Origin of the sequence: Ascidiimonas aurantiaca (assembly GCF_037646345.1) — a bacterium.
Lineage (GTDB): Bacteria > Bacteroidota > Bacteroidia > Flavobacteriales > Flavobacteriaceae > Ascidiimonas > Ascidiimonas aurantiaca.
In genome coordinates this window covers 1-57,671 of record NZ_JBBEWR010000008.1, presented here as the reverse complement: position 1 = coordinate 57,671, position 57,671 = coordinate 1, and the positions used below count along the sequence as shown (strand labels likewise).

The following is a 57,671-nucleotide window of genomic DNA, read 5'->3' as shown; positions in this document are numbered from 1 at the left end:
TACATGCTCACGGCTTACCAGGTGATCGAAATACGATACTATTTTTAATTTCTCTACAAAGGTATTTATTACTTTTACAGGTGACGAGGAGCCTAACGATAACCGGAAGTTATGGGCCGCAAGTTCCTCAATTAAATCTAAAACATAAGGCATGGGCGTAACATCTGCCGAAGGAAGTGCTTCATACAATAGTTTTTTATGAAAAGAAATATACCAGTCAGGGGACTTATCCAAATCAAAATCGTCTATAAGCTTAGACCACAATTGCAGGTCTCCCATTCCTACTAAAGTAGTATAATAGGGCTTGTCGATACGGATGCCTATGCGGTCACAAACCGATTGTAGCACACTTTGATGAAACGGCTCACTGTCAACCAAAACACCATCCATGTCAAAAATGAGGTGATACTGCATAAAAACTAAGTTTTTCCAAAGATAATCATCAAAAACCGTATCAAATAATGTTAACTTGCAATTCCTTTTAAACCCCTGAAAATGAAAATCTTTGAAACTCCCAGATTATTGGTCAGGGTATTGACCCGGAAGGACGAGCCTTTTTTTCATGAGATGGAAAGTAACCCGGAAGTCATGAAATACACGGGGTCTGAACCAAAAGATCGTGATACCAACCGAAAAGAACTCGAAGATCTGATTAGCCGGTATTCTGAGGCTGCGAATAACTTTTATGTATGGGCCATCACAATGCAAAAAGATACATTTGTAGGCACGGTAGCCTTTATAAAAAACACGCATGGCGAATGGGAAATAGGATACCGTTTATTGGAATCTCACTGGGGAAAAGGATATGGTACTGAAATTACTAAAGGATTGCTTGACTTTGTTTTTGATAACAATAAGGCAGAAGAGGTAGTAGCTTATGTAAATAAAGAAAATAAAGCTTCCTCCAAGATTCTCATGAAGTTTATGACACTCAAATCTGAGTTTTGGAACCCCCATGAAAATTGCTATGATCAAAAATTCGTTTTGACCCGCAAAAAATGGGAGCAATTCTGCACTAAAAATTATTCTACCGGTTCTCCGTAAAGGTCAAAATCAGAAGCAGATGTAATCTTGACACTGGTAAAATCTCCTACCTTTACATAGTGTTTAGCGGCATCAATAAGCACTTCATTATCTACATCGGGTGAATCAAATTCAGTACGGCCAACAAAATATCCTCCTTCTTTACGATCTATGATACAGGTAAATGTATGCCCTATTTTTTGCTGATTAAGCTCCCAGGAGATCTGAGACTGGATATCCATGATCTCTGCGGCTCTCTGCTGCTTAATATCCTCGGGCACATCGTCTTCTAAGTTAAAAGCATGCGTGTTCTCTTCATGACTGTAGGTAAAACATCCCAGACGCTCAAACTTCATTTCTTGCACCCAGCTTTTTAAGGTTTGGAAATCTTCTTCTGTTTCTCCGGGGTAACCCACAATAAGAGTTGTACGAATAGCCATATCAGGAACGGCCTTCCTGAATTCTCTGAGCAGTTTAGTTGTTTTTTCTTTAGTGGTCCCTCTGCGCATGGATTTTAATACAGGGTCTGCGATATGTTGTAATGGGATATCTATATAATTACAAACCTTAGGCTCTTCTTTTATTACTTCGAGTACATCCATAGGAAATCCTGTCGGAAAGGCATAATGCAAACGTATCCATTCAATGCCTTCTACTTTAACCAGTTCTTTTAAAAGTGCCGCCAGGTTTCTTTTTTTATAGAGATCCAGGCCGTAATATGTAAGGTCCTGGGCTATCAAAATTAGTTCTTTAACCCCTTTTGCCGCCAGTTTCTCTGCTTCTACTACCAGCTCTTCTACAGGCTTACTGCGATGCTTCCCTCTCATTAGCGGGATTGCACAAAATGAACAGGGGCGGTCACACCCTTCAGATATTTTTAGATACGCATAATTCTTCGGGGTTGTTGTAAGGCGCTCTCCTATAAGTTCATGTTTGTAGTCAGCTCCCAGTGTTTTTAATAGAACAGGCAGGTCTGTTGTACCAAAATACTGATCTACATCTGGTATTTCTTTTTGAAGATCGGGCTTATATCGCTCACTGAGGCATCCGGTAACAAACACCTTATCTACTTCTCCCTTCTCTTTTTTGTCAACATATTCTAATATAGTATTTATACTCTCTTCTTTTGCATTGGCAATAAAGCCACAGGTGTTGATCACTACAATATTGCCTTCCTTTTCATGTACAACTTCCTTTCCACTGGCGCGTAATTGCCCCATCAATACCTCTGAATCATATACGTTTTTTGAGCAACCCAGTGTTACTACATTTATGGTATTTTTCTTAAGTGATTTGGTTCTCATATACCTGTTACTGTTTGAGCGCGTAAAAATACAACCTAAAAAGAGAACGCTAAAGGTTTTACAGGGGTTTTATACATTGTACTTTCTGTATTCACGATCTCAAAGCCTTCCTTTCAAAATATTAGAAGTTTTCGTATAAGTATGAAATGAGTCGGGACTCGTATATACGAAGAAGCACAATTATTAATATCCCCGCGATGGCGTAGGGCCAGTTATATTTTTTTTTGATCATGAAAAATGCCGCCAGACCTCCTGTAACCGCTAATAGCAATATTACAACTATATTGGGTAGAAACCACATTCCGGAAAAAACACCATAAACTTTTACGCCTATGTAAAAAAGACAATAATAAAAGATGATCTTGGTAATGATCACCAAGTTTCGGTATGACATACGATTTGTAAATTTTAGTTATATGATGGAGGTATTTTTCGTGCCCTGGTACTTTTTTCAAAAGCAAACCCTATGCTGAGAAGGGAATTTTCTGAAAAAGGTTTACCTATAAAGGTAAGGTTAGCGGGTTCACCACTGCTTTTATATCCCATAGGCACTGTAAGGCATGGGTACTGAGCTACTGCTGCAAAAGATGCATGGTAGTTGTTAATGGATAAAACCGCATCCAAATGATGCGCGTTCATCATTGTGTCAAAGAAATGCCTGCCATTTTTCATTAACCTTTCTTTAATGATTTCCAGTTGCTCCAGAGTTGTACTATCCATCGTAATACGGTCAAAAACCCCCTGCCCATAAGGCATTCGTAATACACTATCTTTTAGGTTAAACGAAACCAACTCGTCAACTGAATTGTATTTTGAAGAGGTTTTGGCGTGTGCAGCCATATAAGCCGGCAGGTCGTGTTTCATGTCTATATTCAACAAGGTAAGAAATCCGTCCAGATCTACTTCTTCCGGTTCAAATTCGATAACTTCTGCTCCTTTTGCTTTTATTTTCTCTATGGCGCTCAGGTATAATGTATCTTTTAACAAAGGGGTAAGTACCCCAAAACGTTTTCCTTCTAAAGAAGCATTTGCAAAACCTTCGGTATATTGCATATCATTTGCTACTGAGGCTGGATCAGAAGGATCTTTACCTGTCATGGCCTGTAACAGAATAGCATTATCTATTACACTTTTAGTCATGGGGCCCGGAGTATCTAATGTTCCTGATATGGGTACAATACCTGTTCTGCTCAGTAAGCCGATAGTAGGTTTTAAACCCACCACAGAGTTTTGACTGGAAGGAGATAGTATAGAGCCTGAAGTTTCAGTACCAATGGCAGCTACGGCATAATTGGCTGCTACCGCTACTCCACTTCCTGAACTCGAACCCCCGGTTTCAAATTGTTTACGCCCATACGGGTTTAAGGTTTGCCCTCCCATAGCGCTATACCCCAGTGGACAACCATTACAAAAATAATATGCCCATTCACTCAGGTTGAGTTTACCTAATATAATAGCTCCCTCTTCTTTGAGACGGGCTGTTATAAACGCATCTTCTGCATAGTTATCTTTAAGGGCATACGCTCCTGCAGTGGTGGCCATTCCTGAAGTGCCAATATTATCTTTTAACAAAATAGGGATGCCATACAGTGAATATTTCACATCTTCGGCTTTTTGACGTTCATAGCTCCTTGCCTGCTTAAGCACGTCGGGGTTTATGGAAATAAGTGCATTTAACGACTTTTCATTATCACTTTCAAACTTGCGAATACGGTATAGATAAAAAAGCGTAAGCTCTTCATAGGAAAACACGCCTTCACTAACTGATTGTTGGATGGAAGGGATGTTTTGTTCCAAAATATATGGTTTTAACTCTTCGTATCGGGTCTCAAAACCAGAGAGTTCTTTTTCGAAAGGCTGCCAAAGTTCATTCTTATCAAGTACTTTAGAGTTAAGTAATTTGAAACGCATTCGCGCTAATTCATGTTCCTTTTGTTCTGTTAGTTCAGTAGTTTCATCATAAGGTTGCCATACTACTTTTTCAATGACCGCAGAAGGCTCTTTTTTACAGGCAAGAGTTAAACAGATCAGGGAGAGGAGGATGATTCTTTTCATAAATTTTATATATAATTATAACGGTTTTAAACCTAGTATTTCTTCTATAAAAATACAAGTTTCTTTTTGTACAGATTTCAGGTCTTTGGAAACTACATGACTGGCAAGTACATGATTCCCTGCTTCGGGAAATGCTTTTTTTCTCTTTAAATGTGACGGTGTGCCCAGTTGTGAATACATTTCAAGCATGGCCGGAACAGAAACCACCTGGTCATGGGTTGCCTCATCTTTATAAAAATACCCCATAAAAACGGGTCTGGTTACGCTTTGAAAGGTGTCATGGGTCATGGTCTTTTGTGTTAATACCTGCAAATGAGTAAGCGCTTCGAGTCTGTATTTGGTGGTCCAGTATTTTCTTTTTAATTCGTTGGCCTCATAGGTATGATAGCGGCTACCCGTTACCCATCTGGCTAGTTGAAGCCCCCATGGGCGGGATAACCATTTTGCATTGGGGTCATACACTTTTATGTTAGGGGAATAGAGTAGCAACCCGGCTACATCCGGGTCATCACCTGCAAGATACAGTGCCATAGAAGCTCCCGTGGAAGTGGCCAGTACTATAACCTTATTCCCCAGCTTTTTTGCCACTGCCAGGGCTTCTTTAACAGAGTTCATATATTCAGAAGCTGTTAAATACAACATGTTTTCAGTTTCTTCGATACCATGCCCTGCAAGACGCGGGAGGTATAGGTTGCAACCGTAACGACGGGCTATAGATTCATGAACGGGCGCTCCTTCTTCACTACTGGCAGACCAACCGTGCAGATAAATAATAGCATAAGGTGTTTTTGCTTTGCTACTGTCTTTCCACACAATTCGGGAAGCATTTCCCGGTTTAAGGTTGCTTATCCCGGCCTCTCGCTTTAAGATCTTGTTTTCAAGTAAGGAAAGGTCACTTTCTACTTCTGGTAGAATACGTTCCATAACAGGGCTTTCAACCTGAGGTCCCAAGATATACACTCCCATTACCAGCACTGCAAAAATGACAGAAATAAAAACAACCTTCTTTAAAAGTTTCATTTTAAAACGTTTTCTTCACAATTGTATTTGTTTTTCATTTTTAACTGGTATCATACTCCCAAAAAAATTCACAAACCCGGTACCTGATATTTTGATCATGAATGACATACGAAAAGTGGTTTCCTGTGCATACAGAAAACAAATTATTCAGCTTTTTCTTAAAGATATATAATCCTAAAGAAAAAACCTCAAAAAAGTGATTTTTGAGGTTTTTTACAAGTATTTTAACAGACTGCTTATTTGAAGAAAGAATCTACAAATTCATATTTATTGAAAACCTGAAGGTCGTCAATACCTTCACCCACGCCTATATATTTTACGGGAATATTGAACTGGTCTGAAATTCCGATGACCACCCCTCCTTTTGCTGTACCATCCAGTTTAGTAACAGCCAGTGAAGTGACCTCGGTAGCTTTGGTAAACTGTTTGGCCTGCTCAAAAGCATTTTGCCCGGTAGAACCATCCAGCACCAGAAGTACATCATGAGGGGCATCGGGCACTACTTTCTGCATTACTCTTTTCACCTTAGAAAGTTCATTCATCAGATTTACCTTGTTATGTAATCTCCCAGCCGTATCGATCAATACCACATCAGCATTCTGAGCATTTGCCGAAGTAAGGGTATCAAAAGCTACTGAGGCCGGGTCACTTCCCATTTGTTGCTTTACAATAGGTACTTGTACGCGATCTGCCCAAATTTGTAACTGGTCTATTGCTGCAGCACGAAACGTATCGGCTGCTCCCAATATTACATTTTTCCCCTGCTTTTTAAACTGATGTGCCAACTTGCCAATTGTGGTGGTTTTACCAACGCCATTTACCCCTACCACCATAATTACATACGGTTTTTTATTTTCAGGTATGGCGAAATCAGTTTCTTCACCTGTGTGGGTCTCAGACAACAACCCTGCAATTTCTTCTCTTAAAATAGAGTTCAACTCGTCTGTGCCGAGGTACTTATCCCGGGATACTCTTTCTTCAATACGCTCAATGATCTTAAGAGTGGTATTCACTCCTACATCACTGCTTACCAATATCTCCTCGAGGTTATCGAGTACCTCATCGTCCACCTTCGATTTTCCTGCTACTGCTTTACCTAACTTAGAAAAAAAACTGGACTTTGATTTTTCAAGACCTTTATCAAGTGTTTCCTTTTTTTGGGAGGAAAATATTTTTTTGAACAAACTCATTATAAAATTACTTTAGGGCCATACAGCAGCCACTTTTCTTAATATCTTTCAAAGATAAAAAACAAAAGCTACTTTCCGTGGGAAAGTAGCTTTTTGAATATATTCGTTAGTAAGCTCTTATTTCTTGCTAAACCAATCATTTACCGCGTCAGGAGACATGACGGATTCTACAAAAGTATATGCTCCGGTCTTGGGAGACTTAACCATTTTAATGGCTTTTGTCAATCTCTTTGAAGAGGATTGCAGCGTTGCTACGGTTTTCTTTGCCATGACTCAATATTATTTAATTTCCTTATGAACAGTCATTTTTTTCAAAATAGGATTGAATTTTTTGATCTCAAGCCTATCGGGTGTATTTTTTTTATTTTTGGTAGTGATGTAACGTGACGTCCCAGGCATACCCGAATCTTTGTGTTCCGTACACTCCAAAATTACCTGTATTCTATTCCCTTTTTTTGCCATTTTGCCTAAATTTTCGGATTACCGGATATTATTTAATGTAACCTTTTTCCTTAGCCTCTTTGAGTACAGCAGCTATTCCTTTCTTGTTTATAGTTTTTATTGCCGAAGTGGAAACTTTTAAAGTTACCCAACGATCTTCTTCCGGAATATAAAAACGCTTTTTGGTGAGATTTGCATGGAATTTTCTCTTGGTCTTATTCATAGCATGAGAAACGTTATTTCCCACCATTGCCTTCTTTCCGGTAAGCTCACAAACTCTAGACATTGCTTTTGATTTTTTTGTTATTTCAAAACAGGGTGCAAATTAACGAAATTTTTACCTGACTGACAAAAAAGAATTCTCAATTTTTTAAAATTTCTTTTTGTAGTAATTCCAAAGATTTATGCACTGCTTTACGTATTACTTTTTCGCGGTGATTTCCCAGCTTGGTTTTTACTGAAAACACGCCACTGGGGCCGGCTATGGCTATATAAACCGTGCCAACCTCTGCATCTGAATCTCCTTTGGAAGGGCCTGCATTTCCGGTAGTGGCTATTGCATAATCAGAATTCAAGAGTTTCTGCACCCCCAGGGCCATAGCTTCTGCCACTTCGGCACTCACTACCGAAAATGAATCAATAAGTGATTTGGGAACTCCCAATATTTCTGTTTTTACACGTGTAGCATAACATACAACACTCCCTACAAAATATGCTGAAGATCCGGGAATGGAAGTTATGGCTTCTGCTATACTCCCTCCGGTACAGCTCTCGGCGGTAGAAAGTGTAAGGTCTTTTTTAGCAAGAAGCTTTCCCACGATCTCTTCTAAAACCCCTTCTTCTTCAAAGCCATATATGATGTCGCCAATTAATGGATATAGAGCCCTTACCTGCTGGTTTACAGCACTTTCCAGTGCTTTTAGATCCAAGCCTTTTGCGGTAAGCCGTAAACGCACTTTTCCCAGGTTAGGAAGATAGGCCAGCTTAATAAACGGCGGGAGCTCTTCTGCCCATTGCTCAATTTTTTGAGCAATGGCACTTTCTCCAAGTCCGTAGGTTAATATGGTTTTATGATAAATAAATGGTGTACGGAATTTTTTATGCAAACGGGGAATTACTTCATGCTCCATAAGTGCTTTCATTTCATAAGGCACTCCTGGCAATGAAACAAAAACGGTATTTCCGCTTTCTATCCACATACCGGGGGCGGTACCAAAACGGTTTTTTAGAACTACTGCCCTGGAAGGAACCAGCGCCTGATCCCGGTTTTGATCTGTAATAGGTGTATTTACATATTTCTCAAAGAGGTATTCAATATGCTTTAACACTTCTTCATTACGCACCAGTTTATCGTTAAAATACTCGCATATGGCCGTTTTGGTGACATCATCTTTAGTAGGCCCCAGTCCGCCTGTAATCACAACGATATCAACTCTATATTCGGCATCTTCAAGTGCCTGAATAATATGTGACCTGTCATCCTGAACTGAGGTTATTTGATATATGGAAATCCCGGCTTTGTTAAAGAGGTTTGCAATAAAGGCAGAATTTGTGTCCACTATCTGCCCAATGAGAATTTCATCGCCAACAGTAATGATCTCAGCAAACATAATCTTAAAGCCCGAAGTTATCTTTTAACTGCACTATAGCCTTGTTTATGGATTCTTCTACGGAGGGGAAAAGCTCATTTATAACTTTCATATCTTTTCCGTTTTTGCCCTCTGTTTCAATTTGCAGGACTTTAATACGTACTTCTTCCATACCCATAAGATCCACATTAGGTTTAATTTTATGAGCATGTTGGTAAATGTCACTAAAAGTTTCAGCCTGAACAGCATTTTTAAGACTTGCCAGATCCTGCGGTGTTTCTTCCAGAAACACACTTATTACGGATAGTATGAAATCTTCATCTCCTCCGGAAAGCTCGGTTAGTTTATCTAAGTTATAAAGCATTGTTATTTTGTATATAGGGCAAAAAGTTTATGATCTTCTAAAAAGCCTTCAAGGTAATCATTAACAACGACTTTACCAACACCAGCAGGTGTTCCGGTAAATATGACATCGCCTGTTTTTAATGTGAAATACTGTGAGATATATGAGATAAGCTCATCTATTTTCCACAACATAAATTGTGTGTTTCCATTCTGGACCAACTGCCCGTTTTTTTTAAGGCTAAAGCTTATATTATTCAAATCTGTGAATTGTTGTTTTGGCAACCATTGGCCAATAACCGCAGAACCGTCAAATGCTTTTGATTTCTCCCAGGGCAATCCTTTTTCTTTTAACTTACTCTGCAGATCTCTGGCAGTAAAATCTATCCCCAAACCAATTTCATTATAATAGGTTCCTGCAAATTTAGTTTCTATGTGTTTTCCGGGTCTTGTAATTTTTACCAGTACTTCCACTTCATAATGAACATCGCTTGAAAAGTCTGGAATATAAAAATCCTGATCATTTTGTAATACAGATGTATCCGGTTTTAAAAAAAGTACAGGATCACTTGGTTTTTCATTAGCAAGTTCTTTTATATGATCTGTATAATTACGGCCTACACAAATAATTTTCATGAAAGTTATCTTAAAATACCTGGAATATATCAGGAAAGTTTATTATTGAGTTTTCTAAGTTTTATCCCGGTCAGTACTTTTTTGGTGTACAAAGGAAAATCAGCATTTATTAGCCAGCCAAAGTATCCGGGTTCTTCATCCAGCACTTTCTCTACTTTTTTCCCTTTATGTTTTCCAAAGGAAAAAACCTCACTGCCTTCTTTGTCATATACAATAAATCCTGCAAAATCTGCAGCATTTTTGCGGTTTGTAAAATCGGAAAGGAATTTTATATCATTTTCCAACTCATTATACCTTTCCAGTTGCGCTTTAAGTACTTCATAGGTTGCCATCGTATCGGCTTCTGCACTATGGGCATCTTTCAGGTCTTTTTGGCAATAAAACTGGTAAGCTGCACCAAGTGTTCTTTTTTCCATTTTATGAAAAATGGTTTGAACATCTACCGATACCCGATTTTTCATATCAAAATCAATATCAGCTCTCAGCATTTCTTCAGCCAAAAGCGGGATATCAAAACGATCTGAATTATATCCTGCAAGGTCACTGTCTTTGATCATGTTATACACCTGTCTCGACAAATCTTTAAAGGTGGGTTCATTTGCCACTTTTTCATTAGTAATACCATGAACGGCAGTAGCATATTCGGGAATAGACACTCCAGGGTTAACTAACCATGTTTTGCTTTCTTTATTACCATTGGGGTAGAGTTTCAAAATAGATATCTCTACAATACGGTCTTTTGCCACATCGGTACCTGTTGTTTCAAGGTCGAAAAAGCAAATGGGCCTGGTGAGCTTTAATTCCATGGTCACTGTTTTTCTAAAAGAGGTGTAAATATACACATTGCTGAGAGAAACCTAGTAAGAAAATGAAAGGCTTCATGGTAATACTTTTAAATATTAGCAAGAGACCTCTTCAAAGACCCTTGTTTTAGTGATCTGTAAGGTATAATAATTTTCTTTTTAAGGGCCCTAAAAAAGTTTTGTCTCTTAGAGTGTAGTAGTATAACCGTTGCAGAGTACTTTTTTATAAATGGTAAGAGTAATAACTGCTTCTCCTTCTGTAAGAGTGTGCCATATTTTGTGAATGCGCTACAGGCACGGCAAGATCCTTTTCCCTGTGAAACATCTACCATGCTGTTTTGTATATATTTGCCGTCAGGGCAGCATACGCTCCCTCACAAATAGCAATTGCCGTGGCAAATCTGTCGGGGGTGCTTCTTACAATTTTAAAAATTCCCATATCTTTCTGTAGAGAGTCCGCAAGGATATACATGAGAAATTGCAAAGGGGGGGCATGATCGCTACCTTTTTCTCCCGATCTTTATAAAAATAGCAGCAACGTATATTTTGTTTTCAAATCGTAGTTTTTGGGTAATAAAGCACGATACGGTATTTGTAGTTCGCTACCTGAAAGCATTTTTTTCTCAACGTTGTTAAAGATGTTATACCATTTCCTGCGACATTAACGTGTTCATATTGATCAGAGCCATTGAATAATAATGCTGCTTTTAAAACAAAGCTTCACAACTCTAATTTACCAAAAGCTATACTTTGTTTTATACCAGGAAAAATGAGAATAAAAATCTGTTTTAACCTTATTATTAGTTCTTTACTGTAAAAAAAATGTAAAAAAAAATTACCTTTTCTATTTTTTTGTATAACTTGTATATACTTACCTACTACTTTGTAATTGATTTAGTGATTACCCCCCAACAAGGCTAAAGTTCATTAATTATGTTTCATTAATTATGATATACTACCTTTGTTACATCAGTACAGCAAACATTGATTTCAATGATCATATGCTGCAGGAACTACTTATTAAAAGCAGAAAAAATAATCACGACCTAAATATCACCGGCGTATTATTACATCACGAAAGCAGCTTTATTCAATATCTGGAAGGCGACAAGCACAAGGTAAAAGCACTCTTCGAGAGTATTAAAAAAGATCTCCGGCACCATTCGGTTTATAAAATAGCCAGCGGCACTTCACGAGAGAGAAAGTTTATCAACTGGAGTATGGGCTTTCAATACCTTACAAGAGAAAATATACTGGATATTACAGGGTACAAATCTTTCGATTCCAAGACCCTTGAACAGGAGTTTCCCTTAGGCGATAAACATCCCGGAATTGTTTTACTGCGTTCGTTTATGAAAAGTACGCTCAATAATTTTAATACGACACTTTAATTGAGTTTAGCTTAAAAAAGACATCCCGGTTTTCAAAATCTAAACCGGGATGTCTTTTTTATATATACGCTCAAATTTTCACAACTCTCTGTTAATATCCCAGGATTCGAGATAATCTGCTACTTTTTTGACAAACATTCCGCCCAAAGCACCATTTACTACCCGGTGGTCATAACTGTGCGATAAGAACATTTTGTGCCGTATCCCTATAAAATCGCCTTCGGGAGTTTCTATAACGGCCGGTACTTTTCTAATACCGCCTAATGCGAGTATGCCTACCTGAGGCTGATTAATAATAGGCGTTCCAAAAACACTTCCAAAAGTACCTACATTCGTAACCGTATAAGTACCTCCCTGGATCTCATCGGGTTTTAATTGATTCATTCTGGCTCTGTTAGCAAGGTCATTTACTTTCTTGGCCAGCCCTACTAAGTTTAACTGGTCTGCATTTTTTATTACCGGCACAATTAAATTGCCATCTGGTAATGCGGCAGCCATACCCAAATTAATATTTTTACGCTTTATGATACGGTCACCATCTACTGAAATGTTCATCATAGGAAATTCACGAAGGGCTTTCGCTATTGCTTCCATGAAGATGGGGGTAAAAGTAAGTTTTTCACCTTCTTTTTGTTCAAACTCTCGTTTTTTAACCGTTCTCCATTTCACAACATTGGTAACATCTGCTTCTACAAAGCTTTGCACGTGGGCCGATGTATGAACGCTTTCATGCATGTGGTGCGCGATAAGCTTACCCATACGGGTCATTTCAATAATTTCATCCTCCCTGTTAACAGAAACAGGAACCGGTTTCTTAGGTGATTGAGGTTGTGAAACAGCTTTAGGGGAAGTTACTTCCGTAACCGCATGAGGTTCGGGTGCTACTCCCCTGTTTTTAACATAAGCTAAAATATCATTTTTAGTAACTCTTCCTTCTTTTCCGGTACCCTGAATACTTTCCAGTTCCGACATACTAATACCTTCTTCTTTGGCAATATTTTTTACCAGAGGAGAATAAAAGCGTCCGGAGGTATCATGGCTTGCAACCGCAACCGGTGCTGCGACTTCTTTTGCTACCTGAACGGTTTCTTCTACCGAATTTATAGCACTGGCAGCTTCCTGCAACGGCGCCTCTTCTTTGGTTTCAGTCGCTCCTCCTTCACCTTCCGTTTCAATAATTGCCAGCACCTCTCCTACTTTCACCACATCATCTACTTCAAAAAGCTTTTCCACAAGAACCCCTTCTACTTCACTGGGTACTTCAGAATCAACTTTATCTGTTGCTATTTCCAAAACGGCTTCATCCATCTCTATGGTATCTCCAATGTTCTTGAGCCAGGAAGTAACAGTCGCCTCGGCAACACTCTCTCCCATTTTTGGTAATTTCAATTCAAACTTTGCCATATTTATAATAAGAATATGATTTTCAATTATGAGATTGCGAAATTAATTAAAAAAACACTTTATCTTTAGATTTTCTGTAATAAATTTTAATTAAAAAAAGCCCCACAACTTGTGCCTGTTCTACCATTATTTCAACCCCTGCATCAGCTTCTGATCAGGAATTACGAATAGATTTTTCAAATGGTATCCGGTTGGTAATACTTCTTCCAAGAGTGACCTCATCTGCAAACTCAAGCTCATCTCCCACTGCCACCCCACGTGCAAGTGCAGAAACTTCAACCTTATAAGGTTCCAATTGTTTAAAGATGTAAAAATTAGTGGTATCTCCTTCCATTGTCGAACTCAGAGCAAAAATAACTTCTGCAACCTGCTCATTTTTTACTTTATCTATCAAACTTTGAATAGTGAGGTTATGAGGTCCCACCCCTTCCATAGGAGATATTTTACCCCCCAATACGTGATAATGACCCTTGTATTGGGCTGTATTTTCAATTGCCATTACATCTCTTATATCTTCTACAACACAAACAGTAGTTGCATCTCTTTTAGGATTAGCACATATTTCACACACATGCATATCTGAGATATTGTGACAGTTTTCACAGTAGCGTATCTCTGCTCTCAGCACACTAAGTGCCTCCGTAAGCCTTTCCGTTTGCCGGGCTGGTTGCCTTAACAGATGAAGTACCAGACGCAATGCCGTACGCTTTCCAATACCCGGCAACTGCGCCATTTCATCTACCGCTTTTTCCAAAAGTTTTGAGGAAAATTCCATAGTTGCGAATTTACAGTTTTTAGCGGTATCCTGTCATTTTTTTAAAGAGAGTTTGTATTTTGCAGACTAAATCTCATTTTATGCAACCTGTTCATATTCTTCTGCTCATAGCAGCATACTTTGGTTTGCTTATTTTCATCTCCTTTTTAACCGGTAAAGAAGATTCGAATGAAGCCTTTTTTAAAGCAAAAAGACAATCACCATGGTATGTGGTAGCCTTTGGAATGATAGGAGCCTCGCTAAGTGGCGTTACTTTTATATCGGTACCGGGGTGGGTAATTGACTCACAATTTAGTTATATGCAGGTAGTTTTTGGGTATTTTGCAGGCTATCTAGTAATAGCATTTATACTACTACCGCTGTATTACCGGCTTAATGTAACCTCTATTTACGAGTACCTTCAAAGTCGTTTTGGCAACCAAAGCCATAAAACAGGGGCCTTTTTCTTTTTTATCTCACGGGTTCTGGGGGCTTCATTCCGGCTCTTCCTGGTTGCCACCGTATTACAATATTTTGTGTTTAACAGCTGGCAGGTACCTTTCCCGGTTACGGTAATAATCTCTATTCTTCTCATCTGGATATATACCTTTAGAGGAGGGATCAAAACTATTGTCTGGACTGATACGCTGCAAACCCTTTTTATGCTCTCTGCCGTTTTGGTTACCATTTATATCATCATGAATGAGATAAACCTCTCTCTGGCAGATTTCTGGATGAATGAAGAACTTGGTAAATACACTAAGTTATGGGTAACAGATGATTTTAATTCTAGAAATCATCTTATCAAATCTTTTCTGGGGGGTATGTTTGTTACTATTTGTATGACCGGGCTTGACCAGGATATGATGCAGAAAAACTTAACCTGCAGAACAGTAAAAGACGCTCAAAAAAATATGATCTCTCTAAGTGTGATCCTCATTGTTGTAAATTTTGTATTTATGGTATTGGGCGCCTTATTATTTGTTTATGCAGACCAAACAGGTATTGAAATACCAAAACTGGACGGAAGCGTGAAAACCGATCTGATGTTTCCTGAAATTGCACTCAATCAGGAACTCGGTGCCGGGTTAGGCATTGTTTTTATTCTGGGCCTCATTGCGGCTGCCTACAGTAGTGCCGACAGTGCTCTAACCTCATTAACCACCTCCTACTGTATTGATTTTATGGATATTGAAAACAAAGATCCCTCAAAACAAAAGTCGCTTCGTAAAAAAGTACACATAGGAATGAGTGTGTTACTTATTGTGGTTATCATTGTTTTTAACTATGTGCTTGAGAGAAATGTTATTGACGGACTCCTCACTGTAGCTTCTTACACCTACGGCCCGTTACTGGGATTATTCTCTTTTGGCATCTTCACCAAATACGCAGTTAAGGACCAATGGGTGCCCTTTGTGGCCGTGCTATCGGCTACGTTAACCGGCCTCGTAGGATACATTCCCAATACATGGCTGGGAGGTTATGAAATAGGGTACGAATTATTAATTCTGAACGGATTATTAACATTTACGGGCTTAATACTGATTCGTAGAAAGTAAAACCAAATTACAGGCCACACTTACGGTAATGCCATTTTCCTGAAGTATCTCATAAAACTCAGGGTTCTCTGTTCCAGGATTAAAAATAACTCTGCGGGGTGCCAGAGAACATATATATTCATAATACTGTTTTTGACGAAACGGGTTTAGATATAAAGTTACGGTATCTACATTAGAATAGGGTACCATGGAAGTATCTATGGATACTCCATCGACCTCACCTTCTTTCAGACCCAAAGCAACAACCTCTTCTCCATAACGCAGTAAACGGCCTATAATAAGGTTTGAATAACGTTCACGATTTAAAGAAGCACCGAGTACTAGTGTTTTAGCCATTTGTTAAATTGTGTTAAAGTGTATTTTAATTTGTAACATGTTTTAACATTTGTCGTCAAGTTATAAAATATCTGACAATAGCCAGGTATTCATCATCAATCAAAAAACAACCCTACCAATGAAAAAACTTATGACCCTTTGGGCATTAGTGCTTTGTTATGCACTAAATGCTCAAACAGCACCAGAAAAAGCACCTGCCATAGGCTCTGTTTCCGGTAAAGTAATAGACAAAATACTTCAACAACCCATACCGTATGCCACCATCATTGTCAAATCTTCAGAGGGAGAAATGATAACAGGTGGGATCACTTCTGAAAACGGCTCTTTTGAGGTTAAAAAACTTCCCGAGGGAAGAATGCTTTTTCAAATTCAGTTTGTTGGTTATAAAACCTATTCCAGAGATATTGAAATAAGTCGTCAAAACCGAAAATTAGAACTGGGAACTATTGCTCTGGAGGAAGAAGTAGCCGAACTGGAAGGCGTAGATGTAGTAGCCGAACGATCTACAATAGAACAGAAAATAGACCGGAAGGTCATAAACGTAGGGAAAGACCTTACTACGGTGGGAGCCACTGCTGCCGATATTATGAACAACATCCCTTCTGTAAACATTGACCAGCAAACCGGAAATATTACACTTCGCGGAAATGCCAATGTACGTGTAATGGTAGATGGGAAACTCACCAATATCCCCATCGCTCAACTGTTACAACAAATACCTTCAACTTCTATAAAAAGTATTGAGCTTATTACTAACCCCTCTGCCAAGTACAATCCTGAAGGTATGAGCGGTATTATCAATATCGTTTTACATAAAAATGCCAATATTGGTTTTAACGGAAACCTGAATATGGGGCTTACACATGGCATAGAAGCAAAGTTTAATACTTCTTTAGATCTCAATTACAGAAATGGCAAATTCAATATCTACGGAAACTATGGTACGAACATTGGTAAATACATAAATGACGGGCGTATTTTTCGGGTAGATGAAAACTCTGAACAGTTCTTTGATTTTAACAACAATAATAAATCACATCTCTTTAAAGGCGGTTTTGATTTCTATATTAATGAAAAGAACACGTTCTCCTTTTTTACCAATCAAAACCTTTTTAACGGCAAAGGACTGGGAATAACTGATATTGTATATTACAATGGTGATTTTCCCGATGAGATACAGTTCTTTAATAATATTAATGACAATCACAGCCAACAGTATAATCTGGATTACAAACGTGACTTTGCCAAAGAAGGCCACAATATTGAACTGGAAATAGACCATAACCGATTTGAAAGTGATGAGGACGCCAACTTTGATTTTGAAGGAGGTACCGGTATTATCCCTGATTATATGGATTTCGTAGATATCGAAAGAGATCAAACCTTTATTAATCTGGACTATGTAAATCCGCTAAGCGAAAAATCTAAGCTGGAATTAGGTGCTGAAGCCCGATTTTTTAATACAGATATTGATTACCAGTCTACCGGACTCACTTTTAATGCCAACGGAAACTTAAGACCCACACCCAGTACCAACTTTATTTATGAAATGGATATTTATTCTGCCTATGCAACTTTCGGACAGAACTTCGAAAAATGGTCGTACCAGATAGGAGCCCGTTTTGAAGATGTTTCTGTAAAGGCAGATACCAATACCGTTAGGGCCTTTACAGATAAATACACACAAATTTACCCTTCTGCTTTCATTGTTTACAGACCCGGAGAAAAGAACCAGTACCAATTGAGTGTAAGCAGAAGAGTGGACCGGCCCGGACTGGAACAGGTAAACCCCATTAGAGAATGGGCCACCCCACTCATTTCTTCTTTTGGTAACCCTTCACTTTTACCTCAGTTCACTAATTCTGCTGAGTTTAATTACACCAGAAGATTAAAAAATGGAAGCATTACAGCAGGGGTATTCTACAGAAAAATCGAAGATGAGATCAACCGGGCAGTCTATATTGATGAACTGGATGAAAATAAACTTATTCTCACTTTTGATAATTTTGACAACAACTCCTCTTTTGGTTTTGAAATGTCAAGTAACTACAGGCCCACAAAATGGTGGAACTTCAATGCCAGCTTCGACCTTTTCTCTCAGAAACAAAGAGGTTTTGTAGGTACAGATGAGGTAGAAGTAACCAATACAGCATGGAACGCCCGTATGAACAACAATCTTATAGCCACAAAAAACCTTACCTTTTCAATATTCGGTTTCTACCGGGGTAAAAACAAAACCCTACAGTTTGATGTAGAACCTATGTATTTCATTAATGCAGGAGCGAGATATTCCTTCGCTCAGAAAAAAGGTACGATAAGCCTTAATTTCAATGATGTTTTCAATACTATGCAGTTTGCGTTTGACGGACGCCTGCCTTTTAGACAAACCGGAGATTTTAACTGGGAAAGCAATACCGTTTTTGTGGGACTCTCTTATAGATTTGGAAGTGGTAAAAACAGAGCCTTGAGAAGAAAAAACAGGGACGACAATACAAAACAGGGAAGCGGTGGTATCCTGTAAAGATTTAATAACTACACAATTTTTATAGTTGATGGTTAGTGTTTAATTGTTAGTTATTAAAAAACCCGGAAGTGTAAAAGCTTTCGGGTTATTTTTTATTAAATTTATTTATCGTAATATTGCAATGTATTAATTAACAAATGGGAGTTACTAAAACAGATATTTATACCAAACAACAAAATGAGCTGGCGAATCTGGCCAAAGTTCTTGCGCATCCTGCACGAATTGCCATACTTCAGCACATTATAAATACAGATGCCTGTATTTGTGGCGACCTTGTGAATGAGATAGGACTGGCACAGCCTACCATCTCACAACATCTTAAGGAGCTTAAAAAAGAAAATTATATTCAGGGTACTATTGAAGGTACCAGCGTATGTTATTGTATCAATCCGGAAAAATGGCTTCATGTTAAAAACCTTTTTTCCGTTTTTTTTCAATCTTATCAAAACTCCGGTGCCACCTGTACACCATTAACCATTAAAAACGAATTATAAAAATACAGATGTTTTCTCCGGGATACCTTTTATAACATAGTGAACTTTAAAAACGTCTGGTTATAAAGAAAAAATCATATGCCATTAATTTTTTATTGCAATTCTTATGAAAAAAAACATTCTTGTACTTTGTACAGGTAATTCCTGCCGGAGCCAAATGGCTCATGGCTACCTTAATCATTTTGGAGAAGGCCGTATCAATGTGTATAGTGCAGGGGTTGAAAAGCACGGTTTAAACCCTTTTGCAGTAGGCATAATGGCCGAAGATGGTATTGATATATCCCATCACACCTCTGTTCATGTAGATGATTATGCACATATCAAATTTGATTATATTTTAACGGTTTGTGATCACGCTAAAGAAAGCTGCCCTATATACATTTCAGAAGCACAAAAATTTCATCACAATTTCTCAGATCCTACTAAATTGTCAGGATCTGCTTCCGAACTGGTGCAGGCATTTAGAAGCACACGTGACAACATTAAACAATGGTGCTCTGACTTTATTAGCGATCACGTTTAACGAAAAAGCCTGCTGAGCAGGCTTTTTTTAATTCGATATCCGAATTAGGTGATTTCTTCTGATAAACTTCAAAAGAATATGGTAATGGTTAATTAGTTACTTTTTAAATTACCATTTAATTATGACGCTACCCCAGGTAAAGCCACTTCCAAAAGCAGCCAGCACCACGGTATCTCCTTCTTTGATCTTACCTTGCTCCCAGGCTTCTGTAAGTGCTATGGGAATGGAGGCTGCAGTTGTGTTACCATAAGACATGATATTGTTATATACCTTATCATCAGGCAGAGCAAACTTTTTCTGAATAAACTGCGATATTCTTAAATTCGCCTGATGAGGGATCAGCATATCAATGGCCTCAGGTGTAAGCCCATTAGCCTGTAACCCTTCCATAATCACCTCGCTAAAACGCACTACAGCATTTTTAAATACAAACTGCCCGTTCATATAAGGGGTGTACGAAACGTCATCCGGATCATTATCACGTAATATATCGGTTACCCAGCGTTTACCCATACCCGGAGCTATTACGGCAAGCTCTTCGGCATGTTCACCTTCTGAGTGTAAATGGGTAGAAAGAATACCTTTCTCTTTATTTTCTTCACGAGTAAGTACTGCTGCACCTGCTCCATCTCCAAAAATTACAGAAACCGATCTTCCCCGAGTAGTCATATCCAGTCCGGCAGAATGCAGCTCAGAACCAATTACCAGGACATTTTTGTACATCCCGGTCTTAATAAATTGGTCTGCTACCGAAACTGCATAAACAAACCCGGAGCATTGGTTACGCACATCCAGTGCCCCTACAGTATCAATACCCAGTTCACGCTGTACCAAAACGCCCGGCCCGGGAAAATAATAATCAGGACTTAATGTAGCAAAAACAATGAAGTCTATTTCATTTTTATCAATACCCGCCCGTTCTATAGCAATTTTAGCAGCCTTTACCCCCATACTGGTGGTAGTATCTGTTCCCGGAATAACATGTCTTCTCTCTTTGATACCTGTACGCTCCTGTATCCATTCATCACTTGTATCCATGATCGTGGACAGGTCATCATTGGTCACTACGTTTTCAGGCACAAAATATCCCAGACCCGCAATTCTTGAATTGTACATATTTTATTTTTATGTGAATTTGTGAATTACAAAAATTAAATCTACGAATAAATTAAAAATTGGCTGCGCAATTTACTGATTATTGAGATATCTTTAATACATTCTGGTTCAGAAATATATATGGAAGATAAAAAAACGCGCTGATGGCGCGTTTTCTAAGAGGAACTCTCATTATGAAAGATATTTTTCAAAGTTATTTACCGTTACTTTCGCTTTGAGGTCACAAAGGAGATTATAGAGCCCGAAAAAAGTACGGTTCATATATAAAAAGTGTTTAGAACCTCTGCTACCGTTCATTTTTCTGATTTTGGGATCTTTTGAATAGCGCTCACTCAATGATGCAATGCTATTCCAGAAACGCTGGTTACCAAAATCAAATTCTTTTTCATTAAAAGGAGCGGTAAACACACTCAACATCTCCCGGAACAACTCCGTAAAAAATTTCACTTCTTCAGGAGAATCTGAGGGAAGGAGAATTTCGAGTTCATACATTTTTTGTTTGAAGATGGCTTCATTTTCAAAATTTTCTCTTTTTGCCATCTCAAAATATGGAATGTAGAATGAATCCGGTATATGCTTAATACACCCAAAATCAATAGCTACCAATTGTCTTTCATGCACAAGGAAATTACCGGGATGCGGATCTGCATGTACTTTTCGAAGTTGGTGAATTTGAAACATATAGAAATCCCAGAGTGATTGCCCGAGAAGATTGCCCAGAGTACGGTCAAAATCACCTGCCGTAAATTCACTGAGATGCTCCCCCTTCATCCAATCCATAGTAATTATTCGCTCGTTAGACCACTGCTCATAATATTCAGGAAAAACGATATTGGGTATATTTTTACAGGCCGTTGTTATCTCTTTACTTTGAGACAGCTCCAGGGCATAATTGGTTTCTTCCAGCAACTTGTTTTCTATCTCTTTAAAATATTTATCTGAATCCTGACTTTGGAGATTAAACATTCTCACCGCAATGGGTTTTACCAGGGACAAATCACTTTTAATACTATCGGCAACCCCGGGGTATTGTATTTTAACAGCCAGTGATCTTCCCTCTTTTACTGCTTTGTGCACCTGGCCAATACTGGCAGCATTTACCGAGTTGGGCGTAAAAGAGTCGAAAACCTCTTCGGGATAAGCATTAAAATATTTTTTAAAAGTTTTTCTAACTAATGGAGCGGAAAGCGGAGGAACTGAAAACTGCGAGAGTGAAAATTTTTCAACATAGGCTCTGGGAAGCATGTTTTTCTCCATACTAAGCATTTGAGCCACTTTAAGAGCACTTCCTTTTAAGCTCTTTAAGCCGTCATAAATATCTTCTGCATTCTCTTCATTGAGCTTATCTTTAGTAAGTTCAGGGTTTATAAGCTTTTCTCCATAATATTTGAGGTAGTTACCGCCTATTTTAACGCCTGTCTGTACCAGCTTTCCGGCACGCTCTATTTTTCCTACCGGAATTTTATCTAGTGTTTTCAAAGGCTAAGAGACAAATTTTTCTTTCCAAATAAATTTTCCAAAATCAAGAACACTATCCAAAGGTGTGTTATCTAAAACATCAAAAACCGTATTAACTGATTTTTCTATGGCCACATCTGTCTTTTCAAAACCAGGTGAATCATCATCCATCCAGAATTTGAGAAGAAACATAAAATGAAGCCATGCCCCCTCAGAAAAAAGACGAGTAGGCTTCTTCAAAATTTTAAGTGTCTTTTCCTCATTTTCACTTTCTGATATATCTTTAGTAAAATCCTTAAAATGTTGTCGTAACGGTTTAAGTTGATTCAGGTTATCCGGTATGCGTTGATGCGACTTTAATGTAAACAACACATAACTTCGGTTTAACGTTAGCAATTCGAAAAAAGTAAAAAAGAAGGCAAGCATCTTATCTCGTCCGGAAGAACTCATAAAACCGGAGTCTTTTTCAAGTAATTGTATTGTATTTTCGAAAAAGGTAGTCCAAACTCTTTTTTTCAAGGCATCAAAAGAGCCAAAATGCATATAAAACTGCTTTTCATCAATTTTAACGTCTTTACAAAAACGATAAACAGAAACAGGCTCTTTATCATGCTCCAGTACATACTCCATGTATGCCGTTAGTATATCAAAATCCTTTATCTCTTTTTCTTTTTTGGTCTTTGTCGCTGCCATCTCCATGTATTTGTGTCAAATTTACAAAATGTTTTACTTTTATTAAAAAAAATTAAACAAATCTTAAAAGTTGAGTTTTAACAAGTCTGTAAAAGAAAGAAAGCGCACTAACCAAGTGCGCTTTCCAAACAACCTAACCAATAAATAAACAAACCAATTATAGGATTTTTAAAACTTTTTCTTTTTCACAGCAGTTTAATCCCTTTGATTATTTAAAACGATTCAAAATTACGAAACGTTTAAATATAATCAAAATTGGTTAAACGTTTTTTGTGTTAAATTTTTCAAAAAGTTTATTATGGGAAGAGAAACTATTACAAAATGACAGTTTGTCAGGACTTATAATTATGGTATTCTTTTTGTCAACTTAGTTGTAAAAATACGTATTAATAACTAAATAAATTACAAAAAATGACAACTGGCAATATTAATGTATCTGTTGACAATATTTTTCCTCTTATAAAAAAATTCCTCTATAGTGATCATGAAATTTTCTTAAGAGAGCTTATTTCAAATGCTACAGATGCCACCCTTAAATTAAAACACCTTACCAGTATTGGAGAGGCTAAGGTAGAATACGGCAGTCCTGTTATTGAAGTAAAAATAGACAAAGAAGGTAAAAAACTTCATATTATCGACCAGGGTATTGGTATGACGGCCGATGAAGTGAAAAAGTATATTAATGAAGTAGCCTTCTCAGGAGCTGAAGAATTTGTTGAAAAATATAAAGATACTGCTAAAGATGCAGGTATTATAGGTCATTTCGGGCTTGGATTCTATTCGGCTTTTATGGTGGCTGACAAAGTGGAGATCATTACAAAATCTTACCTTGACACTCCTGCAGCCCACTGGACTTGTGACGGAAGCCCGCAATTTACAATGGAAGAAAATGAACGGCAGGAAAGGGGTACTGAAATTATCTTACATATTGCAGAAGACAGTACAGAGTTCTTAGAAGAAAATCGAATTAATGAACTTTTAGTAAAATACAATAAGTTCATGCCGGTACCAATCAAGTTTGGAACCCGCCAGGAAACACTTGAAAAAGAAGAAGGCGAAGAAAAAGCTAAAACTATTGAAGTTGACAACATTATTAATAATCCTGAACCGGCCTGGACCAAACAACCTTCAGAACTTTCCAGTGAAGATTACAGCGCTTTTTACAGAGAGTTGTATCCTATGCAGTTTGAAGAGCCCCTTTTTAATATTCACCTTAATGTAGATTATCCATTTAACCTTACAGGTATTCTTTATTTCCCAAAACTCTCAAACGATCTCAATCTTCAAAAGGACCGAATTCAGCTTTATCAGAACCAGGTATTTGTTACTGATAATGTAGAAGGTATTGTACCGGAATTCCTTACCATGCTAAGAGGTGTTATTGATTCTCCCGATATCCCTTTGAACGTCTCCAGATCTTATCTGCAGGCAGACGGAAACGTAAAAAAGATTGCCAGCTATATTACCCGTAAAGTAGCCGATAAACTTAATTCCCTTTTTAAAGACAATAGGGAAGATTTTGAGAAAAAATGGAACGATATCAAAATCGTTATTGAATACGGTATGCTTTCAGACGATAAATTTTTTGAAAAAGCCGGGAATTTTGCACTGTATCCAACGGTAGATGACACTTATTACACCTTTGATGAGTTGCAGGAAAAAATTAAAGACCAGCAAACCGATAAAGATGATAAACTGATTATTCTTTATGCAAGTAATAAGGATGACCAACACAGCTACATAGAAGAGGCGAAGACAAAAGGATATGAAGTGTTGTTACTAGACTCCCCCATTGTATCACATTTAATACAAAAACTGGAAACCAGTAATGAAAAGGTATCTTTTGCCAGAGTTGATGCAGATGCTATAGACAAGCTCATCAAAAAAGAGGAAGATACTATTTCCAAACTTTCTGAAGAAGAGCAGGAAAAACTGGGAACTTTGCTTAAAGATGTGATCTCTTCGGAAAAATACACGGTACAACTGGAGTCCCGCGATAGTAATGCAGCACCTTTTATCATAACTGTTCCTGAGTTTATGAGACGTATGAAAGAGATGAGTGCTTCCGGAGGAGGGATGTTTGGCATGGGTAATATGCCGGAAATATATAACCTGATAGTGAATACCAATCATGAGCTCACGGGTAAGATCCTTGAATCCAAAACACGCCCAAAGCAGGAGCGGCTTATTAATCAGGCATTAGATCTGGCTAGGTTATCTCAGGGATTGCTTAAAGGTGAAGAACTCACTCGTTTTGTAAAACGGAGTTTTGAAATGATTAAGTAATACTTATCAATACACTAAACTATTAACATCCGTTTTTTCCTTTTCAGAAGAAACGGATGTTGTTTTTAAAATACTCCCAATTTATAAGTTATAAGATTAACAGTTTAACGAATACATTATCACTTATACCTGTTTAGCTCCTCATTAATAAATAATATTTTTATATTTGAAATGCCTAATTTCTGCTGTACTTTACCTTATAAAGTCTTCAAAATAACTGCATAAATGAATAAGTTTCTAGTTTTCCTGGCCCTTGGGTTTTTGGCAATTGCCTGTAAAAAAGAAAAAGAAGTAAAAGATGAGGTTCTTTTACCACCTATTGATAAAGTCTTCGAGTCGTATTATCAAAAAAAGCTGGTGCTAAATCCACTACAGGCTACTTTTTCAGGAGATAATCGGTATAACGATCAACTGGCTATAGATATATCGCAGGAGTTTAAAACCAAAGAGTGGGTTCTTAATATGCGCTATAAGGATACACTTGATATGTACGACAGCTCCGGCCTTACGGAAGAAGAGCAATTAAGCAGAGATATCCTGAAATGGGAAATTGAGCAGTCTTTAAAACTACTAGAGTTTGAAGCAGAGCTGATACCTGTTAATCAGTTGTTTTCACTACCGCTAACTATAGGGCAATTAGGCAGTGGAAGCGGCGCCCAACCTTTCAAAACCGCAAAAGATTATGACAACTGGCTTGCGCGACTTGACAGGTTCACGGTCTGGTGCGATACAGCGGTTGCCAATATGCGAAGAGGTATAAAAAAAGGGTATGTACTGCCAAAATCACTCATTAAGAAAGTAATACCACAATTGGAAAGTCTTACCGCCGGTGAAGTGGAAAAAAATATTTTTTTCACCCCTGTTACCAATATGCCTGAAAGCCTTACAGAGCGGGAAAAGAAGCAGATACGGGAAAGTTATACTGCCGCTCTGGAGCTTAAGGTTCTTCCTAAACTCAATACGTTACTGGAGTTTATAAAAACGGATTACATGGAGGCCGGAAGAACATCTTCAGGAGTAGATGAACTTCCCAATGGTGAAGCCCTCTACAAACAGTTAATAGAATACTTTACTACTACTACCATGACCGCTGATGAGATTCATGAACTGGGTCTTCGGGAAGTTGACAGAATTACCCGTGAGATGGAAAAAGTGAAAGAAGAAGTTGGTTTTACAGGTTCTCTCAAAGAGTTTTTTGAAGAAGTGAGGACTAAAAAAGAGCTAATGCCCTTTAAAAAGCCTGAACAGGTACTTGAGCATTTTCACGAAATTCACGAGAGAATAAAGCCCAATTTGGAAAAGCTTTTTGATATGACTCCCAAAACCGCTTTTGAAATACGGCGTACTGAAGCTTTTAGAGAGGCATCTGCTTCAGCACAGTACAATCCAGGTTCTTTAGACGGTTCGCGACCCGGTATTTTCTATGTTCCCATTCCTGATGCTACAGCGTATAATATATATTCAGATGAAGATCTTTTTCTTCATGAGGCCATACCTGGGCACCATTATCAAGTATCACTTCAGCAGGAAAATGAAAGTTTGCCAGAGTTTAGAAAAACACTGTGGTACAGTGCCTATGGAGAAGGCTGGGCATTGTACACAGAATCTTTAGGAAAAGAACTGGGGCTATATAAAGATCCTTACCAGTATTTTGGTATGCTTAGTGCTGAAATGCACAGAGCCATTCGTCTGGTAGTAGATACCGGGCTGCATGCTAAGGGCTGGACCCGTGAACAGGCCATTGAGTATTCTCTGGATCACGAAGCAGAAAGCAAAGCCGGGATCATTTCCGAAGTAGAAAGATATATGGCCATTCCCGGACAGGCACTTTCCTATAAGATAGGCCAAATCAAAATACAAGAGCTAAGAGCCCGTGCCGAAAAAGAATTGGGAGCCAGTTTCGATATACGACAGTTTCACAATGAAGTACTTCGATATGGCTGTCTGCCCTTAAAACTTCTGGAAGAAAAAGTAAATACCTGGATAAGTACTCAAAAAAACAGTTGATTTTGATTTGGCAAATACTTGCTGTTACACCGGGAAAGCTTCTTGTAAATGAAACCTATTGCACCTGTTTTACCGGATGCCCATATCATATACTACCCTTCTTTTTTTACTGATCAGGAGGCGGAAGGTTTTTATGAGCGACTTTTGAAAAATACCCCCTGGCAGCAGGACACCATTACTCTTTTTGGAAAAACGCATTTACAACCCAGGCTTACCGCACTGTACGCATCAAATAACAATACGTATTCGTATTCTGGTATTACTATGTATCCTTTACCTTTTACCGCAGACTTACAAAAAATAAAAAAAAGAGTAGAGGTTATTACTGAAAAAGAAGTTTTTACTACCTGCCTTTTAAACCTCTACAGAGATGGAAAAGACAGTAATGGCTGGCATTCGGATAATGAAAAAGAACTGGGGAAAAACCCTGTAATTGCTTCCGTTAGTTTTGGTGCATCCCGTTGGTTCCATTTAAAACATCGCAAACGGAAGGAGTTGAAGCATAAAATATATCTGGAACACGGAAGCGTTTTAATAATGAAAGGCTCCACACAGGATTATTGGTTACACCAGGTTCCAAAAACCCAAAAAACAGTGACCCCCAGAATCAACCTCACCTTCAGAATTATAAAATGAAAATGCCTCCGGTGTACCAGAGGCATTTTTCACTAATTAACCAAAAACTCAAATTATGAAAAAAAAACTAAATTCAATATTTTTCTTTACGTGCTATGATAAAGAACACAGCAGAGGCAAACAGTATATACACAAAAGCCCATTCTTTTTGCTGAGCTTTTATAAGCACTAAAGCGATCACTATAAACATGAGATAGGAAGAGAACAAAATGATGCTCCTAAAAATACCGATGAGTAACAAAAATCCTAATACAATTTCTACAAACGGGATTATCAAAAGTATCTTATGGAACTTGCTTGTTATACTTATCTCAAATGTCTGTAACAGTACAAGCATTCTATTTGTATAAGAAAGTAATTCAAAAGCATTTTTTGTACCGTGTACCACTAAAAAAAGACCTAACGCAAATCTCACAAGAGTTTGTAAACTCACCCGGCTCCTCTTCATCCCCTTTCCGTAATTACGCACTACAAATATATTATGCCCGCATAATAATAAATGTTAAACCACCCCTACCTTTTTTACCATTCATCGATATTAAGAACCCGTTACACAAAGGGTTTTTAATACTCTATTCATTTATTAAATCCTGTTAAAAAGCTTCCTTTTTTGCTGTGTTTTTATCATTTTTTTACAAACATGATATGTAGAGTACGCCCTGTTAAAGTGCATTAATGTTAAAAAATGAGTTTCCCTGAGAGGAAAACCGTCATTTTTGAGGTATTAAAGGCCATAATTATGAAAAGGCTTCCGCTAATTAGTGAGCCCTTTCAATACTATTACATACCAAAACTACATTTGTAATGGTACAAATGTAGTTTTGGTATCCTGGCAGTTTTTAAAAAATGGCATTTAAAACTTTTGCCAAACGCAAGCCTCCTTTTTGAAGTTGTTTTTTTACAGTGCCGAAATGATCGTACATATAACGATACCCTAATTTCTCACCCGTTTTAGCTGAGGCATATACAGTTTTTGCTATTTGCTGCGACTCGTAAACCCAGTCCATGAGGTTCCCTTTTTCAAGTTCTTTTTTTTGAGCACGGGTGAGAACCGGCAGGTTTTCGGTGAGTTCGGTGTAACTCATACCATATTGATTAATCATATCACTGTCCCATACCCTGTGAAGATTACTTCCTTTTCCAAACCATTGCACTTGTATGTCGTTACCACCCCGGTCTTCTCCACGTCCTACATGAAGAGGTTGGTGCAGATCTCCTATAAAATGAATGAGCAGCATGAGATAAAACGTTTTATCTTCTTTTGAAGAACTTTCACTTTTTAAAACAGAAATACATTTTTCTATACCCATAATTAAATCACCATACGGGCTGGGCTCCTGATCTTTATACTTACTGTCAAAAGGAAAATTTACATAGTGCCAGGGGCTAAACCCCTTAAAACGTTCGTCACTTTTGATCTCATCTGCGTAATTAGCCACCAATGCCAGGCTTTTTCCTCCTAAAAGTTGCTTTATTTTTCTCTTGGTTTTTCCATCTAAATGTTGACTGGCTACCTCTCCTACTATTCTATGACCGGTTTGCCCCCAATACAAACTGCCTGCATACCCGATATGACAGGCCAGCAATACAATAACATAAAAAAGTCTCATGATTATTTTTTTTCAAAAATAAGTCAGTCAACCCAGGTTCCTGTTAAAAAAAGGAAAAATTTTCCATATACCTTATACAGATGCTTTAGGCACAACTATGCTCTCACAGATTAAAAATAAAAACTTGTAAATAAAAAATAAAAATAATATATTTACGATATCAAAATAATATCATATTAAATTTTCTTCTTATGAGTAATGAAAAACCTATTATCCCGTCCAGCGGTTATACCGTTCTTTTTATTTTTATTCTTCTTTTTTTAGGTGGTATTACCGGCTTAGCACTTGTAAAGAGTCCGTTCTTCTTACTAATTGTGTTTACATCGTTATTTTTTCTACCCGGTTTTGTGTTGGTAAACCCAAATGGCTCCCGTGTATTATTACTATTTGGCAAATACGTGGGCACCATAAAAACGAATGGTTTTTACTGGGTGAATCCTTTATACACCAAGAAGAAAATATCTCTAAGGGCCAGCAATTTTGACAGTGAACGCTTAAAGGTGAATGATAAAATAGGAAATCCTATCATGATAAGTACGATTTTGGTATGGAGGGTTTTAGATACGTATAAAGCTGCTTTTGATGTGGATAACTATGAAAATTTTGTGAGGGTACAAACAGATGCAGCGGTGAGGAAACTGGCGAGCATGTATCCTTATGACAACTTTGCAGATGAAGGGCATAAAGAAGAGATCACTCTTCGTTCCAGCTTAAATGAAGTAAGTGATGCGCTTGAAAAAGAAGTACAGGAACGCCTTTCTATGGCTGGTATTGAGGTGCTGGAAGCCCGTATAGGGTATTTGGCGTATGCCCAGGAAATTGCCAACGCTATGCTAAAACGCCAGCAGGCAACTGCCATTGTAGCAGCACGCCATAAAATAGTAGAAGGTGCCGTAAGTATGGTAGAAATGGCCCTTGACGAACTGGGCAAAAAGGATGTAGTGAAATTTGATGAAGAAAGAAAAGCAGCTATGGTGAGTAATCTTATGGTGATACTTTGCGGTGACAAAGATGCTTCGCCTATTGTGAATACCGGAACTCTTCACCATTAAATCATGAGAGTTTTTACAGAAACCCAAAAACTGCCTAAATGGGCCTATGCAATTACAGTAACTTCTGCAGTTGTAGTTTTTTTTGTTCTTTTTTCAGCTTATCAACAGGCAGAAAGTACTGCTGAAAAAAACCGGTTATTATGGGTGGGCACACTTGCTTTTATTCTGGTAACGGGTGCTTTTATCCTGGTATTGCGAATGTATCAATATGTAAGGATCGATATACATGGATTACATTATAAATATCCGCCTTTTCAAATAAAAGAAAAAAGTATTCCCATGAAAAGTATTACCGGTTATCGAATACGCCCTATTCGTTTTCCGTATTATGGATATCGTATCGGTTTTTGGAATATTCTTGGCCTTACACCTTCTATAAGCGTGGTAGGTACTTCAAAAGTAGTGGAGATATCATATAAAAACCATAAACCAATACTGGTAGGCACACGAAAGCCGGAAGAATTACTAAAAAGTCTTGACTATCAACAAAAACTATTTGAAAGTGAATAAATTATTTTTTTTACTGTTTTTAGTACCTGTTCCCGTTGTAACAGCTCAACAGATCATTTGGGAAGAAGTGCAGTTGAATAACAAAGAGATTATAATATCAGGCACGGTAAGTTATCCGGATACCGCTGAGGCACCTCCTTTAGTGGTAATTGTAAATGGTTCCGGAAACCCTGATCGCAATGGTAATCAGGAAAAACTGGGGGTAATACCCAACCATATGAAAATGCTGTCAGACAGCCTTAACACATATGGCATAGCGGTATATCGATATGATAAACGCAACGCCAACCCTGATAATATACCTTCTTTACTTTCTAATGGATTTTCTTTTGACCATCTGGTAGAAGATGTGAAAATAATTATTGAACATTTTGCGAAGAGCGGGCGTTTTAAAGAAATTATTCTGTTGGGCCATAGTCAGGGATCTTTAGTATCTATGCTCGCCATTAATGAAAATGTTTCCCGTTTTATATCGCTGGCCGGTGCATCAAAAACTTTTGAAGAGACCTTGATCGCCCAGTTAAATGCCCAAAATGAAGAACTGGGAAGAGTGGCTAGCCTTCATATGAAAGAACTTAGAGAAACTGACACCATACAAGAGGTAAATATATTCCTGGCCAGTATTTTTAAACCCATAAACTATAAATTTATTAAAAACTATAATAGTTATGACCCCGTGGAAATAATGCATACACTTACGCTACCAGTACTTATTGTGAACGGAGACCAGGACCTGCAAATAACCCCTGAAGATGCTGCGAATCTGCACTCTGCAAATCCCAATGCAAAATTGACCATTATTAAAGGAATGAACCACGTACTCAAACAGGTAAAAGATGTAAATGAGAACAGAGCTTCTTATCACAGCAATACTTTTCCTTTGTCTCCTGAGTTGATAAAAGTTTTGACAGATTATATAAAAGAATAACTATGGCTAAAAAGAAAGCCTTTGCATTACGAATAAATGAAGACATGCTTAAAGCCATTGAGAAATGGGCCGCTGATGAATTTCGTAGTACAAACGGACAAATTGAGTGGATGCTCATGCAAAGCCTGAAAAATGCAAAGCGTACCCCAGGAAACAATGATAATCAAGACTCTAAAGAGTAATTCAGCATATATATTACAGAGAAAAATGTATTTTTGAAAGGCCAACTATCAGGAAAATGCATAAATCTCTTGTAGCGGTAATCTTTACACTTTTTAGTATTGCAGTTTGTAACAGTCAGTATTCAAAAAAACAGTTTACCGTAAAGCTCATAAATACCCCTATAACTCTGGATGGTGTTCTGGACGAAAAAAGCTGGGAGATCGCAGATAGTGCTGCTGATTTTTTTCAGTATTTCCCAACAGATTCTCTTCCTGCCATACAACCAACAGTAATTAAAATGTTGTATGATAACACCTATTTATACATTGCCATAACCGTTCATGCCAAGGGTAATGCGTATGTAATACCTTCACTGGAACGCGATTTTAGAGCAGGAGGTAATGATAATATCAGTCTGCTTTTTGACACATTTAACGATGGCACCATTGCTTTTCTCTTTGGGATTAATCCTTATGGCGTGCAGCGGGAAGCTCTTATTTCCGGGGGAGGATCTGAACTGCGAGGTTTTAATACCACCTGGGATGTAAAATGGAAAAGTGAGACCCGCATGTATGACGGTTATTACATTGCCGAAATATCCATACCACTCACCTCCTTCAAATTTAAAGAAGGAGAAACCAAATGGCGATTTAACAGTTATCGGTTCGATACCCAGACCAATGAACAAAGCACCTGGTCACAGATACCACAAAACCAGTTTATTTTCAATCTGGCTTTTATGGGAGATATGATCTTTGAGAAGCCTCTTGGGAAATCACGTACGCCTCTGGCACTTATTCCTTATGTAAATACAGCATTTCAAAAAGATCATGAAACAGAACAAAGCATTACCGATTTTTCTTTTGGCGGGGATGCAAAAATCGCTATTGGTAATGGAATGAATCTCGATATCACCATCAATCCGGATTTCTCGAATGTAGAAGTTGACGATGTTATTACTAACCTTACCCGTTTTGAAATAGGCTTACCTGAGCGAAGACAGTTTTTTATTGACAATAGTGATCTTTTTGCTGATTTTGGAGATAGTGAAGAAGCAAACCCTTTTTTTTCAAGACGTATTGGCATTGCAGAAGATCTTGAGGGGAACACCATACAAAACGATATTATAGGAGGTGTTCGTCTAAGCGGGAAATTAAACAGGGACTGGAGGCTCGGGTTCCTGAACCTTCAGACGGCAGAAGATGTTACCAATGCCATTCCTTCTGATAATAACACAGTACTGGCCTTACAACGTAAAGTATTTGCGCGGTCTAATATAGGCTTTCTATTTGTTAACAGGCAAACATTTCAAGATTACGATTTTCTTGAAAACACCTCCCGGTATAACCGGGTGATCGGTATAGATTACAATCTGGCATCTGCTGATAATACCTGGGTAGGAAAAGGGTATTTTCACAAATCTTTTACTCCTGAAACTTCAGGTGATGATATTTCTGCCGGTGCCCGAATGCGTTTTAACTCACGGTATTATCAGGCCGGTATTTCCAGCCGTCTCGTAGGTGAGAATTTTAATTCTGATCTCGGTTTTATACGGCGAAAAGATATCCTTACTCTCGAACCATCCTTCAGTCGCATATTCTGGCCCGCCAATAAAAACATTAATAGTCATCAGTTCAATATCAACAGTACCCTGATATGGAGACCGGGATTGGATTTCAAAAACACCGATTATACACATCGCCTATCGTGGGAAGCAGAATTTAGAAATCAGGCCAATGCTACTGCGGGCATAACGCATCGATTTATATTTTTAACAGAAACCTTTGACCCTACCGGAAAAGATGCCCCTAATCCCTTACCTGAAAATAAAGGATTTCAATATACCGGCATAGATATGGAGTTTGCTTCAGACCGCAGAAAGGTTTTTTCATACAGATTGCGGCCTTCCGGAGGTGAGTTCTTTAACGGTCATATTTTCTCTATGGAAGCCGAAGCAAACCTTAGACTGCAACCCCGCTTTTTTACTTCTTTGAGAATTAATTATGACCGTATTCAACTACCGGAACCATTTCCCAGTGCCTCTATTATTATTATTAACCCCCGTTTTGATATTACATTTACAAGATCAGTATTTTGGTCCACTATCATACAGTATAGTAACCAAACAGACAACCTGGGTATCAATACGCGGCTTCAATGGAGGTTTGCCCCCCTGTCTGATCTTTTTGTAGTGTACAACGACAATTATACAACCAACACCTTTGGACCCCGAAATAGATCTCTCAACATTAAGATTACCTATTGGCTTAATATTTAATAAGCTTACGTGCTGATTTATAACTGTTGAAATACTTTAATTGATATATTTGCTCATTTGTTAAACTATTGTTTAATTCTTATTCCAACAGAAATAAATACAGTTCCTTTGCAAAAACCAATAAATCCAAAAGACCTAAGAACAACATAACATTTTTTATATGAAAAAAATTCTTTTAATTTTTGGCGCAGCACTTACAATTTTAAGTTGTTCACCAAAAATAAATGACCTTGCCTCACAACTCCCTGTAACAACAACCATCGATCTTGTAAATGTAAATGAAGACAAAGTTCAGGTAGAACTTGACCCGGGAAGGTTTACTTCAGAAAGCATTACTTTTTATATACCCAAAACAGTTCCCGGAACCTATAGCACCGATAATTACGGACAGTATATTGAAAATATAAAAGCATTTGATTATAACAATAATTTGCTGGAAATTGTTCAAAATGATATGAACTCCTGGCAAATCAATAACGCCACTAATCTTGACAGGCTCACGTATTGGGTAAACGACACATATGATACCGAAGCTGAAAAAGAAAACCCTGTTTTCTCTCCGGCAGGCACCAATATTGAATCCGGAAAAAATTTCATTTTAAATCTGCATGGATTTGTAGGTTATTTTGATGGTTTTGCAGATAATGCTTATGAACTGCGAATACATACTCCTAAAAACCTGGAAGGTTTTACCGGGCTTGTAAAAACTACTACACCCGATAATCTTATAAATCAGGAATACGACACAGATATCTACCTGGCCGGCAGATATTTTGAAGTGATAGACAACCCTATTCTATACGCGGAGCCGGATTATGAAACATTTCAGGTAAATGATATTGAAGTAACCCTTAGTGTGTATTCTCCCAACAAGGTGTATTCAGCAGCATCTATCAAAGAAGATATGCAAACCATGATGCGCGCCCAGAAAAACTTTTTAGGTGATATAAACAGTACACGCAAATACAATATTCTTCTGTATCTCTCTACTATGGAAGAAAACGATGCCCGTGGTTTTGGAGCATTGGAGCATCATACATCTACCACTGTGGTACTTCCCGAGTCTATGGGAAGAGAAGCCCTTGCGCAAACCATGATCGATGTAGTTTCTCATGAGTTCTTTCATATCGTTTCTCCGTTAAGTATCCACTCTGAAGAAGTTCATTTTTTCGATTACAACGACCCTAAAATGTCTGAACATTTATGGATGTATGAAGGCGTTACCGAATATTTTGCCAATCTCTTTCAGATTAACCAGGGGCTTATTAGCGAAAATGATTTCTATGAGCGCATCAACACAAAGATAGAACGCTCTATGGGCTATGATGACGAAATGTCTTTTACCGAAATGAGCAAAAACATTCTGGAATCCCCGTATAAAGAGAACTATGCAAATGTGTATGAAAAAGGTGCCTTGATTGGCATGTGCCTTGATCTCATTATTCGTGAGAAAAGCAATGGAGAAAAAGGGGTTTTATGGCTCACCAAACAGTTGTCTGAAGAATACGGAAAAGACAAACCTTTTAAAGATGAAGAGATTATAGAGCGTATTACAGCTCTTACCTATCCCGAGGTTGGTAGCTTTTTTGAAAAGCACGTTCAGGGAAATACTCCTATCGATTACTCTCATTTCTTTGATAAAGTAGGGCTTACTTTTGGCAAAAAAGAGATGGAAACCGGCTATTTTTTCAAAGGTCAAACACCTTACATTAATGTCAATGAAAGTAATGGGACCATTTTTGTACGTGAAGGCATTGCCTTGAATGGTTTTTACAATAGCTTAGGACTTAAAGGTGGGGATATCATTAAGTCTATTAACGGAATGGAATATTCTCTGGATAATATTAGAGATATGATCGGCGTATCATTTAGCTGGAAACCAGGTGATGCTATAGAAGTTATTATTGAAAGAGAGGGTACTATACAAACACTTAGCGGACAAATTAGTGCTCCTGTAGCTATTGTAAATGTGCTAAATGAGAATGAGTCTGCCACCGAGCAGCAAAAAACACTTCGCCAGGCCTGGTTAAAAGGATAATAAAAAAGTATGTAAAAAGGTAGTGTCACACTACCTTTTTTTCTATCTTTTCCCTTTTTCTTATAACTATGGAAAATACGCCTTTCTTCACAAATGACACTGTTGTTTTTGCGGTGTTAATGCTATCTCTTGGTTTTGTATTCTACACCTCTTCTCTAAAAAAAGGGTTCTGGTCTGTTTTTTACAGATATGTACCTGTGTTGTTAATGTGTTATCTTATCCCGGCTATTTTCACATCTTTGGGCATCATCTCCGATCAGTTATCAAAAACGTATTTTATAGCCAGCCGCTACCTTTTACCGGCTGCTCTCATATTAATGACGCTTAGTATTGACCTCAAATCAGTTTTTAATTTGGGCCCAAAGGCATTGATCATGTTTTTTACCGGTACCCTGGGTATTGTGATTGGCGGTCCCATTGCTATATTGGTGGTATCGCTGGTATCTCCGGAAACCGTTGGAGGTAATGACTTTGATGCTGTATGGCGTGGTCTTTCTACTATTGCCGGTAGCTGGATAGGAGGCGGAGCCAACCAGGCAGCTATGTTTGAAATATTTGAATACAATCCGGAAAAATACGGCGGTATGGTTCTGGTTGATATTGTTATAGCTAATTTATGGATGGCCATTATTCTGTTAGGCATAGGGAAAACTAAAAAAATTGACCGGTGGCTCAAAGCAGATAGTTCTGCTATAGAAGACCTCAAAACACGGGTCACCGCCTTTACAGAAAAAGTAAGCCGTAATCCCTCATTAACCGATTATATGATCTTGCTTGCACTTGCTTTTACGGGTGTGGGCCTGGCACATTGGGGAGCCAATACAATATCATCTTTACTCACTGAAACTTTTGAAGCGGTTAGGGACAAAAAAAGTGCATTATCTTCCTTTGGCTCACAATTCTTTTGGATGATAAGTATTGCCACGCTGGTGGGTATTGCTTTATCATTTACAAAAGCACGCAACTATGAAGGTGCCGGCGCAAGTAAAGTGGGCAGCATTTTTATTTATATTCTGGTAGCCACGATTGGTATGAAAATGGATCTGAGTAAAATACTGGAAAACCCGGGACTTCTTGCTGTAGGCCTTATATGGATGTCTATACACGCTGTTTTACTTATTCTGGTGGCCAAATTAATAAAGGCACCTTACTTTTTTCTGGCTGTAGGGAGCCAGGCCAATGTAGGAGGTGCCGCTTCTGCTCCGGTAGTGGCTGCTGCATTCCATCCTTCTTTGACAACCGTAGGTGTTCTTTTATCTGTATTTGGGTACGCTATTGGAACTTATGCAGCCCTGTTATGTGCATACCTAATGGAAATGGCTTCAAAAGTTTAGTTTTTTGATCAGAAATAAAGATATTTGCGCAACTCATATGGAAATTTGATGAAACACTTTGTATTCTGTGCCTTAGCTGCTACTATTTTGTTTTCCTGTGAAAAGGAAGTAAAACCCACTATGAATGTTACCGGCACCGTTAAAGGGCTTAAAAAAGGTACATTATACCTTCAAAAAATTGAAGATACGCTGTTAGTTACCTTAGATTCTATAGAGGTGAAGGGAGATCCTCAATTCCAGTTCTCAACCGAAATTGAAAGTCCGGAAATGTACTATCTCTACCTCAACAAAAAAGATGGTAATGAAATTAATGACCGTATTGGCTTTTTTGGGGAAGAAGGAACTATTATTATTGACACGGAGGTTGATTTCTTTGAAAAAGCTGCTAAAATAGAGGGTTCGGAAACGCACAAAAAACTGGAAGAATACAAAAAGATGATGGCTCGTTTTAACGCTCGTCACCTTGAACTTCTTCAAGCTCATTTTGAGGCGCGTAAAGACAGTAATATCACAGAAATAGATTCTATAATAGGGTTGAGTGACCGTAACTTAATGCGAGGATACCTGTACTCGCTTAATTTTGCACTAACCAATAGCAAAAGTCATGTGGCACCTTATATTGCACTTTCTGAAGTGTTTGATGCTAAATTTAAATATCTGGATACTATTTACAAATCGCTTTCTCCGGAGGTTGCCAGTTCTAAATATGGGAAAAAGCTAGGTGAATATATTAAGGAGATCAAGACAGAAGAACCACGAGACAGCCTGGTCAATTAAAAATAGTTATATAACAAGCAGGGATACTCACACATATAAAGCTGAAAATCTTCGAGGATTTTCAGGAGCCTGCTCTGAGTATTTTGATAAACTCAGAAATCCACATGTCGAACAGTAAAAACATGCCATTCAGGTGCTTTGGCACGATACAAACCCTGTCTGCAACAGGTGGCGAAATGAATTATAAGTCATGTCGTGACTAGTCTTTGCCTGTTATTTCTTTTCCAATTCGCTCATATTCCATTTTTACATTTTGAGGCATTCCTCTGGCTCCAATTGATTCCGGAATGTCAAATCCGTTAGGCCAAAAGTAACCTAGTATCCCTATCACTCTCTCATCGCTTTTGGCTAATTCGTAATAATTGGTGGCTACTTCATTCATTTGCGCCAAAGGAATATTCCCAAAGTTTCCGTGTGCCCAATCTATATAGTGACTATCCAGAATCACCATAATTCTTTGATTAGGATTAGATAACTTTGATTTCAGGATCTTCCAGTCTTGCTGAAATTCACTATTGTTATTTGGATCTTTGATAAAATAACGGTCAAACCCAACCCAATCTACGGTCTCCGGGACTTGTAAATTACTCAAGGATGGATAGGCCTCTATTATCATTAAGGGAACATTAGGGATTTGTGCTTTTAAGAATTGAGCCAACGTGTTCAATTCTAAATAGGTAATACCATTCCAGGTGGGTTCCTCTCCTATGTAAAAAGCTCCAATATAGTTAGTATTTAAAATTGATTGATTGATGCTTTTAAACTCATTCCACCTCTGCCCATAGTCAGTTCGCAGATCATAATTTGAACCTGAAGCACTGTTAGTGTCTTTCAATTCAAAGAACAATTCGTTAAGATGTAAAATTGCTTTTAGTTCATACCCTGCAAAAGCTTGTACTCTCTGAGTGATATTATCATTGGGGTTCAAAACTAAAATATCTGCGAGATTGCTAAAATTGTGAATTTCATCAGTATAATTGGTTTTTGTTTCAGGATCGGTAGGATCGTCCCAATAGGTATCAATTATTGTAAATCCAAAATATTCAATATGTGAATTTTGATTTTCAAACGAACCTGACTCATCATCATTTTTACATGCAGTAAGAACAGTTAAAATAAATAGGTATGTTACAATCTTTTTCAATTTGTTTTAATTAGTTACAATGGCCTCAACTAAATATACTATCACAGTACCTCTGGTAGGCAAAACGAGGGAATGTCATAAAACTTAACTTTACATGTCTGCCGACTTTATTTGGTTTTATACAGTTTAGGCTCAGTAATTCCTTTATCTAAATAAAACTGTTTATTCATTTCAAAGTTCATGAGTGTCATTTGGTTTAAATACTCTTCCAAAGGTTCAAGCCCTATAGATCTCCTTCTTTCATTTACGTTCACACTATCAGCCAAATTTTTTGGAAAAGCTTGCGCTATATCAAAATTATAGGTAACCTGTGTCCCATAAATTTGAGCCTTTCCTGTATTTAGATTTACCCGGTCAACAAGAAATCCGTAATTACTTGGTTTGGCATTTCCTTTATCAACCTCGATTTTCATTTGTTTCAATACTTCTTTTTGAAAATCAGGATTGTGGTCAGAATGTTGAACCATAAGCCAGAAATTCTGAGAACCTTCTTCTCCGGCCAGATCAAAGCCAACAAATCCATGCTTGTCAAAAATCTCTTTGAGCAGAATTTGATGAGTTGTAAAGACACTGTCCTTAAAAGAGTTCCATTGCTCTTTTGTCATTTCTTTATATTTACCCTGAGGTATATATGCAGCAATTTGGTCAACTTCAGCCATTCTTTTAAGTTCATCTGCCAATTCCTGATCGAACTGGATAGTATTTTCGATGATTTTCTTTTCAGCATTGCCACCATCTTTACATCCTAGTGTTGTAAGTCCAGCTAATAGTATTCCAAGTATTCTGTTCATTTATCGTGTTTTTTTCAATTTGCAGATAATAAAGTGCTAAAACTCAATAAAGTTGCATTTTATGCATTAGTAATAATGACGTTACATAAAAATTTATAGGACACACCGCACATTGGCAAATGGTGCCTGAGTTAACCTCCTCCTCTATTTAGGTGCCGGTTTGTATAACCTATATCATACAACCAAGTTTGCTACCAGATAAAGCTTTGAGCAACCCGGTATGTTTTACTTAATAGATATGGTTTATTGCGTATGCTCTTCCAACATCTTCTTATGCTCGTTGACCATTGCGGCATGGTCATTTTCTAATTTTTTATGATCTGTTTTTAAGGATTCATGTTCCTGCTTCATTTTGGCATGATCTGCCCTGATCTCTTCTTCAGTCAAAGAACCATCTTTATGCTTCTCTTCCAATTCTTTATGCTTTGCGATCAGGGAGCTATGATTTGAGATAATAGCCTCATGTTTACTTAGTATGGCTTCGTGTTTCATTTCCATTTGAATATGAAGTGTGTCATCGACACTCATCATCCGTGAATGTTCTTCCATCATTTTTTTATGCTCCTGTTCCATCTTATTGTGAGCCTCTTCCATACTTTTATGTTCGGTTTCAAAAGCTGCATGTTCTTCGGCTAGCTCTTTGTGAAAGTCATTGCTTTTGTTACAGGCAACGAATGCCAGTGTTATAAACATGCTTAGGATAATTGGTTGTACTTTTTTCATTATTTTCTAGTTTTTAGTTTTTAGTTTTAAATATATTTATAATTACTTTCTATACCTCAGTGGTCCCTTACAGCTATCAGTTATGATTTGCCGAGCTTAAATTTCGGGCTAAAAAATGACTTTTGCAATTCCGGGCACCTACTACTTGTGAGCAGATTGTATTTTGCTCACCAGCTTTTTAGTTTTGTACTGATCTCTATTTATGTTTATCTTTTGGTAGTACCATTTAAACCACTATTGCTTAAAGCCGATATTGCAGACACCTGTTTTATCTTACTCTTTCGCATTTATCATTGTTTTTGATTTTTTAACTTCTCTTTTTACCCATTGAATTGCAATATCAACCGGTTCAGTAGAATCTGAAAATGCAGTTTTATGACCCAATGCTGGAAATAAACAGTACTCAAATGGTTTTCCATTAGCTTTAAATGTATTCAAATGCTCTATATCTATTTTTACAGGAATCTGTATGTCCTTTTCACCAAAAAGCCACAAACCCGGAATTGAGAGAGTATTCAGCGTAACTTTCGGGTCAGTACTTGTAAATTGATATTGGTCGGGGGCATTGTTGATGTGTTCACGAGCGTCTGCTTCTGTATGGTTTTCCCAAAAATCAATATTCCCATTGGTGTAAAACTGAAACCTGAGTTGTTCTAGGGTTGTAATTGTAGGACCACTAAATAAGACCATGTATTCTACCAGCGGATTCTCATTTGCGGCGATTGGGATGATCCACCCTGCCTGACTAAAGCCAACAAGACCTATAGATATATTTTTGTTGTGTTCATGCAGTGTACTCACGGCAGCACTTGCATCTTTGGCTAACAGATTTAGATTATCTGAACTAATATTGTTAGTCCCCACTTCCGGACCGGCATAAACCCCTCCTGATTCTCCAACTCCACGTTTATCATAGGTCAATACCAAGATCCCGTTTTTCGCCAAAAGTTTTGCGAATTCAGACATTCGAGTTACCTGGCCTGATCCATGTACTATAACTAATGCTGCATATGAGTGTTCTGGTTCATAAATTGTGCCGGCCAGATCCACTCCTTCACTTTTGAATATTACATTTTTTGTTTTTATTGAATTTAACGATTGAGCATTTACCTGACTTAAAGGTGTCAATAAAAAAATAATTCCGAGAAAAATCAGAGCTTTTCCAAGTTTCATGACTGCTTTGATACCAATTGAAACACTATTTCTTCTAATCATAGTTTATTTTTATTGAATACTTTTTAAGTATTTTTTGGTGGTTTTAACTAACAGCAGTTCGGCTATGAATAGTTGCGCCTGTTAACACGATAATCTGCCTTCCGGCAGGCTTTACAAGTACGTATAAAGTTGGAAATTCCATAGGAATTTTCAAAGTAGATGAGAAGAGGCAATTACTTATAGCCATTCTTGTAGGTGGTTATTTATTTTGAGTTTCTTTTTTTGAATCAATTAGCTCAATTAATCTATTTAAAGAGGACTTTATTTTGTCCGTTTCACTTTTTTTGAGCATTAATTCCGCTTTGTTTTTCATTCCGCTATAATTTGCGTTTGGGTAAAGTTCAATCAAAGCAGGAAAATATTTGTCAATCCCTTCTGCAAGTTTTGCTTTTCCCTCTTCTGTAAACGCTTTCTCGTTATTTATCTCGTCTAAATAAATTAGATAGTTTTTTATTAGTGTGCTAACGTTTGAGTTGATATTATTTTTAACCCTTGAAGAATTTGGGTCATCTGCATTTTCTTTTATTTGATCATTTCCTAATTTGAAATATTTTAGTTGAAGTCCCAAACCAAAATGCCAAACTGCCAGCATTTCTTTGTCATATAAGTATTGATCTTTTCTATCGAGTGCATCATAGATTTTACTCATATCTTTCCATTCGTTGAAGAATTTTTCAGCCACATCGTTTCTATGTTTAAGTCCTAATTCGTTGTCGTCAAGAACAATTTTAAAATTCTGTTGGTCAGTAAGTTTTTCTACAATAATTCTCGTTTTCGGGTCGGCAAAAGTGGGAAGTTTTTCGTCCGCTTCATATCCATAATTAAGTTCTAGAACTACTTTGTCATAGTCGTTTAAGTCCCAATAGCGTTTGTCAAGTGGGAATTCATGTTTTTCTGTATTACAATTTGTGAGAACTATGCTTATTAAAGCAAAAAGTATAAGCCTAATTTTTGTCATTAAATTCAATTTTTGGTTCTTTATATTCGTTTAGTAAATTTAGTAAACTGTCAACTTCTTTCTCGTATCTTTTTTGTTCGCTTAAAACGTAACTGTGGAAAGTATTGTAGTCATATTCTTTTTGAAATTTTCGTTCTTCTTTTTTTGCTTGACGAATTATTGCTTCAATTTTGTTTTTGTCAAATCTACTGAGTTTTGATATTTTTTCTTTTGCTTTTCTTGCAAACAATTCAGTAATTTTTATGTGATATTTCTCGTGTGTTAGTAGTTCCTTACTGTTTGTGTTCTTTTTGTAAACAAATGAACGTGAAGGATAGAAAAAGGATTGAACAGTTACAGAATTGTCATCAATATCACTATCTATAGATGTAACTACGTAAGCAAACCTTTCATTTCCATAAAGTGATTTTTTAAAAAACTCTAAACCTCTAAAATTTTCAAATGTTATTTGTTCATATTTGTCAAATGTCAAGGGTTTTTCATAGTTCAGGTAATTGGTATGGCTTAAAATTCCAAATATGATTATTATTGGAATAATTATCACAACACTATATTTCAAGAACTTTTTAAACTTCTTTAGTGGAGTTTTATTTCCTTTTTTACTCTCTTTTATCACTAATCCCAATTGATAAAAAACCGGAGAAAAGTATATGAGTAATATTAGTATTGCGATTAGATTTTCATTCATTCGATTTGATTGTCATAATTGCCTATAAGGTAGAGTGTATAAGTAGTGGTATGGTTTAGCACCTGTGGGTATTTCATCATAGTGAAATACCTACAAGTGCGTGACGCAGTCAATTCACTCTAATTATTTATTTTATATTTCCAAATGTACTTAACTTCTTAATGGCTTGAAAAGCACTTTAAATAGTTATGGGGTTTTTATGATAATGAGATCGTGAATATTTTACAAAAAACAACGGCTGCCTTAAAGGCAGCCGTTGTTTTTATATAGTACCAAATGCGGAACTTATAATTTATTGAGTTTATCAACCAGTTCCTGAGATCTTTTTTCAAACTCTTCTGTTACTTCTTTAAGGTGCTTTTTTCTATTTTCTACGGTTTTATCATTTACTTTTACAATTAGATCATCAAATACCGCAATCGCCTCATCTATAATCGCATTTCCTTTCTCAGAAGCCGAATTTCCGGTAGTCATTTCCCATAGATACACTCCATCTATAATGTCCCCCAAAACATTATTAATGTCTTTCTTTAAATTCTTTATACTTGCCATAAAATAAATTTTAAGTACAAAAATACACTTATTATAAATGTACCTGCAATACTTTCGCTTTTTTAGCTCTTAATTCCAGTTTTTCTGTAGCAGCAGATACCAATGCGGTCTCTCCTTTTTTAAGAAGTTCTGAACCCTCTGTATTCGCTATTTGCACCTCTCCTTCTACACAAAGATAGATACTAAAGCTGTCCAGTTGTGAAAGATCTAATTGCAAAACGCCTTCAAGAGCGATATAATTGGTTGTAAAATATGGGCTTTCCACCATCGTGTGCGGGGTGTTCTTATCCTGTTTATAGATTACCTTAAAATCATCTTTACGGTCATAATCTATAGCATCTAACGCCATTTCGGTATGCAGCTCCCGGGTATTGCCATTCTTATCCTTACGGTTCCAGTCATAAACTCTGTATGTAATATCGGAGGTCTGTTGGATTTCTGCCAGCATAATCCCCCCGCCAATGGCATGTATTTTTCCGGTATTAATAAAAAAAGTATCGCCTTCTGCTACTTTTTCGTAATTAAGTAACTTTTCAAGAGTGTTATGTGCCAGATGTTCTTCATATTCTGCGCGGCTTACATCTCTGTTAAAACCAACAATTAACCGGGCATCTTTATCGGCCTGCATAATATACCACATCTCTGTCTTACCAAAACTTTTGTGTCTTTGAGCTGCTAACATATCATTGGGATGCACCTGAATGGAAAGATCCTGCCGGGCATCAATAAATTTTACAAGTATTGGAAATGTTTCTCCAAATTTGCTATATACCTTTTTACCGAGTAAACAGTCTTTTTCTCTATCTATAAGCTCTGTAAGGGTACTCCCGGCAAACGCACCGTTTGCTACTACTGATACATCTCCCTCTACTCCAGACAATTCCCAACTCTCACCAATACCTTCCCCCGGTATATCTTTATTCAGAACTGTATTTAGCTTGGTTCCTCCCCATAGCCTTTCTTTGTAAACAGGTTTAAATTTCAACGGGTACATGTTAGTTATGCTTCTTTTAATTTTAAAAGTGCTTTTAAGGCCTTATTTACGTGATTATCGGCTCGTATGCTGTTAAATAGCATAATTACTTTTCCGTCTTTATCAAAAACATAGGTTTCTCTTCCAGGCAACAGTCCTAAAACTGCTCCGGGAACCCCAAAAAATTTTCGAACTTTACCTCCTTTATCTGCAAGCAACTGAAATGAAAGAGAATACTTTTGGGAAAACCTATGGTGGGACTGTTGTGAATCACTACTTATACCTACCACATGGGCTCCAAGATCGACAAAACTTTCATAATGATCCCGAAAGTTACACACTTCTTTTGTACAACCGGGTGTGAAATCTTTAGGGTAAAAGAATAAAACCAGAGGTTGCTTACCTATTAAACTGAGACTGTGAAAATCGTTTCCGTTCTGGTCTTTTAAGGTAAAATCGGGAATGGTATCTCCTGTTCTTAAACTCATTAATCTCCGGTATAAGTTACAAAATTACGAGGGGTTTCATATAAAACAACTTCCAGTTCCAGGTCTGTACGAATATGCTTTCTCAACTTATTCCAGATAACCACGGCTATATTCTCGGCCGTAGGGTTGAGTGTGCTAAACTCAGGAACCTCTATGTTCAGGTTTTTATGATCAAATGCTTCTTCAACTTCTTCTTTAATAAGATCTTTTAGCACTTTCATATCCATAACAAAACCCGTTTCCTTATCAATCTCACCTTTCACTCCTACAATGAGTTCGTAATTGTGACCGTGGTAATGGGGATTGCTACATTTACCAAACACTGCTTTGTTTTTCTCGTCAGAATAATCTTTCCGATAAAGCCTGTGGGCAGCGTTAAAATGAGCTTTTCTGTGTATTTTTACTTTCATAAGGTATTATTCTTAAAAACACAAACACTTGAAAAAGTTTAAAAAAATCCTAAAGTATCTTTTTCTCCTGTTTATAGTACTTACGGGAGCGGCACTTGTTACTTTTTATACGTTTTCATCTCCTAAAAGTGATAAAAAAGTACTTACAACTTTTAAAGAACTTGAGACCAATGCAAAGATACATTATTTAAAATTTGAAGGGAAGTCTATACGTGTAGTTTCTGCCGGGACTATTAACCCCGGGCTTCCTTCTATCATATTTGTTCATGGTTCTATTGGGTCATCTACAGACTTTTCAAAATACATGAGCCATAAAGAATTACGGCAAAAAGCAAATCTGATATCGTACGATCGTTTGGGGTACGGCCCGGGTAAAAATACTCCTGTTTTAAATTCAATTACCAAAGAAGCCTTATTACTGCACTATATAATTTCTGAATTTGGTTTAAAGGAGGTCTCATTAGTAGGGTATTCGTACGGAGGCCCTATTGCCCTGGCGTACGCTTTACAGCATAAAACTGAGAAAATTGTATTATTTGCCCCCGCACTTTACTCAGAGTTTGAGGTCATTCCTTTCCCTATTCATTTTTACAAATGGGAATTAACAAGACCATTGGTACCGCACATCTGGAGGAGTGCCTCTATTGAAAAACTGAATCATAAAACTGACCTGCAGGGGTTTGAAGAACAGTGGAAGGATCTAGAAACTACCACAATTGTCATACACGGTAATGAAGATATGATAGTTCCTTTAGATAACAGTATTAAATTACACAACGAAAAAAAGAACACCCGGCTCATTACATTGGAAGGAGCAGGTCATGCTCTTATCTGGACAAGATTTGACACAATACAAAAGGAATTCCTAGAACTGTTTTAAATGGTCATAAAAACGATTAAAAATAATTTTGAACCACACCGTATAATTCCCTTCATTCTCAATTATATCTTTATGCACTTCTTCAAGAGGCATCCATTTCCAACTGGCTGCTTCGTCTGGGTTAATAGCGGGTTCACCATCATACCGGCCTGCCATTACATGGTCGTACTCATGTTCAGTAAGGCCATTATCAAAAGGGGCTTTGTATATAAATGAGAATAATTCTTCCAGTTCGGTTTCAATGCCCATTTCTTCAAACAACCGTCTTTTACCTGCTTCTAAATTAGATTCCCCTTCACGTTGGTGGCTACAGCAGGTATTGGTCCATAAACCAGGGGAATGATACTTATGCAAAGCACGTTGCTGTAACATAAGTTCATTACGGGAGTTTAAAATAAATACCGAAAATGCCCGATGCAATAACCCTTTTTCATGAGCTTCCATTTTAGGCATTACCCCAATTTGCTCATCATTCTCATTTACGAGAAGTACTTTTTCTTTACTCATGCATCAAAAATAATACAATTTAGCTTAATATATACCAGACAAAGGTATTACTGAATAAGAAGTCTCACTACTTAAAGTTGGGTTTTTGAAGATTTTCCGGCTCGTCTCCGGGATTATCTTATGATAATCCCTGGAGTCTCACCGTTGATTGTTGGCCCCCCAACAATTACTCTTAAACCATTTTTTGAAGAATGATTAGTTCTCCATTTATACAACATGCGTGTACAAACACCAATCATATAAATTAAAGGTGACAAACTCTAATCATATGATATTCAAATGTATTTATAATGCGTGTAAATACCTTGTGTTTTTAGCATAAAATATTTACGTTAAAACCATAAATATTTGCTTTTTTTAACACTTTTAAATAAACCCTCTGTTTCGGGCTTCCCGAAGAAGCACTTCATCATCTCCATCACCTATTCCAAACAATTCCTTGATCTGGTTTTTCCTTTTCTCAATAGCGCTTAATGAAAGGCCCACATGCTCTGTTAAGTTTTTTGTTTTTACACCTCTTGAAAGATGATATAGTATTTTCATGTTCTTTTCATCAAGAGAGAAATCGTTTTTGATACGCAGTCTTTGATGATTTTTAACGGTACTGCTGTAGTAAGGCGGATTGTTAAGTACCATTTTAAAAGCCAAGAGCAATTCACTGGAAGTAAGGTCACTTTTAATCAAGAAGCCATCGGGGTCTATATTCTTGAGAATATTGTGAATTCTGTGATTTTCGTTATACATGGTTAAAACAATAACTTTGGTTTTGGGAGTTAGCTGGCGTATTTTAATTGCCAGATCTTCACCAGATGTAATATGTTCCTCTCTGGAAGGAGGGAGGTTTATATCTACAAATATGACGTCAAAAGGTTTAAATTGTGCCGCTGCTTTAATTTCTTCATACGCACTATCACAGTCTGAAGCGGTAGTTACTTCTATGTAATAGTCCAGATCGTCTGCTCCCAGCAAAGTATTTTTATACCCCTCAAGTATCATTGGATGATCATCTATCATCAAAATATTCAATTTTTTTTCCATCGTGTTGAGGCTTATTTGTTTAGCTATACTGATATACTTATATTAATATTTGTTCCTTTACCTATTTTAGAATCCACGTACAATTCACCATCTATTTCGCGAACTCTCGAATTAATGTTTTTCAAGCCTATTCCGCTTTTGGTTTTATTGCCATCGAAGCCAACACCATCATCTGAAATATGGACCTGTAAGAGTGTTTCTCCAATTCTTTTGAAAGTAACACTTACATTATTAGCATTTGCATGCTTATTTATGTTCTGGAGGGCCTCCTGAAGGATCCTGTAAAGGTGTATCTTAATTTTATTGGATACTGATTCCCAACTTATCTGAGAATCGTTTTGAAATTTATAACGTAAATTTCCTACTTCAGATTGCGAAGATATTAAATTACTTATAACTTCTGTATATCCGAGGTTAGAGTCATAGATCTCAGAACTTAAATCGTGTGATATTTGTCGTATTTCCTGCTCTATAAGTTTTAGTTCATCAATATACTTGGTACGCTTTTTAGCGGTTTCGGTATCATTCTTATGATTTAGACTGTCTAAGTTTAAACGCGTACCAAAAAGTTTACTCAATACCCCATCGTGCAATTCTTGTGAAATTCGTTGTTTTTCCTGTTGCCTTCCTTCATCCAGTTTTCTTTGTTCAGACAGCATCAGGTTATATATTTCTTCATTTTTCTCCTGTTGTGCTTTGCTAAATTTAAGCTCTTTGTTTCGCGCCTGCTGTTTTTTAATAATATAAATAAGTACCCCAAATACCAGCAGAACTGCCGAGCTGGCAATAAAAAAGTCTTTCTGTCTGGATATTTCCCGGTTTTGTTGTTCTATCTCATCAGTTTCAAAACGAATTCGCGCAAATTGATTTCTTTTTTTTCGTTCTTCTTTTTGAAGGCTATCACTTATTTGAATATATTTTTTTGCAGCGCTTAACCCTTCTTTACCCCCGCTTATCTGGGAGAGTAACAGTAATGGCCTTAACATTTCACCGTAATTATTTGAGTTTTCTGCCAGATCACGAGCCCTGGTCGCATGTGTTCTGGCCAGTGCGGTATCGGCATTGGATATATAAAATTCTGCTATATGAATGTTATTTACAATTTTTCCGGGTACGTCATCAATACTATCCCGTATGGAAAGTGGCCTAAAAAATGCCTCGGGTAACCCTTCTTTTTCTCCATTTAAAAAACGGGCATAGGCCAGATTATCCAGTAACATGGCATACGATCTTGGTGGTATCTCATCAACCGGAAGACTGTTAAGTGCATCGTTATAGTATCGTTTAGCCATAGTAAGATCATTTTTACCCTGATATACTACGCCAAGATTGTTGTAAGTACCTATTTCAGCCAGTTTTCCCATTCTGGCCTTTCTCTTATATTCCAATGATTTTTCGTGGTACTTTATAGCTTCATCATAATTTTTTAATTCATTAGAAACTATAGCGAGTGTATTGTAAGTAGAAGAAGTAAAACGATGATTTTCTAACTCCAGAAAATACTGAAGTGCCTTAATTGCTGATCCTTCACTCCCTATATAATCTTTTTCATTACTCTGTACAATAGCCATATTGAGCAACACTTTACCGGTACTGGCAGCATCTCCAATGTTCCGGTACATGCGTTCTGCCCTGTAAAAATGATAATAGGCGCTGTCATTCATGTTTTTTTCCATAAAATAGCTTCCCAGATACCGGTTGGAAACGGCAACTCCCAGTGAATCATTAAATTCTTTGGCCATTTGTAACGCCTCTTCCGAATACTCCTTGAATTTACGTTTATTGTTATCAAAATATGATAATAGCGAGAGGTTAAGGGTAGATGCTATTTTAAGAGAATCTGAATAATTTTTGATAAGTGCCAGTTCATTTGCCTTTTTTGCATATACCAAACGTACAGGAAGCTCAATAGATTCATCTTTTGACCTTTCCAGAAAAAGGTGTAGGCTATCTGTTAAAACTGCATTGTCCCGGGAGGAGAAGTTTCTTTGTTTCTGGCATCCCGGAGCAAGTACTACGAGAATAACGATATATGTAAGTACATTTTTTGTAAGCTTCATAGGTTCCTTTTGGAGACGGAAATCGTTTAACATTTGATTTATGACCAGTGTTAAAAATAAAAAGAATGTCTGAAATATTGAATATTTCAGACATTCTTTTTCTGTTATTTCTGATATTTATTAGTCTCCCGGTTTCGCAGGATCGTGCTGTTGATTTCCGGTATCTGCACTTTTCGTTAAATATACTTCTTCATCTACATTATTGGGTTCGCAGGATGTAAATGATGCTGCAAGAAGACAAAAAGCCGAGATCAGGTAAAAGAATTTAAATTTTTTCATCATTATTTAAGTTTAATTAGACGTTTTAGTTTGGGTACAGCCGTACCATGAAAGTCATGGATAACGACTTTAAAATTCAAGTAAAACTTGATTTATTAGTATTTAAATTATGAGAAGCTTCTTTATGTATGTGTAATATTCCGGACTATTGCATATACAAATTTAAGCAGTAAAAAGGTACTTTGAGGTTGTAAAAAGCCGCTTTTAGTAAGTTGCAGGCAAATGGTAGTATTCGTAGAAGAAAAAAGGGTAATCTACAGATTCTAAATTTTTTAAAACTCAAGAATATTTTTATTCTTCATTGAATTTTTTATCAGTTCAACATTTTGTTTATACGTTCTGGAGAAAGGAATTAGTTCATCAGACGATTTGATGGAACACCGAAACCTGCCAAAATGTATTCGGGAGACATAATTCGTGTTTATAATATAACTGTTATGAACTCTTACAAAATAATCGGGAAGAGCCGTTTCAAAATGCTTTAACGTTTTAAAAGCACTTATTTTATTTCCATCGTTAAGAAAGAAATCTGTATTATTATTATCGGCTTTTAAATATTGAATATCATCGATCTCTATAAACTTATAATCTCCGTACGATTTTATACAAATGGTATCGGGGTCTGTTCCTCTTTTTTTCTTGTATCTGAAAAGTGCCTTTCGGATTTCATGTATATTTGAAGGTTTTAGTACATAATCTAAAACGTCATTACGTATGGCCTGAATAGAGTATTGTATCGATTTGGTTACTACAATAACCATGGGCAACTCGGTAAGGTATCCTTTAAGTTCTTTGATCACAGAAAAAGCACTTATAGAATTGTATTCTCCGGGAACTTCGGGCTCTAAAAATACAAGTTGGGGAGTTTGTTCCATTATAAGGTTAACCGCTTCTTCTTCATTTTTAGCAATACCTCTACAGTAATAGTCAGGAAACTGCCCCAAGACTTTGCGAAGATCATCAACGGCCTCGTCATCATTATCTATGATTACATATGAATACCTCATAAGGGAAGGTTAACCTATTATCGATAAAGCCACCTGTGTTATTAATACAGGTAGTTTTAATCGCCGCTAATTAAACCGAAACTTTAAACTATGAAGTTACTACTATATAATCTAGTTGCCTTACGGTTATACCTCAAAAAAAATAAGGAATATCCGTTATTAACATCTTTTATAATAAGATTTTTTCCTTTTTTTTCAAAGAAAATACACCTTTTTTTGTTTAAAAAGCAAAAAAAGCGTTCCTGCAAGGAAACGCTTTCTATATATGTTTTCAATATTGGTTATTGCATAATCACAAACTCTGATCTTCTGTTTTTCTCATGCTTTTCTACCGGACACTTCACACCATTACTACATTCATTTACGAGTTGGGTTTCTCCATATCCTTTTCCTGAAAGCCTTGAAGGATCAATTCCATTTTTCACCAGATAATCTATGGTAGCTTTTGCTCTTTTTTCTGATAAGCGAAGATTATAGCTGTCGCCTCCTCTACTATCTGTATGCGATCTTATATCTATTTTAAGTGTAGGATATTTTTCCATAGCAGCCAATACTTTAGCCAGTTCTATTTCAGAGTCTTTTCGTATTTTCCACTTGTCAAAGTTAAAATAGATAGGTTTAAGCTGTAATATTTTGGCAAGATCATCACCCAAACCGGCGGTTACGGCATCTTTTTCCAATTCCAGATCTACTTTTATGGGCTCTCTGCTATAGGAAGCTTTCACTAAAGATTCGTTGGTCAAATATCCTTCCTTAGAAGCTCTTACAAAGCCGTCTTTCGTACAATCAATACTTAGTGCATACGTACCTGAAGCGTCTGTATATGAACGTTCAACTACATTATTATCAGTATCTATACTCAGTACTTCTGCGTTTTCAATAGGCTGACCGGAATCTTTATCTGTTATCACACCAGTTACTTGTTGCTTACAGGTAAGTTGTAGTGCCTCGGTTTCTTCCAGTATATAGATATCATCGCTTCCCATACCACCATCGCGGTTAGAAGCAAAGAAGCCCCGTTTTGTGGTATCATCTATAATAAAGGAAAAATCGTCTTCCGGACTGTTAATAGGTCTTCCAACATTGTGTACCTCGGCTGCATTTCCATTAGCATCTACTGTGGTTACAAAGACATCAAGCCCTCCCAGACCAGGATGCCCGTCGGAAGCAAAATACAAATTACCGTTGGTACTCACATAAGGAAAGGTTTCTCTTCCCCCGGTATTAACACTTTTTCCAAGATTAACCGGTTCTCCATACGAACCATCTGATTTGATCTCAACTGAATAGATATCTGAAAGCCCTTCTGACCCTGGCATATCTGAAACAAAATACAAACGTGTTTCCTGTGCATCCAAAGCAGGGTGCGCGACTGAATAGTCATTACTGTTAAATGGCAATTCTTCTATATCGGTCCATTCTCCTTCTTTAAGAGTCGCCTTGTAGATCTTCAGCCTGTTAATGCCCTTCTCATCTTTTCCATATTTCTTATTGGTGTAATTGCTACGTGTAAAATACACGGTATTTCCATCTTTGGTAAAAGCGGTAGTAGATTCATGAAAACGCGTATTCAGGTTCTTTGAAAATTTTTGAATTCCCTGTACTGCATCGTTTCCTGAAAGCGGGCCTCCATACAGATCTAAAAACGGCTCATCATTCCATGCGTGTTTATATCTTGTAAATCTTCCCGTATCTCTTGCAGATGAGAACACCAGGGATTTTTGATAAAACGAAGGTGCAAAATCAGCATAAGGAGAATTTTGCGGGAAGGATTCGATTCGATATCTTCCTGACTGAAATTTAATCACTTCCAGGTATTGTGGTTGCTCTTCAAAAAGTTGAGCACGGGTGTCTGTCGCTGTAAGGGCATTAAACTTTTCCATCATTTGATCGGCTTCTTCATATAATTTCAGGGCCTTTAATGATTGTGCATATCTGAAATAGTATTCTGCCTCAGTCCCGGGGTCATTTAGAGCCATCAACTCTTTGTACCATTTAGCTGATTTTTCATAGTTAGCATTATAATAGTAGGAATTTCCCAGCTTCTTAAATACTTCTGCAGATTTATATCCTTTCTCGGCTACCCGTTCATAAATATCAATAGCTCTTATAAAAGCATATCGATCATACTGCTTTTCGGCTCTTTCTATTTTTGCTTCCTGTGCAAGTGCACTATGAAAAAATAAAATAGGCACATAAAATAGTAGTAAAGTAATTTTTTTCATAATCTGTGCTTTTAAAAGAATCTGGGCGATATGATTTTATCAAAATTTCTAAATAGCTCAAAGCGAACAAATACCTCAAATGAGCCGTCATTAAACTCTGCTCTTCCCAATTGAGTAGTTTCTCTGTCGTAAGCTAAGCCTAGCATTAGCTGGTCTGATATTTGAAACCCAACGAGTCCGCTTAGGGCTGCATCCCAACGATAGGCTGCACCCAGAATTAATTTCTCGTTAAACAGGAAATTGGCAGACAGATCTACCTGTAGCGGAGCACCACTAACTGCTCTGGTAAGCAATGCAGGCTTAAACTTGAGTGTAGGATTAAGATCAAACACATATCCGGTGATTAGATAATAATTTATACGTTCTCTGGAAATATAGGAAACGCTTCTTCCTTCGGTATTGAACGTTGGTGATTCTTCGAAGTGATCGGTTTCTAATAAATTAGGGGCAGACAGCCCTACGTAAAACTTATCGGTATGATAGTAAAACCCAAGACCAAGATTTGGAGAAAAACGATTATCGATATTGTTGTCCTGCCCCAGTTCTGATGTGAACTGATTCAATCGGGTAAAATCTACATTTAAAAGATGCCCGCCGGCTTTTAATCCAAAAGACATTTTACCTGTGGGCGATGTTTGAATGGTATAGGAAAATGCTATATCAAAATAGGTTTCGTCATTTACTCCCTCTCCTATTCGATCATTAATTACTGAAAAACCTAAACCTACTTTACCTTTAGGGCCTATAGGCGAGTGAATGTTAAAGGTTCCGGTCTCAGGCGCACCATCAAGACCTACCCATTGACTACGGTATAATCCCGCAATACTTAAAACCCCACGGCTTCCGGCATAAGCAGGATTTATACTCAGCGTGTTATACATATATTGCGTGTACTGAGCATCTTGTTGTGCTTCAACAGATTGAAAAGAAGCAACCAACAAAACGATAAGAATAATATAGTATTTTTTCATCATTTATAAGTATTTATAAAAGATGGAGGGTATGGGAATACCCTCCGTATCTATCTGTTTATATATATATAACCTGCTTTACTTTTGCGATCTCCACTGGTTTCATACTCAATAACGTAGTAATAGGTACCTGCGGGTAACAATTCATTTTTTCTGAAGGTAGCTCTACCGTCAGATCTTCCGTCAAAGAAGTTATTCACCGGGTTGTAGCCATTGGTCTCGTAAACAAGTACACCCCATCGGTTAAATATTCGAACGGTGTTTTCAGGGAAGTTTTGAATATTACCTATAACCAGTACATCGTTGGTCCCATCGTCATTTGGAGTTAGCAATTGATACACTGTTATTTCATCGTCCTCATCTACCGGGTTATTAGGGTCAAGGTAATCTGGTGTCCCGTCACCATCGGTATCGAAGGCATCATCAGGATTTCCATCGCCATTAGGATCTGCATTTTCATCAATGGTTGGTATATTATCTCCGTCATCGTCATCATCCAGATAATCAGGTATGCCATTTCCATCGGTATCATCCGGATCACCGCCGTTTGCAGAAGGATCTAGTTCAAACTCGGTATCTACACCGTCACCATCATCATCGGTATCACGATAATTAACGTCTTCTGTACCATCAGTATCCGGCAAATCGTTTTCCGGGTTGTTTATACCGGCATTTACGACATATCCGTCATTTACATCATTTCCTTCAAAAGCATCATCCAGTCCATCACTATCAGTATCAGTGCCGGAAGGTATATTATCGGCAATTCCATCTTCATTGCTATCATTCCCTTCAATAAGATCGCTTACACCATCGTTATCGCTATCATCATCCAGATGATCAGGCAGATCTGCATTATCGGTATTTTCAGGTAGTAATCCGGTATCGCTTCCGTCCTGATCATAAGCATCGTCCAGCCCGTCGCCATCGGTATCATTCCCTGTAGGCGCAATGTAGGAGCCCGTCGCCTGAGCTTCTACGTTATCGGGAATACCGTCATTGTCACTGTCAATATCCAGGTAATCAGGAATACCATCATTATCTGAATCTCCTGTTCCTTCAAGAGCATCCACTATTCCGTCGTTGTCATTATCTATATCAACCATGTTGGGAACACCATCTCCATCTACATCCAGAAGCACTATGGTGGGGTCATCGGGGTTTCCATCACTATCAGGATCTATATCTGTAGGATCATTAGGATCGTCGGAATCGTCATTCACAACACCCACGACTGAATTTGCAGACACCTGTGCAGCGTTTGTAAATTGCCCGTTATTTACATCGGTAGCAGTAATTACATACTCGGCAACTACTATAGAAGATGCTCCCGGACTTAATGTATTAATAGGAAGTCCTGAAGTAATGTTCACACCAGGGTCAGTTACGACTACGTTGTTCAAAGTAACGTTTCCTGTATTAGTAACGGTCAATGTATAGGTTATGAGGTCACCGGCTTCGCGGAAATTACGAGGACTAGCTTCTTTTGTAAGTGCTACGGTTCCTATTTGCGGAAGTATGGTAACGGTTGGATCATCCGGGTTTCCGTCTGCATCACTATCTACGTCAGTCGTATCATCGGGATCATCAGACAAACTGTTGATCTGGTTACTGCTAGGATCATTACCGGTTACGGTAGCAGTGTTGCTAAAGCTGCCCGTATCAATATCGGCCTGAGTGATCGTATATGTTCCGCTAAATGTGGTATTATCAACTGCTCCAACAGCTAAACTTGTGATTGGTCCTCCGGTAATGTTTACGGAAGGATCACTTACTGTTACATCTGTTAAAGGAACATTCCCGGTGTTAGTTACTGTAAATACATAGGTAATAGTATCACCGGCATCTGCACGGCCATCGCCACCATCGTTTAAAGTATCTACCTTAGTAATGGTAATGTCTGGTTGTTGAAGTATGGTTACGGTAGGATCGTCAGGGTTTCCGTCAGAATCGCTATCAATATCGGTGGTATCATCAGGATCATCAGACAAGCTACTGATCGGGTTACTGTTGGGATCATTACCACTCACAGTTGCAGTATTGCTAAAACTACCTGTATCAATATCGGTCTGCATAATGGTATAACTGGCAGTAAAAGTGGTGTTATCCACTGCTCCCGGTGCCAGACTGGCAACAGGGCCACCAGAAACGGTTACTGCCGGATCGGTTATGTTTACACCGCTAAGGGTTACGTTCCCGGTATTGGTTACGGTAAATATATAAGTTATGGTATCACCTACGTCTGCAATGCCATCGCCGCCATCGTTTAAGGTATCTACTTTAAGTACTGTTATCCCGGGCTCCTGAACAAAGGTAGTCACTGTTGGATCATCGGGATTCCCGTCTGTATCACTGTCTGCATCGGTGGTATCATCAGGATCATCAGATAAACTACTGATCGGGTTACTGTTAGGATCATTACCACTCACGGTTGCAGTATTGCTAAAACTACCCGCATCAATATCGGCCTGGGTAATGGTATAACTGGC

56 protein-coding genes (1 of these 56 running past the window's edge) are annotated in these 57,671 nt (G+C 37.6%); 18 read left to right on the top strand and 38 right to left on the bottom strand.

Going from position 1 to position 57,671, the window contains the following annotated elements; genetic code table 11:
* Nucleotides 1-414, bottom strand: the 5' portion of a protein-coding gene (locus tag WAO84_RS09670) for an HAD family hydrolase (protein ID WP_340065411.1). The gene continues 252 nt to the left of window position 1, outside the view; the window shows 414 of its 666 coding nt (coding positions 1-414); it begins with the start codon at nt 412-414; its stop codon lies beyond the left edge, outside the window.
* Between the two features lie 81 nt (nt 415-495).
* On the opposite strand from WAO84_RS09670, the gene WAO84_RS09665 reads away from it, so the two are divergent.
* On the top strand, nt 496-1,044 hold the full coding sequence (locus WAO84_RS09665; protein WP_340065410.1) for a GNAT family N-acetyltransferase: 549 nt from the start codon (nt 496-498) through the stop codon (nt 1,042-1,044).
* On the opposite strand, the gene rimO is transcribed toward WAO84_RS09665, so the two are convergent.
* From rimO to WAO84_RS09605, 12 genes are all read right to left on the bottom strand, one after another.
* The gene (gene rimO, locus WAO84_RS09660; protein ID WP_340065409.1) at nt 1,023-2,327 is read right to left on the bottom strand and encodes a 30S ribosomal protein S12 methylthiotransferase RimO; all 1,305 of its coding nucleotides are present in this window, start codon (nt 2,325-2,327) and stop codon (nt 1,023-1,025) included. The two genes, WAO84_RS09665 and rimO, sit on opposite strands and share 22 nt — an antisense overlap.
* Before the next feature lie 121 nt (nt 2,328-2,448).
* Nucleotides 2,449-2,721 (bottom strand): hypothetical protein, encoded by a 273-nt coding sequence (locus WAO84_RS09655; protein WP_340065408.1) that lies wholly within the window; start codon nt 2,719-2,721, stop codon nt 2,449-2,451.
* Nucleotides 2,722-2,735: 14 nt separating this feature from the next.
* The gene (locus tag WAO84_RS09650; protein WP_340065407.1) at nt 2,736-4,382 is read right to left on the bottom strand and encodes an amidase family protein; all 1,647 of its coding nucleotides are present in this window, start codon (nt 4,380-4,382) and stop codon (nt 2,736-2,738) included.
* Between the two features lie 15 nt (nt 4,383-4,397).
* The gene (locus WAO84_RS09645) at nt 4,398-5,402 is read right to left on the bottom strand and encodes an alpha/beta hydrolase (protein WP_340065406.1); all 1,005 of its coding nucleotides are present in this window, start codon (nt 5,400-5,402) and stop codon (nt 4,398-4,400) included.
* Nucleotides 5,403-5,638: 236 nt separating this feature from the next.
* A complete protein-coding gene (gene ftsY, locus WAO84_RS09640) occupies nt 5,639-6,592 on the bottom strand; it encodes a signal recognition particle-docking protein FtsY (protein WP_340065405.1) in 954 nt (317 codons plus the stop codon).
* Nucleotides 6,593-6,709: 117 nt separating this feature from the next.
* A complete protein-coding gene (locus WAO84_RS09635; RefSeq protein ID WP_340065404.1) occupies nt 6,710-6,862 on the bottom strand; it encodes a DUF4295 domain-containing protein in 153 nt (50 codons plus the stop codon).
* Between the two features lie 9 nt (nt 6,863-6,871).
* Nucleotides 6,872-7,054 carry a 50S ribosomal protein L33 gene (rpmG, locus tag WAO84_RS09630; protein ID WP_340065402.1) on the bottom strand — a complete coding sequence of 61 codons (183 nt, stop codon included), beginning with the start codon at nt 7,052-7,054 and terminating at the stop codon, nt 6,872-6,874.
* 28 nt (nt 7,055-7,082) lie between these two features.
* Nucleotides 7,083-7,319, bottom strand: coding sequence for a 50S ribosomal protein L28 (rpmB, locus tag WAO84_RS09625; protein WP_340065401.1), 237 nt, complete (start codon nt 7,317-7,319; stop codon nt 7,083-7,085).
* A gap of 76 nt (nt 7,320-7,395) precedes the next feature.
* On the bottom strand, nt 7,396-8,643 hold the full coding sequence (locus WAO84_RS09620) for a competence/damage-inducible protein A (protein ID WP_340065400.1): 1,248 nt from the start codon (nt 8,641-8,643) through the stop codon (nt 7,396-7,398).
* A gap of 4 nt (nt 8,644-8,647) precedes the next feature.
* Nucleotides 8,648-8,986 carry an Hpt domain-containing protein gene (locus tag WAO84_RS09615; RefSeq protein ID WP_340065398.1) on the bottom strand — a complete coding sequence of 113 codons (339 nt, stop codon included), beginning with the start codon at nt 8,984-8,986 and terminating at the stop codon, nt 8,648-8,650.
* A gap of 2 nt (nt 8,987-8,988) precedes the next feature.
* Nucleotides 8,989-9,600 (bottom strand): fumarylacetoacetate hydrolase family protein, encoded by a 612-nt coding sequence (locus WAO84_RS09610; RefSeq protein ID WP_340065397.1) that lies wholly within the window; start codon nt 9,598-9,600, stop codon nt 8,989-8,991.
* Between the two features lie 29 nt (nt 9,601-9,629).
* Nucleotides 9,630-10,406 carry a 3'-5' exonuclease gene (locus tag WAO84_RS09605; RefSeq protein WP_340065396.1) on the bottom strand — a complete coding sequence of 259 codons (777 nt, stop codon included), beginning with the start codon at nt 10,404-10,406 and terminating at the stop codon, nt 9,630-9,632.
* Between the two features lie 944 nt (nt 10,407-11,350).
* Here WAO84_RS09605 and WAO84_RS09600 point away from each other — a divergent pair.
* Nucleotides 11,351-11,794 (top strand): BLUF domain-containing protein, encoded by a 444-nt coding sequence (locus WAO84_RS09600; RefSeq protein ID WP_340065395.1) that lies wholly within the window; start codon nt 11,351-11,353, stop codon nt 11,792-11,794.
* A 78-nt stretch (nt 11,795-11,872) separates the two neighbouring features.
* On the opposite strand, the gene WAO84_RS09595 is transcribed toward WAO84_RS09600, so the two are convergent.
* Together WAO84_RS09595 and recR are read right to left on the bottom strand one after the other, a co-directional pair.
* Nucleotides 11,873-13,198 (bottom strand): dihydrolipoamide acetyltransferase family protein, encoded by a 1,326-nt coding sequence (locus WAO84_RS09595; RefSeq protein ID WP_340065394.1) that lies wholly within the window; start codon nt 13,196-13,198, stop codon nt 11,873-11,875.
* Between the two features lie 154 nt (nt 13,199-13,352).
* On the bottom strand, nt 13,353-13,973 hold the full coding sequence (gene recR, locus WAO84_RS09590) for a recombination mediator RecR (RefSeq protein WP_340065393.1): 621 nt from the start codon (nt 13,971-13,973) through the stop codon (nt 13,353-13,355).
* 80 nt (nt 13,974-14,053) lie between these two features.
* Between recR and WAO84_RS09585 the strand changes: the two genes are divergently transcribed.
* Entirely contained in the window at nt 14,054-15,511 is a 1,458-nt protein-coding gene (locus WAO84_RS09585) for a sodium:solute symporter (protein WP_340065392.1), read from the top strand.
* Here WAO84_RS09585 and WAO84_RS09580 read toward each other — a convergent pair.
* A complete protein-coding gene (locus WAO84_RS09580; protein ID WP_340065390.1) occupies nt 15,488-15,847 on the bottom strand; it encodes a CoA-binding protein in 360 nt (119 codons plus the stop codon). The two genes, WAO84_RS09585 and WAO84_RS09580, sit on opposite strands and share 24 nt — an antisense overlap.
* Nucleotides 15,848-15,965: 118 nt before the next feature.
* On the opposite strand from WAO84_RS09580, the gene WAO84_RS09575 reads away from it, so the two are divergent.
* The 3 genes from WAO84_RS09575 (at nt 15,966) to WAO84_RS09565 (ending at nt 19,388) form a co-directional block, all read left to right on the top strand.
* Entirely contained in the window at nt 15,966-18,368 is a 2,403-nt protein-coding gene (locus WAO84_RS09575) for a TonB-dependent receptor (RefSeq protein ID WP_340065389.1), read from the top strand.
* Between the two features lie 140 nt (nt 18,369-18,508).
* Nucleotides 18,509-18,865, top strand: coding sequence for an ArsR/SmtB family transcription factor (locus tag WAO84_RS09570; RefSeq protein WP_340065387.1), 357 nt, complete (start codon nt 18,509-18,511; stop codon nt 18,863-18,865).
* A 106-nt stretch (nt 18,866-18,971) separates the two neighbouring features.
* Entirely contained in the window at nt 18,972-19,388 is a 417-nt protein-coding gene (locus WAO84_RS09565) for an arsenate reductase ArsC (RefSeq protein WP_340065385.1), read from the top strand.
* A gap of 108 nt (nt 19,389-19,496) precedes the next feature.
* On the opposite strand, the gene WAO84_RS09560 is transcribed toward WAO84_RS09565, so the two are convergent.
* The 3 genes from WAO84_RS09560 to WAO84_RS09550 all read right to left on the bottom strand — a co-directional run bounded on the left by WAO84_RS09560 (nt 19,497) and on the right by WAO84_RS09550 (nt 22,655).
* The gene (locus WAO84_RS09560; protein WP_340065382.1) at nt 19,497-20,504 is read right to left on the bottom strand and encodes a 3-oxoacyl-ACP synthase III family protein; all 1,008 of its coding nucleotides are present in this window, start codon (nt 20,502-20,504) and stop codon (nt 19,497-19,499) included.
* A gap of 171 nt (nt 20,505-20,675) precedes the next feature.
* Nucleotides 20,676-21,983 (bottom strand): ABC1 kinase family protein, encoded by a 1,308-nt coding sequence (locus tag WAO84_RS09555; protein WP_340065381.1) that lies wholly within the window; start codon nt 21,981-21,983, stop codon nt 20,676-20,678.
* 3 nt (nt 21,984-21,986) lie between these two features.
* The gene (locus WAO84_RS09550) at nt 21,987-22,655 is read right to left on the bottom strand and encodes a TetR/AcrR family transcriptional regulator (RefSeq protein ID WP_340065379.1); all 669 of its coding nucleotides are present in this window, start codon (nt 22,653-22,655) and stop codon (nt 21,987-21,989) included.
* 411 nt (nt 22,656-23,066) lie between these two features.
* Between WAO84_RS09550 and htpG the strand changes: the two genes are divergently transcribed.
* From htpG to WAO84_RS09535, 3 genes are all read left to right on the top strand, one after another.
* Nucleotides 23,067-24,941 (top strand): molecular chaperone HtpG, encoded by a 1,875-nt coding sequence (htpG, locus tag WAO84_RS09545; protein WP_340065377.1) that lies wholly within the window; start codon nt 23,067-23,069, stop codon nt 24,939-24,941.
* A gap of 225 nt (nt 24,942-25,166) precedes the next feature.
* Nucleotides 25,167-26,948: a DUF885 domain-containing protein gene (locus tag WAO84_RS09540; RefSeq protein ID WP_340065375.1), complete on the top strand. Its 1,782-nt coding sequence runs from the start codon at nt 25,167-25,169 to the stop codon at nt 26,946-26,948.
* A gap of 48 nt (nt 26,949-26,996) precedes the next feature.
* Complete coding sequence (locus WAO84_RS09535) at nt 26,997-27,584, top strand: alpha-ketoglutarate-dependent dioxygenase AlkB family protein (RefSeq protein WP_340065373.1); 588 nt, start codon at nt 26,997-26,999, stop codon at nt 27,582-27,584.
* Nucleotides 27,585-28,423: 839 nt separating this feature from the next.
* Here WAO84_RS09535 and WAO84_RS09530 read toward each other — a convergent pair.
* Nucleotides 28,424-29,194, bottom strand: a complete 771-nt coding sequence (locus WAO84_RS09530; RefSeq protein WP_340065372.1) for a S1/P1 nuclease — start codon at nt 29,192-29,194, stop codon at nt 28,424-28,426.
* A gap of 191 nt (nt 29,195-29,385) precedes the next feature.
* Here WAO84_RS09530 and WAO84_RS09525 point away from each other — a divergent pair, with 191 nt between their 5' ends.
* From WAO84_RS09525 to WAO84_RS09490, 8 genes are all read left to right on the top strand, one after another.
* The gene (locus WAO84_RS09525; protein ID WP_340065371.1) at nt 29,386-30,246 is read left to right on the top strand and encodes an SPFH domain-containing protein; all 861 of its coding nucleotides are present in this window, start codon (nt 29,386-29,388) and stop codon (nt 30,244-30,246) included.
* A 3-nt stretch (nt 30,247-30,249) separates the two neighbouring features.
* Nucleotides 30,250-30,756, top strand: coding sequence for a hypothetical protein (locus WAO84_RS09520; protein WP_340065370.1), 507 nt, complete (start codon nt 30,250-30,252; stop codon nt 30,754-30,756).
* Nucleotides 30,749-31,684 carry an alpha/beta hydrolase gene (locus WAO84_RS09515; protein WP_340065369.1) on the top strand — a complete coding sequence of 312 codons (936 nt, stop codon included), beginning with the start codon at nt 30,749-30,751 and terminating at the stop codon, nt 31,682-31,684. The genes WAO84_RS09520 and WAO84_RS09515 overlap by 8 nt, the downstream gene beginning before the upstream one ends.
* Before the next feature lie 2 nt (nt 31,685-31,686).
* Nucleotides 31,687-31,866: a type II toxin-antitoxin system antitoxin gene (locus WAO84_RS09510; protein WP_340065367.1), complete on the top strand. Its 180-nt coding sequence runs from the start codon at nt 31,687-31,689 to the stop codon at nt 31,864-31,866.
* A gap of 56 nt (nt 31,867-31,922) precedes the next feature.
* On the top strand, nt 31,923-34,124 hold the full coding sequence (locus WAO84_RS09505) for a DUF5916 domain-containing protein (protein ID WP_340065365.1): 2,202 nt from the start codon (nt 31,923-31,925) through the stop codon (nt 34,122-34,124).
* A 160-nt stretch (nt 34,125-34,284) separates the two neighbouring features.
* Complete coding sequence (locus tag WAO84_RS09500; RefSeq protein ID WP_340065363.1) at nt 34,285-36,162, top strand: M61 family metallopeptidase; 1,878 nt, start codon at nt 34,285-34,287, stop codon at nt 36,160-36,162.
* A gap of 68 nt (nt 36,163-36,230) precedes the next feature.
* Complete coding sequence (locus WAO84_RS09495; protein ID WP_340065362.1) at nt 36,231-37,496, top strand: DUF819 family protein; 1,266 nt, start codon at nt 36,231-36,233, stop codon at nt 37,494-37,496.
* A gap of 48 nt (nt 37,497-37,544) precedes the next feature.
* Nucleotides 37,545-38,273: a DUF4369 domain-containing protein gene (locus WAO84_RS09490; RefSeq protein ID WP_340065360.1), complete on the top strand. Its 729-nt coding sequence runs from the start codon at nt 37,545-37,547 to the stop codon at nt 38,271-38,273.
* Nucleotides 38,274-38,472: 199 nt separating this feature from the next.
* Here the strand turns inward: WAO84_RS09490 and WAO84_RS09485 are convergent, their stop codons facing one another.
* The 10 genes from WAO84_RS09485 to WAO84_RS09440 form a co-directional block, all read right to left on the bottom strand.
* Nucleotides 38,473-39,417 carry a hypothetical protein gene (locus WAO84_RS09485; RefSeq protein WP_340065358.1) on the bottom strand — a complete coding sequence of 315 codons (945 nt, stop codon included), beginning with the start codon at nt 39,415-39,417 and terminating at the stop codon, nt 38,473-38,475.
* A gap of 107 nt (nt 39,418-39,524) precedes the next feature.
* Complete coding sequence (locus WAO84_RS09480; RefSeq protein ID WP_340065357.1) at nt 39,525-40,208, bottom strand: DUF6624 domain-containing protein; 684 nt, start codon at nt 40,206-40,208, stop codon at nt 39,525-39,527.
* Between the two features lie 243 nt (nt 40,209-40,451).
* Nucleotides 40,452-40,901 (bottom strand): hypothetical protein, encoded by a 450-nt coding sequence (locus tag WAO84_RS09475; RefSeq protein WP_340065356.1) that lies wholly within the window; start codon nt 40,899-40,901, stop codon nt 40,452-40,454.
* 303 nt (nt 40,902-41,204) lie between these two features.
* Nucleotides 41,205-42,146 (bottom strand): alpha/beta hydrolase family protein, encoded by a 942-nt coding sequence (locus tag WAO84_RS09470; RefSeq protein WP_340065355.1) that lies wholly within the window; start codon nt 42,144-42,146, stop codon nt 41,205-41,207.
* Between the two features lie 199 nt (nt 42,147-42,345).
* The gene (locus WAO84_RS09465) at nt 42,346-43,104 is read right to left on the bottom strand and encodes a hypothetical protein (RefSeq protein ID WP_340065354.1); all 759 of its coding nucleotides are present in this window, start codon (nt 43,102-43,104) and stop codon (nt 42,346-42,348) included.
* Complete coding sequence (locus tag WAO84_RS09460; RefSeq protein WP_340065352.1) at nt 43,091-43,792, bottom strand: hypothetical protein; 702 nt, start codon at nt 43,790-43,792, stop codon at nt 43,091-43,093. The genes WAO84_RS09465 and WAO84_RS09460 overlap by 14 nt, the downstream gene beginning before the upstream one ends.
* Nucleotides 43,793-44,077: 285 nt before the next feature.
* A complete protein-coding gene (locus WAO84_RS09455) occupies nt 44,078-44,344 on the bottom strand; it encodes a hypothetical protein (RefSeq protein ID WP_340065350.1) in 267 nt (88 codons plus the stop codon).
* 31 nt (nt 44,345-44,375) lie between these two features.
* The gene (locus tag WAO84_RS09450; protein WP_340065349.1) at nt 44,376-45,338 is read right to left on the bottom strand and encodes a type I phosphomannose isomerase catalytic subunit; all 963 of its coding nucleotides are present in this window, start codon (nt 45,336-45,338) and stop codon (nt 44,376-44,378) included.
* Between the two features lie 5 nt (nt 45,339-45,343).
* The gene (locus WAO84_RS09445) at nt 45,344-45,805 is read right to left on the bottom strand and encodes a peroxiredoxin (protein WP_340065348.1); all 462 of its coding nucleotides are present in this window, start codon (nt 45,803-45,805) and stop codon (nt 45,344-45,346) included.
* A complete protein-coding gene (locus WAO84_RS09440; RefSeq protein ID WP_340065347.1) occupies nt 45,805-46,215 on the bottom strand; it encodes a 6-pyruvoyl trahydropterin synthase family protein in 411 nt (136 codons plus the stop codon). Before WAO84_RS09440 ends, WAO84_RS09445 begins: the two co-directional genes overlap by 1 nt.
* A 28-nt stretch (nt 46,216-46,243) precedes the next feature.
* Between WAO84_RS09440 and WAO84_RS09435 the strand changes: the two genes are divergently transcribed.
* The gene (locus WAO84_RS09435) at nt 46,244-47,095 is read left to right on the top strand and encodes an alpha/beta fold hydrolase (protein ID WP_340065345.1); all 852 of its coding nucleotides are present in this window, start codon (nt 46,244-46,246) and stop codon (nt 47,093-47,095) included.
* On the opposite strand, the gene idi is transcribed toward WAO84_RS09435, so the two are convergent.
* The 8 genes from idi to WAO84_RS09395 all read right to left on the bottom strand — a co-directional run.
* Nucleotides 47,081-47,602 carry an isopentenyl-diphosphate Delta-isomerase gene (gene idi / locus WAO84_RS09430; RefSeq protein ID WP_340065344.1) on the bottom strand — a complete coding sequence of 174 codons (522 nt, stop codon included), beginning with the start codon at nt 47,600-47,602 and terminating at the stop codon, nt 47,081-47,083. The two genes, WAO84_RS09435 and idi, sit on opposite strands and share 15 nt — an antisense overlap.
* 366 nt (nt 47,603-47,968) lie before the next feature.
* The gene (locus WAO84_RS09425) at nt 47,969-48,640 is read right to left on the bottom strand and encodes a response regulator (protein ID WP_340065342.1); all 672 of its coding nucleotides are present in this window, start codon (nt 48,638-48,640) and stop codon (nt 47,969-47,971) included.
* A gap of 23 nt (nt 48,641-48,663) precedes the next feature.
* Complete coding sequence (locus WAO84_RS09420; RefSeq protein ID WP_340065341.1) at nt 48,664-50,700, bottom strand: ATP-binding protein; 2,037 nt, start codon at nt 50,698-50,700, stop codon at nt 48,664-48,666.
* Between the two features lie 120 nt (nt 50,701-50,820).
* Entirely contained in the window at nt 50,821-50,982 is a 162-nt protein-coding gene (locus WAO84_RS09415) for a hypothetical protein (protein WP_340065339.1), read from the bottom strand.
* A 269-nt stretch (nt 50,983-51,251) separates the two neighbouring features.
* Nucleotides 51,252-51,986 carry a LytR/AlgR family response regulator transcription factor gene (locus WAO84_RS09410; RefSeq protein WP_340065337.1) on the bottom strand — a complete coding sequence of 245 codons (735 nt, stop codon included), beginning with the start codon at nt 51,984-51,986 and terminating at the stop codon, nt 51,252-51,254.
* Between the two features lie 281 nt (nt 51,987-52,267).
* On the bottom strand, nt 52,268-54,211 hold the full coding sequence (locus WAO84_RS09405; protein ID WP_340065336.1) for an OmpA family protein: 1,944 nt from the start codon (nt 54,209-54,211) through the stop codon (nt 52,268-52,270).
* Between the two features lie 11 nt (nt 54,212-54,222).
* The gene (locus WAO84_RS09400; RefSeq protein ID WP_340065334.1) at nt 54,223-55,185 is read right to left on the bottom strand and encodes a PorP/SprF family type IX secretion system membrane protein; all 963 of its coding nucleotides are present in this window, start codon (nt 55,183-55,185) and stop codon (nt 54,223-54,225) included.
* 47 nt (nt 55,186-55,232) lie between these two features.
* On the bottom strand, nt 55,233-57,671 hold a 2,439-nt coding region (locus tag WAO84_RS09395), incomplete at its 5' end, for a DUF7507 domain-containing protein (RefSeq protein WP_340065333.1).

What these genes read in the sequence shown, in the direction of transcription:
- WAO84_RS09440 (WP_340065347.1), bottom strand. Translation starts at nt 46,215, where the DNA reads ATGAAAGTAAAAATACACAGAAAAGCTCATTTTAACGCTGCCCACAGG.
- WAO84_RS09560 (WP_340065382.1), bottom strand. Translation starts at nt 20,504, where the DNA reads ATGTACAATTCAAGAATTGCGGGTCTGGGATATTTTGTGCCTGAAAAC.
- WAO84_RS09580 (WP_340065390.1), bottom strand. Translation starts at nt 15,847, where the DNA reads ATGGCTAAAACACTAGTACTCGGTGCTTCTTTAAATCGTGAACGTTAT.
- WAO84_RS09535 (WP_340065373.1), top strand. Translation starts at nt 26,997, where the DNA reads ATGAAACCTATTGCACCTGTTTTACCGGATGCCCATATCATATACTAC.
- WAO84_RS09450 (WP_340065349.1), bottom strand. Translation starts at nt 45,338, where the DNA reads ATGTACCCGTTGAAATTTAAACCTGTTTACAAAGAAAGGCTATGGGGA.
- ftsY (WP_340065405.1), bottom strand. Translation starts at nt 6,592, where the DNA reads ATGAGTTTGTTCAAAAAAATATTTTCCTCCCAAAAAAAGGAAACACTT.
- WAO84_RS09645 (WP_340065406.1), bottom strand. Translation starts at nt 5,402, where the DNA reads ATGAAACTTTTAAAGAAGGTTGTTTTTATTTCTGTCATTTTTGCAGTG.
- WAO84_RS09400 (WP_340065334.1), bottom strand. Translation starts at nt 55,185, where the DNA reads ATGATGAAAAAATACTATATTATTCTTATCGTTTTGTTGGTTGCTTCT.
- WAO84_RS09460 (WP_340065352.1), bottom strand. Translation starts at nt 43,792, where the DNA reads ATGAATGAAAATCTAATCGCAATACTAATATTACTCATATACTTTTCT.
- WAO84_RS09425 (WP_340065342.1), bottom strand. Translation starts at nt 48,640, where the DNA reads ATGGAAAAAAAATTGAATATTTTGATGATAGATGATCATCCAATGATA.
- WAO84_RS09505 (WP_340065365.1), top strand. Translation starts at nt 31,923, where the DNA reads ATGCATAAATCTCTTGTAGCGGTAATCTTTACACTTTTTAGTATTGCA.
- WAO84_RS09405 (WP_340065336.1), bottom strand. Translation starts at nt 54,211, where the DNA reads ATGAAAAAAATTACTTTACTACTATTTTATGTGCCTATTTTATTTTTT.
- WAO84_RS09610 (WP_340065397.1), bottom strand. Translation starts at nt 9,600, where the DNA reads ATGAAAATTATTTGTGTAGGCCGTAATTATACAGATCATATAAAAGAA.
- recR (WP_340065393.1), bottom strand. Translation starts at nt 13,973, where the DNA reads ATGGAATTTTCCTCAAAACTTTTGGAAAAAGCGGTAGATGAAATGGCG.
- WAO84_RS09415 (WP_340065339.1), bottom strand. Translation starts at nt 50,982, where the DNA reads ATGATGAAAAAATTTAAATTCTTTTACCTGATCTCGGCTTTTTGTCTT.
- WAO84_RS09490 (WP_340065360.1), top strand. Translation starts at nt 37,545, where the DNA reads ATGAAACACTTTGTATTCTGTGCCTTAGCTGCTACTATTTTGTTTTCC.
- WAO84_RS09595 (WP_340065394.1), bottom strand. Translation starts at nt 13,198, where the DNA reads ATGGCAAAGTTTGAATTGAAATTACCAAAAATGGGAGAGAGTGTTGCC.
- WAO84_RS09540 (WP_340065375.1), top strand. Translation starts at nt 25,167, where the DNA reads ATGAATAAGTTTCTAGTTTTCCTGGCCCTTGGGTTTTTGGCAATTGCC.
- WAO84_RS09620 (WP_340065400.1), bottom strand. Translation starts at nt 8,643, where the DNA reads ATGTTTGCTGAGATCATTACTGTTGGCGATGAAATTCTCATTGGGCAG.
- WAO84_RS09615 (WP_340065398.1), bottom strand. Translation starts at nt 8,986, where the DNA reads ATGCTTTATAACTTAGATAAACTAACCGAGCTTTCCGGAGGAGATGAA.
- htpG (WP_340065377.1), top strand. Translation starts at nt 23,067, where the DNA reads ATGACAACTGGCAATATTAATGTATCTGTTGACAATATTTTTCCTCTT.
- WAO84_RS09480 (WP_340065357.1), bottom strand. Translation starts at nt 40,208, where the DNA reads ATGAACAGAATACTTGGAATACTATTAGCTGGACTTACAACACTAGGA.
- WAO84_RS09475 (WP_340065356.1), bottom strand. Translation starts at nt 40,901, where the DNA reads ATGTTTATAACACTGGCATTCGTTGCCTGTAACAAAAGCAATGACTTT.
- WAO84_RS09445 (WP_340065348.1), bottom strand. Translation starts at nt 45,805, where the DNA reads ATGAGTTTAAGAACAGGAGATACCATTCCCGATTTTACCTTAAAAGAC.
- WAO84_RS09600 (WP_340065395.1), top strand. Translation starts at nt 11,351, where the DNA reads ATGATATACTACCTTTGTTACATCAGTACAGCAAACATTGATTTCAAT.
- WAO84_RS09495 (WP_340065362.1), top strand. Translation starts at nt 36,231, where the DNA reads ATGGAAAATACGCCTTTCTTCACAAATGACACTGTTGTTTTTGCGGTG.
- WAO84_RS09650 (WP_340065407.1), bottom strand. Translation starts at nt 4,382, where the DNA reads ATGAAAAGAATCATCCTCCTCTCCCTGATCTGTTTAACTCTTGCCTGT.
- WAO84_RS09520 (WP_340065370.1), top strand. Translation starts at nt 30,250, where the DNA reads ATGAGAGTTTTTACAGAAACCCAAAAACTGCCTAAATGGGCCTATGCA.
- WAO84_RS09500 (WP_340065363.1), top strand. Translation starts at nt 34,285, where the DNA reads ATGAAAAAAATTCTTTTAATTTTTGGCGCAGCACTTACAATTTTAAGT.
- WAO84_RS09510 (WP_340065367.1), top strand. Translation starts at nt 31,687, where the DNA reads ATGGCTAAAAAGAAAGCCTTTGCATTACGAATAAATGAAGACATGCTT.
- WAO84_RS09420 (WP_340065341.1), bottom strand. Translation starts at nt 50,700, where the DNA reads ATGAAGCTTACAAAAAATGTACTTACATATATCGTTATTCTCGTAGTA.
- WAO84_RS09570 (WP_340065387.1), top strand. Translation starts at nt 18,509, where the DNA reads ATGGGAGTTACTAAAACAGATATTTATACCAAACAACAAAATGAGCTG.
- WAO84_RS09655 (WP_340065408.1), bottom strand. Translation starts at nt 2,721, where the DNA reads ATGTCATACCGAAACTTGGTGATCATTACCAAGATCATCTTTTATTAT.
- rpmB (WP_340065401.1), bottom strand. Translation starts at nt 7,319, where the DNA reads ATGTCTAGAGTTTGTGAGCTTACCGGAAAGAAGGCAATGGTGGGAAAT.
- WAO84_RS09665 (WP_340065410.1), top strand. Translation starts at nt 496, where the DNA reads ATGAAAATCTTTGAAACTCCCAGATTATTGGTCAGGGTATTGACCCGG.
- rpmG (WP_340065402.1), bottom strand. Translation starts at nt 7,054, where the DNA reads ATGGCAAAAAAAGGGAATAGAATACAGGTAATTTTGGAGTGTACGGAA.
- WAO84_RS09605 (WP_340065396.1), bottom strand. Translation starts at nt 10,406, where the DNA reads ATGGAATTAAAGCTCACCAGGCCCATTTGCTTTTTCGACCTTGAAACA.
- WAO84_RS09575 (WP_340065389.1), top strand. Translation starts at nt 15,966, where the DNA reads ATGAAAAAACTTATGACCCTTTGGGCATTAGTGCTTTGTTATGCACTA.
- WAO84_RS09585 (WP_340065392.1), top strand. Translation starts at nt 14,054, where the DNA reads ATGCAACCTGTTCATATTCTTCTGCTCATAGCAGCATACTTTGGTTTG.
- WAO84_RS09455 (WP_340065350.1), bottom strand. Translation starts at nt 44,344, where the DNA reads ATGGCAAGTATAAAGAATTTAAAGAAAGACATTAATAATGTTTTGGGG.
- WAO84_RS09470 (WP_340065355.1), bottom strand. Translation starts at nt 42,146, where the DNA reads ATGATTAGAAGAAATAGTGTTTCAATTGGTATCAAAGCAGTCATGAAA.
- WAO84_RS09465 (WP_340065354.1), bottom strand. Translation starts at nt 43,104, where the DNA reads ATGACAAAAATTAGGCTTATACTTTTTGCTTTAATAAGCATAGTTCTC.
- rimO (WP_340065409.1), bottom strand. Translation starts at nt 2,327, where the DNA reads ATGAGAACCAAATCACTTAAGAAAAATACCATAAATGTAGTAACACTG.
- WAO84_RS09530 (WP_340065372.1), bottom strand. Translation starts at nt 29,194, where the DNA reads ATGAGACTTTTTTATGTTATTGTATTGCTGGCCTGTCATATCGGGTAT.
- WAO84_RS09565 (WP_340065385.1), top strand. Translation starts at nt 18,972, where the DNA reads ATGAAAAAAAACATTCTTGTACTTTGTACAGGTAATTCCTGCCGGAGC.
- idi (WP_340065344.1), bottom strand. Translation starts at nt 47,602, where the DNA reads ATGAGTAAAGAAAAAGTACTTCTCGTAAATGAGAATGATGAGCAAATT.
- WAO84_RS09410 (WP_340065337.1), bottom strand. Translation starts at nt 51,986, where the DNA reads ATGAGGTATTCATATGTAATCATAGATAATGATGACGAGGCCGTTGAT.
- WAO84_RS09635 (WP_340065404.1), bottom strand. Translation starts at nt 6,862, where the DNA reads ATGGCAAAGAAAACCGTAGCAACGCTGCAATCCTCTTCAAAGAGATTG.
- WAO84_RS09525 (WP_340065371.1), top strand. Translation starts at nt 29,386, where the DNA reads ATGAGTAATGAAAAACCTATTATCCCGTCCAGCGGTTATACCGTTCTT.
- WAO84_RS09550 (WP_340065379.1), bottom strand. Translation starts at nt 22,655, where the DNA reads ATGGCAGCGACAAAGACCAAAAAAGAAAAAGAGATAAAGGATTTTGAT.